Source organism: Acinetobacter sp. 742879, assembly GCF_000588535.1.
In the GTDB taxonomy this organism is placed as follows: Bacteria; Pseudomonadota; Gammaproteobacteria; order Pseudomonadales; family Moraxellaceae; genus Acinetobacter; species Acinetobacter pittii.
Genome location: NZ_JFYC01000018.1, coordinates 1 through 57671 on the forward strand (window position 1 = coordinate 1; position 57671 = coordinate 57671).

General features: G+C 39.7%; 57 protein-coding genes and 4 tRNA genes (1 of these 61 running past the window's edge). 28 read left to right on the plus strand and 33 right to left on the minus strand.

Annotated features, from left to right (window positions below; all coding sequences use genetic code 11):
- The 12 genes from J690_RS20570 to J690_RS20620 form a co-directional block, all read left to right on the plus strand.
- The coding region (locus J690_RS20570; protein ID WP_032038035.1) for an AarF/UbiB family protein at positions 1–986 on the plus strand (986 nt) is incomplete at its 5' end.
- Between the two features lie 124 nt (positions 987–1110).
- The gene (locus J690_RS20575) at positions 1111–2424 is read left to right on the plus strand and encodes an FAD-dependent oxidoreductase (RefSeq protein WP_032038038.1); all 1314 of its coding nucleotides are present in this window, start codon (positions 1111–1113) and stop codon (positions 2422–2424) included.
- Positions 2425–2449: 25 nt separating this feature from the next.
- Positions 2450–2836, plus strand: coding sequence for a VOC family protein (locus J690_RS20580; protein ID WP_032038041.1), 387 nt, complete (start codon positions 2450–2452; stop codon positions 2834–2836).
- A 174-nt stretch (positions 2837–3010) separates the two neighbouring features.
- Complete coding sequence (hisIE, locus tag J690_RS20585) at positions 3011–3784, plus strand: bifunctional phosphoribosyl-AMP cyclohydrolase/phosphoribosyl-ATP diphosphatase HisIE (protein WP_032038043.1); 774 nt, start codon at positions 3011–3013, stop codon at positions 3782–3784.
- A gap of 9 nt (positions 3785–3793) precedes the next feature.
- Positions 3794–5296, plus strand: a complete 1503-nt coding sequence (locus J690_RS20590) for a UvrD-helicase domain-containing protein (RefSeq protein ID WP_032038045.1) — start codon at positions 3794–3796, stop codon at positions 5294–5296.
- Between the two features lie 23 nt (positions 5297–5319).
- Positions 5320–6705: an AAA family ATPase gene (locus J690_RS20595; protein ID WP_032038047.1), complete on the plus strand. Its 1386-nt coding sequence runs from the start codon at positions 5320–5322 to the stop codon at positions 6703–6705.
- A gap of 294 nt (positions 6706–6999) precedes the next feature.
- Positions 7000–9849, plus strand: coding sequence for a monovalent cation/H+ antiporter subunit A (locus tag J690_RS20600; protein WP_032038050.1), 2850 nt, complete (start codon positions 7000–7002; stop codon positions 9847–9849).
- Positions 9846–10214 carry a Na+/H+ antiporter subunit C gene (locus tag J690_RS20605; protein ID WP_002115033.1) on the plus strand — a complete coding sequence of 123 codons (369 nt, stop codon included), beginning with the start codon at positions 9846–9848 and terminating at the stop codon, positions 10212–10214. The genes J690_RS20600 and J690_RS20605 overlap by 4 nt, the downstream gene beginning before the upstream one ends.
- Positions 10214–12025 (plus strand): monovalent cation/H+ antiporter subunit D, encoded by a 1812-nt coding sequence (locus J690_RS20610; protein ID WP_032038052.1) that lies wholly within the window; start codon positions 10214–10216, stop codon positions 12023–12025. Before J690_RS20605 ends, J690_RS20610 begins: the two co-directional genes overlap by 1 nt.
- Before the next feature lie 2 nt (positions 12026–12027).
- Positions 12028–12555, plus strand: coding sequence for a Na+/H+ antiporter subunit E (locus tag J690_RS20615; RefSeq protein ID WP_017481952.1), 528 nt, complete (start codon positions 12028–12030; stop codon positions 12553–12555).
- Entirely contained in the window at positions 12552–12827 is a 276-nt protein-coding gene (locus tag J690_RS0104715) for a monovalent cation/H+ antiporter subunit F (protein WP_016142368.1), read from the plus strand. The genes J690_RS20615 and J690_RS0104715 overlap by 4 nt, the downstream gene beginning before the upstream one ends.
- 11 nt (positions 12828–12838) lie before the next feature.
- Positions 12839–13243, plus strand: coding sequence for a Na+/H+ antiporter subunit G (locus J690_RS20620; protein ID WP_005065884.1), 405 nt, complete (start codon positions 12839–12841; stop codon positions 13241–13243).
- Between the two features lie 58 nt (positions 13244–13301).
- Here the strand turns inward: J690_RS20620 and J690_RS20625 are convergent, their stop codons facing one another.
- From J690_RS20625 to tpiA, 10 genes are all read right to left on the minus strand, one after another.
- Positions 13302–13703 (minus strand): ribosome-binding factor A, encoded by a 402-nt coding sequence (locus tag J690_RS20625; RefSeq protein ID WP_002114836.1) that lies wholly within the window; start codon positions 13701–13703, stop codon positions 13302–13304.
- A complete protein-coding gene (infB, locus tag J690_RS20630) occupies positions 13703–16402 on the minus strand; it encodes a translation initiation factor IF-2 (RefSeq protein WP_002114697.1) in 2700 nt (899 codons plus the stop codon). Before infB ends, J690_RS20625 begins: the two co-directional genes overlap by 1 nt.
- 10 nt (positions 16403–16412) lie before the next feature.
- Positions 16413–17897, minus strand: a complete 1485-nt coding sequence (gene nusA, locus J690_RS20635) for a transcription termination factor NusA (protein ID WP_002115134.1) — start codon at positions 17895–17897, stop codon at positions 16413–16415.
- Positions 17898–17934: 37 nt separating this feature from the next.
- Positions 17935–18459 (minus strand): ribosome maturation factor RimP, encoded by a 525-nt coding sequence (rimP, locus tag J690_RS20640; RefSeq protein ID WP_002114922.1) that lies wholly within the window; start codon positions 18457–18459, stop codon positions 17935–17937.
- Positions 18460–18674: 215 nt separating this feature from the next.
- A tRNA-Met gene (locus tag J690_RS20645) sits at positions 18675–18751 on the minus strand.
- Between the two features lie 89 nt (positions 18752–18840).
- A tRNA-Met gene (locus J690_RS20650) sits at positions 18841–18917 on the minus strand.
- 89 nt (positions 18918–19006) lie between these two features.
- A tRNA-Met gene (locus J690_RS20655) sits at positions 19007–19083 on the minus strand.
- A gap of 38 nt (positions 19084–19121) precedes the next feature.
- Positions 19122–19206, minus strand: a tRNA-Leu gene (locus J690_RS20660).
- 56 nt (positions 19207–19262) lie between these two features.
- A complete protein-coding gene (gene secG, locus J690_RS20665) occupies positions 19263–19592 on the minus strand; it encodes a preprotein translocase subunit SecG (RefSeq protein ID WP_002115012.1) in 330 nt (109 codons plus the stop codon).
- Positions 19593–19604: 12 nt separating this feature from the next.
- Positions 19605–20399 (minus strand): triose-phosphate isomerase, encoded by a 795-nt coding sequence (gene tpiA / locus J690_RS20670; protein ID WP_017481951.1) that lies wholly within the window; start codon positions 20397–20399, stop codon positions 19605–19607.
- 291 nt (positions 20400–20690) lie between these two features.
- On the opposite strand from tpiA, the gene pilB reads away from it, so the two are divergent.
- The 4 genes from pilB to coaE are packed head-to-tail and all read left to right on the plus strand — an operon-like array spanning position 20691 to position 25114.
- On the plus strand, positions 20691–22403 hold the full coding sequence (gene pilB / locus J690_RS20675) for a type IV-A pilus assembly ATPase PilB (protein WP_032038056.1): 1713 nt from the start codon (positions 20691–20693) through the stop codon (positions 22401–22403).
- A gap of 26 nt (positions 22404–22429) precedes the next feature.
- Positions 22430–23656, plus strand: coding sequence for a type II secretion system F family protein (locus tag J690_RS20680; protein ID WP_005079343.1), 1227 nt, complete (start codon positions 22430–22432; stop codon positions 23654–23656).
- Positions 23656–24516 carry a prepilin peptidase gene (locus J690_RS20685; protein WP_032038058.1) on the plus strand — a complete coding sequence of 287 codons (861 nt, stop codon included), beginning with the start codon at positions 23656–23658 and terminating at the stop codon, positions 24514–24516. Before J690_RS20680 ends, J690_RS20685 begins: the two co-directional genes overlap by 1 nt.
- Before the next feature lies 1 nt (position 24517).
- Positions 24518–25114: a dephospho-CoA kinase gene (coaE, locus tag J690_RS20690; RefSeq protein WP_032012473.1), complete on the plus strand. Its 597-nt coding sequence runs from the start codon at positions 24518–24520 to the stop codon at positions 25112–25114.
- Here coaE and J690_RS20695 read toward each other — a convergent pair.
- The 4 genes from J690_RS20695 to J690_RS20710 all read right to left on the minus strand — a co-directional run bounded on the left by J690_RS20695 (position 25111) and on the right by J690_RS20710 (position 28626).
- Positions 25111–26025, minus strand: a complete 915-nt coding sequence (locus J690_RS20695; protein ID WP_032038060.1) for a DMT family transporter — start codon at positions 26023–26025, stop codon at positions 25111–25113. The two genes, coaE and J690_RS20695, sit on opposite strands and share 4 nt — an antisense overlap.
- A gap of 35 nt (positions 26026–26060) precedes the next feature.
- A complete protein-coding gene (gene rlmB, locus J690_RS20700) occupies positions 26061–26810 on the minus strand; it encodes a 23S rRNA (guanosine(2251)-2'-O)-methyltransferase RlmB (protein ID WP_005079348.1) in 750 nt (249 codons plus the stop codon).
- A 102-nt stretch (positions 26811–26912) separates the two neighbouring features.
- Entirely contained in the window at positions 26913–27239 is a 327-nt protein-coding gene (gene ppnP / locus J690_RS20705) for a pyrimidine/purine nucleoside phosphorylase (RefSeq protein WP_002115102.1), read from the minus strand.
- A 76-nt stretch (positions 27240–27315) separates the two neighbouring features.
- Positions 27316–28626, minus strand: coding sequence for a tetratricopeptide repeat protein (locus J690_RS20710; protein WP_032038062.1), 1311 nt, complete (start codon positions 28624–28626; stop codon positions 27316–27318).
- Positions 28627–28740: 114 nt separating this feature from the next.
- Between J690_RS20710 and recN the strand changes: the two genes are divergently transcribed.
- The 3 genes from recN (at position 28741) to ruvX (ending at position 31526) form a co-directional block, all read left to right on the plus strand.
- Entirely contained in the window at positions 28741–30408 is a 1668-nt protein-coding gene (gene recN / locus J690_RS20715) for a DNA repair protein RecN (RefSeq protein ID WP_002115135.1), read from the plus strand.
- Between the two features lie 123 nt (positions 30409–30531).
- Entirely contained in the window at positions 30532–31086 is a 555-nt protein-coding gene (locus tag J690_RS20720) for a YqgE/AlgH family protein (RefSeq protein WP_002114753.1), read from the plus strand.
- Positions 31086–31526 carry a Holliday junction resolvase RuvX gene (gene ruvX, locus J690_RS20725; protein ID WP_002115066.1) on the plus strand — a complete coding sequence of 147 codons (441 nt, stop codon included), beginning with the start codon at positions 31086–31088 and terminating at the stop codon, positions 31524–31526. The genes J690_RS20720 and ruvX overlap by 1 nt, the downstream gene beginning before the upstream one ends.
- A gap of 31 nt (positions 31527–31557) precedes the next feature.
- On the opposite strand, the gene J690_RS20730 is transcribed toward ruvX, so the two are convergent.
- From J690_RS20730 to J690_RS24100, 4 genes are read right to left on the minus strand one after another with little or no spacing between them, the layout of a single operon-like run.
- Entirely contained in the window at positions 31558–32559 is a 1002-nt protein-coding gene (locus J690_RS20730) for an HlyD family secretion protein (RefSeq protein ID WP_002114928.1), read from the minus strand.
- A 39-nt stretch (positions 32560–32598) separates the two neighbouring features.
- Complete coding sequence (locus J690_RS20735) at positions 32599–32805, minus strand: DUF1656 domain-containing protein (protein ID WP_002115096.1); 207 nt, start codon at positions 32803–32805, stop codon at positions 32599–32601.
- Positions 32798–34897: an FUSC family protein gene (locus J690_RS20740; protein ID WP_032038064.1), complete on the minus strand. Its 2100-nt coding sequence runs from the start codon at positions 34895–34897 to the stop codon at positions 32798–32800. Before J690_RS20740 ends, J690_RS20735 begins: the two co-directional genes overlap by 8 nt.
- Positions 34888–35019, minus strand: a complete 132-nt coding sequence (locus J690_RS24100) for a hypothetical protein (protein ID WP_014208220.1) — start codon at positions 35017–35019, stop codon at positions 34888–34890. Before J690_RS24100 ends, J690_RS20740 begins: the two co-directional genes overlap by 10 nt.
- 368 nt (positions 35020–35387) lie before the next feature.
- Here J690_RS24100 and J690_RS20745 point away from each other — a divergent pair, with 368 nt between their 5' ends.
- Positions 35388–36161 (plus strand): IclR family transcriptional regulator, encoded by a 774-nt coding sequence (locus tag J690_RS20745; RefSeq protein ID WP_002114686.1) that lies wholly within the window; start codon positions 35388–35390, stop codon positions 36159–36161.
- 184 nt (positions 36162–36345) lie between these two features.
- Here the strand turns inward: J690_RS20745 and J690_RS20750 are convergent, their stop codons facing one another.
- The 9 genes from J690_RS20750 to lpxO all read right to left on the minus strand — a co-directional run bounded on the left by J690_RS20750 (position 36346) and on the right by lpxO (position 44495).
- Positions 36346–36957 (minus strand): alpha-ketoglutarate-dependent dioxygenase AlkB family protein, encoded by a 612-nt coding sequence (locus tag J690_RS20750; protein ID WP_017402599.1) that lies wholly within the window; start codon positions 36955–36957, stop codon positions 36346–36348.
- Complete coding sequence (locus J690_RS20755) at positions 36954–37808, minus strand: methylated-DNA--[protein]-cysteine S-methyltransferase (protein WP_032038066.1); 855 nt, start codon at positions 37806–37808, stop codon at positions 36954–36956. Before J690_RS20755 ends, J690_RS20750 begins: the two co-directional genes overlap by 4 nt.
- A 126-nt stretch (positions 37809–37934) precedes the next feature.
- Complete coding sequence (gene pgsA, locus J690_RS20760; protein ID WP_002114808.1) at positions 37935–38522, minus strand: CDP-diacylglycerol--glycerol-3-phosphate 3-phosphatidyltransferase; 588 nt, start codon at positions 38520–38522, stop codon at positions 37935–37937.
- Positions 38523–38640: 118 nt separating this feature from the next.
- Complete coding sequence (locus tag J690_RS20765) at positions 38641–39435, minus strand: thioesterase family protein (RefSeq protein ID WP_032038069.1); 795 nt, start codon at positions 39433–39435, stop codon at positions 38641–38643.
- Between the two features lie 122 nt (positions 39436–39557).
- Positions 39558–41357: an excinuclease ABC subunit UvrC gene (uvrC, locus tag J690_RS20770; protein ID WP_002114749.1), complete on the minus strand. Its 1800-nt coding sequence runs from the start codon at positions 41355–41357 to the stop codon at positions 39558–39560.
- A gap of 133 nt (positions 41358–41490) precedes the next feature.
- Positions 41491–42021, minus strand: coding sequence for a peptidoglycan hydrolase (locus J690_RS20775; protein ID WP_025469759.1), 531 nt, complete (start codon positions 42019–42021; stop codon positions 41491–41493).
- Positions 42022–42330: 309 nt separating this feature from the next.
- Entirely contained in the window at positions 42331–43374 is a 1044-nt protein-coding gene (locus tag J690_RS20780) for a hypothetical protein (protein ID WP_081405264.1), read from the minus strand.
- Positions 43371–43496 carry a hypothetical protein gene (locus J690_RS24105; RefSeq protein WP_014208213.1) on the minus strand — a complete coding sequence of 42 codons (126 nt, stop codon included), beginning with the start codon at positions 43494–43496 and terminating at the stop codon, positions 43371–43373. The genes J690_RS20780 and J690_RS24105 overlap by 4 nt, the downstream gene beginning before the upstream one ends.
- Positions 43497–43580: 84 nt before the next feature.
- The gene (lpxO, locus tag J690_RS20785; RefSeq protein WP_032038075.1) at positions 43581–44495 is read right to left on the minus strand and encodes a lipid A hydroxylase LpxO; all 915 of its coding nucleotides are present in this window, start codon (positions 44493–44495) and stop codon (positions 43581–43583) included.
- A gap of 306 nt (positions 44496–44801) precedes the next feature.
- Here lpxO and J690_RS24115 point away from each other — a divergent pair, with 306 nt between their 5' ends.
- The 3 genes from J690_RS24115 to fadA all read left to right on the plus strand — a co-directional run bounded on the left by J690_RS24115 (position 44802) and on the right by fadA (position 48407).
- Complete coding sequence (locus J690_RS24115; protein WP_081405265.1) at positions 44802–44918, plus strand: hypothetical protein; 117 nt, start codon at positions 44802–44804, stop codon at positions 44916–44918.
- 150 nt (positions 44919–45068) lie between these two features.
- Positions 45069–47222: a fatty acid oxidation complex subunit alpha FadB gene (fadB, locus tag J690_RS20790; RefSeq protein ID WP_032038078.1), complete on the plus strand. Its 2154-nt coding sequence runs from the start codon at positions 45069–45071 to the stop codon at positions 47220–47222.
- Positions 47223–47234: 12 nt separating this feature from the next.
- On the plus strand, positions 47235–48407 hold the full coding sequence (gene fadA, locus J690_RS20795) for an acetyl-CoA C-acyltransferase FadA (RefSeq protein WP_005065826.1): 1173 nt from the start codon (positions 47235–47237) through the stop codon (positions 48405–48407).
- A gap of 45 nt (positions 48408–48452) precedes the next feature.
- Here the strand turns inward: fadA and J690_RS20800 are convergent, their stop codons facing one another.
- The 3 genes from J690_RS20800 to J690_RS20810 form a co-directional block, all read right to left on the minus strand.
- Positions 48453–49178: a HipA N-terminal domain-containing protein gene (locus J690_RS20800; protein ID WP_032038080.1), complete on the minus strand. Its 726-nt coding sequence runs from the start codon at positions 49176–49178 to the stop codon at positions 48453–48455.
- Positions 49179–49194: 16 nt separating this feature from the next.
- A complete protein-coding gene (locus J690_RS24630) occupies positions 49195–50130 on the minus strand; it encodes a HipA domain-containing protein (RefSeq protein WP_032038082.1) in 936 nt (311 codons plus the stop codon).
- Positions 50131–50308: 178 nt separating this feature from the next.
- Positions 50309–50800, minus strand: a complete 492-nt coding sequence (locus tag J690_RS20810) for a hypothetical protein (protein WP_032038084.1) — start codon at positions 50798–50800, stop codon at positions 50309–50311.
- Positions 50801–51079: 279 nt separating this feature from the next.
- On the opposite strand from J690_RS20810, the gene J690_RS20815 reads away from it, so the two are divergent.
- Positions 51080–51796, plus strand: a complete 717-nt coding sequence (locus J690_RS20815; RefSeq protein ID WP_032038087.1) for a YidX family protein — start codon at positions 51080–51082, stop codon at positions 51794–51796.
- Between the two features lie 69 nt (positions 51797–51865).
- Here the strand turns inward: J690_RS20815 and J690_RS20820 are convergent, their stop codons facing one another.
- Positions 51866–52510, minus strand: coding sequence for an RBBP9/YdeN family alpha/beta hydrolase (locus tag J690_RS20820; RefSeq protein WP_068906721.1), 645 nt, complete (start codon positions 52508–52510; stop codon positions 51866–51868).
- Between the two features lie 71 nt (positions 52511–52581).
- Here J690_RS20820 and J690_RS20825 point away from each other — a divergent pair, with 71 nt between their 5' ends.
- Positions 52582–52947 carry a MerR family transcriptional regulator gene (locus tag J690_RS20825; RefSeq protein WP_002114700.1) on the plus strand — a complete coding sequence of 122 codons (366 nt, stop codon included), beginning with the start codon at positions 52582–52584 and terminating at the stop codon, positions 52945–52947.
- A gap of 21 nt (positions 52948–52968) precedes the next feature.
- Here J690_RS20825 and J690_RS20830 read toward each other — a convergent pair whose 3' ends face one another.
- Positions 52969–53727, minus strand: coding sequence for a hypothetical protein (locus tag J690_RS20830; protein ID WP_032038092.1), 759 nt, complete (start codon positions 53725–53727; stop codon positions 52969–52971).
- 177 nt (positions 53728–53904) lie between these two features.
- On the opposite strand from J690_RS20830, the gene J690_RS20835 reads away from it, so the two are divergent.
- From J690_RS20835 to J690_RS20845, 3 genes are all read left to right on the plus strand, one after another.
- The gene (locus J690_RS20835) at positions 53905–54606 is read left to right on the plus strand and encodes a DsbA family oxidoreductase (RefSeq protein ID WP_032038098.1); all 702 of its coding nucleotides are present in this window, start codon (positions 53905–53907) and stop codon (positions 54604–54606) included.
- Between the two features lie 359 nt (positions 54607–54965).
- Positions 54966–56108, plus strand: coding sequence for a hypothetical protein (locus J690_RS20840; protein WP_032038100.1), 1143 nt, complete (start codon positions 54966–54968; stop codon positions 56106–56108).
- A gap of 125 nt (positions 56109–56233) precedes the next feature.
- Complete coding sequence (locus J690_RS20845; RefSeq protein WP_032038103.1) at positions 56234–57127, plus strand: hypothetical protein; 894 nt, start codon at positions 56234–56236, stop codon at positions 57125–57127.
- 83 nt (positions 57128–57210) lie between these two features.
- Here J690_RS20845 and htpG read toward each other — a convergent pair whose 3' ends face one another.
- Positions 57211–57671 carry the end of a molecular chaperone HtpG gene (htpG, locus tag J690_RS20850; protein WP_032038105.1) on the minus strand. Its footprint extends 1459 nt past the window's final position, so only the last 461 of its 1920 coding nucleotides appear in the window; its start codon lies off the right edge, out of view — the gene reads right to left on this strand; it ends in the stop codon at positions 57211–57213.

The following is a 57671-nucleotide window of genomic DNA, read 5'->3' on the forward strand; positions in this document are numbered from 1 at the left end:
CCCGCCGTATGCGCCATTACTTTACTGGCTCAACCATGATGTATGTGCCAGAAGTCTACATGGACACCAAAGATGTCATGGTGGCTGAGCGCATTACTGGTGTGCCTATTTCAGACACGGCAACCTTTGACCGTCTAGGTATGGACCGCGCACAACTTGCAGAAAAAGGTTTAACCATTTTCTTTACGCAAGTCTTCCGCGATAACTTTTTCCATGCAGACATGCATCCCGGTAATGTCTTTGTAGAAACCATTAATCCAAGCAATCCACGCTTTATTGCACTGGACTGTGCGATTATGGGTGAGCTATCTAAACACGACCAGATGACGGTTGCCCGCATGTTGCTTGCTGTCATGAACAGCAACTTTATGCAGCTTATTCAAATTGTGCATCAAGCTGGCTGGATTCCACCGGGTACTGACCAAGATGCTTTAGCACGTGAAATGCGCCGCACTGTTGGGCCAATGGTGTCTAAACCAATGGATCAACTTGATTTTGCGGGTATCTTAATTCAAGTCATGGATATTGCTCGACGCTTCCATCTTGAGATACCACCACAGCTCATGCTGCTACTCAAAACTTTAGTGCATGTAGAAGGCTTAGGTACTGATCTTTATCCGCAGCTCGACATCTGGAAATTGGCAAAACCAATTTTGACGGAATGGGTCAAATCCAACATGAACCCAGTCAAAAATGTAAAAGAGCTTGGCCAGCAATTACCTGACCTGCTTTTAGGCGCTCAAGATTTCCCAAGCTTAATTATTGATAGCTTAAATGGTTTAAAAAATCAGTCGGCTTGGCAAGACCGTCAGTTACGCGAAATTCAGCAACTTCGTTTGCAAATGGAACACCAACAACGCCGCAGTTGGATGTTCGGTAGTACCATGCTGATTTTGCTGACTATTGCAATTATTAGCCCTTGGTTTGTTTCGATTATTCTAATTGTGCTGAGTAGTTTACTAGCGCTTTGGCGTGTATTGAAATAAGTTCAAAATCCCTTGCCAGTGCAAGGGATTTTTTATGATAAAAATTTAATATTTTAAAAAATTTATAGATCAGCTATTCGTTCATTGCTAAATTGAACCCATAAATGCTTCAAAAGAACAAACAATGAAAACACCTCATTTTGCCATTATCGGTGCTGGTACAGCAGGTTTAGCCACAGCGATTTTACTCGCCAACCAAGGCAATAACGTTACTATTTTTGAACAAGTTGATGAGTTATCTCCAGTAGGTGCCGGTTTATTACTACAACCTGCGGGCTTAGCTGTATTTGAACACTTAGGTGTGCTCGACAAAGCTTTAACATTAGGTGCAAGAGTCACAGGTCTAGAAGGACAACTTCCAGACAAGCGTCTTTTAGTTAACAGTCACTATCACGAAGCATCAGCAAATCTTTATGGCCTAGGTATACACCGAGCTACTTTATGTCATGTGCTCACTCAAAAGCTTAGTGAATATTCAAGCCAAATTACTTGGCGTATGAACCACTCTGTTGAAAGCTTCGAAGAACATAACAATGAAGTTCAGCTATTCGGAAGTCATCAAAATCAAAATTTTGATGCTTGCTTTGATGCTTTACTTATTGCCAATGGTGCTCGTAGCCAATTACGTCCCAAAGCATGGGTAAAGGTTGACCAAGCCTACCCTTGGGGTGCGGCGTGGAGTATTGTGCCTGAATGCCAAGTTCTCGATTCTGAAATTTTGCATCAATTTTATGATCGCTCGAAAATTATGATGGGAATTCTTCCTACAGGAGCCATTCCAACAGAACCTCAACAACGCCTTTCAAGTGTTTTTTGGAGTTTACCTACACCACAACTACAAAGCTTTTTACAAGATGAGCAGGCTAAACAAGCTTGGTTAAAGCAAGTCTCTGAGCGTTGGCCCAAAGTTGCAGAATGGCTGAAAGAAATTTTGTATAACAGTCAAACTCAGCCCAAATGGTTATCTGCAAACTACCGTGATGTCGTTATGACTCAATTTGGTCAAGGTCGAATTGGGGTCATTGGCGATGCAGCTCATGCAATGAGTCCACAGTTAGGTCAAGGTGCAAATATGGCATTATTGGATGCTTGGGCTTTCTCTCAATCATTGCAACATGCTCAAAAGAACCAGAATATTGACTGGTCCTTGCTCTGGCAGCACTACCACCAGCTTCGCCGTTCATCCACCCAGTTTTATCAATTTCTTAGTCGCTTATTAACACCACTTTATCAATCTGATCATTGGTGGGCTGGAGGTTTAAGAGATTTAGTTTTTCCGTGGATGTATCAAATCCCTTATTTTCGAAAAGAAATGGCAATTACGATTTCAGGCTTAAAGATTGGTCCATTCCAGCAACTTGACTATGATCAGGTAGCTCAATTACCTAAAGAAAACAGTGTTTTTAATTTAAAAAGCGAATCTCTGTCTGACTATTAACCCCACCAAATAATAGTGATAACACATGAAAATCAGCCATCTTGATCATCTTGTTTTAACTGTCTCAAATATTGAATCTACCTGTCATTTCTATCAAACCGTATTGGGGTTTGAAATCATCACGTTTAAAGATGATAGGAAGGCTCTAAAGTTTGGAAATCAAAAGATAAATTTACACCAGCAAGGCAACGAGTTTGAACCGAAGGCATTACAGCCGACTCCCGGATCTGCCGACTTGTGTTTTATTTCAGACACTCCCATTTCAGAAGTGGTTGCGCATCTTAATCAGTTAAATATTCAAATTGAAGAAGGTCCGATTGAACGTACTGGTGCAATGCATCCTATTCTTTCAGTTTATATTCGCGATCCAGACCAAAATTTGATTGAGATTTCAAATATCCTCACGCCTTAGTCATTTGAATAGGATACAGATTGGTAAGTGTTACAAGCTATTCATTACGCTAGCAAAGACAAAAAGGACAAAGAATTTTTCCGCAAAGCGACGTTGATGCCGTACACTATACAAGCTATTTTTTAGCATCTGACTTAAATCAATTTATAGTTCATATTTCTTTGGTGATTCCTCATGAATAACACGCAATGGCTCGATGAAGTAAAATTTAACGAACAAGGTCTTATCCCTGCCATTGCTCAACATCATCAAACCGGACGCATTTTGATGGTGGCGTGGATGAACCGTGAATCACTTGCACTTACAGCAGAAAAAAATCAGGCGGTGTATTTCTCTCGCTCTCGCCAAAAACTTTGGCACAAGGGTGAAGAATCAGGTCATTTCCAAACGGTTTATGAAATTCGTTTAGACTGCGACGGCGATGTAATTATATTACAAGTTGAGCAACACGGCGGTATTGCATGCCATACAGGTCGTGAGTCTTGTTTCTACCGTAAACTCACCCCACAGGGCTGGGAAATTGTCGACGCACAATTAAAAGATCCTACTGCAATTTATGGCGATAAAGCCAAAACTGAAAGCCACGATCATGCTCACATGACAGAACAAGTGGATGTACTTGCTCACTTAGGGCAATTGATGCAAGAGCGTAAGCAAGCTGAAGCAGATACTTCATATGTTGCAAGCCTTTATAAAAAAGGCATCAATAAAATCTTGGAAAAAGTCGGTGAAGAAAGCGTAGAAACTATTATTGCTGCCAAAGACTACGCTGCTCAAAATACAGAAAGTAATTTAAATGACTTGATTTATGAAACTGCCGATTTGTGGTTCCATAGCATTGTCATGTTGGGTTATTTCGATCTTAATCCACAACTTATTATTGACGAATTAGCTCGTCGTCAGGGTTTATCTGGTTTAGTTGAAAAAGCTAACCGCAACAAGGTTTAAAATCACTCAGTGTCGAATATCGAAAAACCTAAAGCCACCTATGAGCAAGCAATTGCTATAGATAACGCACGTCTTGGGCAATCATTTAAAGTGATTGCCTATGCGGGTACAGGTAAAACTACTACCTTACAAATGATTAGTGATGCCATGCCTGAACGGCGCGGTATGTATCTAGCATTTAACAAGGCAATTGCAGGCGAAGCACAAAACAAATTTCATCGTAATGTAGATTGTCGTACTTTTCACTCCCTCGCTTTTCGCAGTGTGCCACGAGGTGTGACTGATAAATTACGCTTACCTCGCTTAAGCCCAAGTTTTATTGCAAAAGAATATCGACTAGAACCAATTACCTTACGACGCATGATGGGTGGACGTTATGAAAAATACGTCTTAATGCCAAGCCGCCTTGCAAGCCTTGTCGCCAATGCTGTCAGCTATTTCTGTTCAACCAGTTCTCAATATCCAGCGCCTCGACATATTCAGGCACCCAATTGGTTACATCCAGATGATATTACTGAGCTACAAACTCACCTTTACCCTGCTGTAGAGCGCCGTTGGTTAGAGTCCATCGACCCAAATCATCAGGCAGGAATAGGTCACGATATTTACCTCAAACTTTGGGCTTTGTCTGAACCTAACATTCCAGCCGATTATGTACTATTCGATGAAGCACAAGACGCTGATCCTTTAATGCTGGGTATTTTACTTCGCCAAAAAACTACGCAGGTCATCTATGTAGGCGATGCACATCAGCAAATTTATGCATGGCGTGGTGCAATCAATGCGATGCAACAATTGCCCTTGCCAGAGTCTCGCCTCACCACTTCTTTTCGTTTTGGTGAAACGATTGCCGAAGTTGCCAATGCATTGCTGGGCGGATTAAATGAAACTGTTCCTCTGCTTGGTAATCCAAACCAGAAATCAAGTGTCGTAAATAAACCACATACCAAAATGCGTGATGCAATTTTGTGCCGTACCAATGCTCGGGCTATGGAACTTCTATTAGCAGGTTTAGTTCACGGTGATAAAGTGAGTTTGCAAGCTGATCATCAAAAACTAAACCGTTTTGTAGATGCTGCAAGCCTCTTAAAGCAAGGAAAACGGGTTACTGATGTGCCTGAATTAGCATGGTTCAATTCATGGCATGATGTCCATGAATACTGTGAAACCAATGAAGGTAGTGATATTAAACCATTGGTTAAACTGGTGGATGACCACGGGACTGACCCACTAAAAAAAGCGCTTGCAAAGATTACACCACTTGAGCAAGCTGACTATGTCATCTCTACAGCCCATAAAGCGAAAGGGCTAGAATGGAACCGCGTTCATATTGAAGATGACTATCAATTTAAAATTAATGGGTTAGAACACAAGATTACCGATGAAGAATTAAGATTACTGTACGTTGCCTGTACTCGTGCTAAAGTAAGTCTAAATATCCATCATCTTTATGATCTGATACAACAATTAAAACTAAGGGCGCCTTTAAGTCTTCGTCAGTCGGTTGGTTGAAGCGCTCATATTTAGGTGAGCCTATGAAACTTGAATCTGTCCAATTTAAACATATTGCTCTGTTTCACGACCTTAAAATACACTTTCACTATGAAAAACAGCCAATCACCTTAATTTTAGGTGAACAGGCAACTGGCAAAAGTATGTTGCTCAAACATACTTACCATGCTTTAACTTGGTTGCCCGCTCGTCTTAAAGATTTACGCAGTCCGGGAATTGTCACTCCCGATCAAGACATTACCCAGTCGCGTCTACAATCAAAAATTGAAGTGACCATTCAAGTTCCTTCAGAAATAGGTCATCTGCCAGAAAGTACCTCTGCTCAGCAGATAGATTCTTCGCTGTGTAGCTGGAAACTTTTTAAAACCCTAAATGCAAGTGGGATTGGAGTGAGCCAAGTTGAAACTCAGCAACTTGACCAAACCATGGCTCTTTATCAACAAGTCATAAAAAAAGATCCATTACAGGGGCTTCCCTTAATCGCTTACTACCCAGCCGAGCGATTTGTGAATGATATTAATCTGCTTAATAAAAATTTACCCGGCATTACTCAAGCCATTTCAGCCTATGATATTAGCCCACTACCGTTTACAACTTTTACACGCTTTTTTGAATGGCTACGAGAAATCAGTGATATCGAAAATGCTCAAGCCGCTCACCTCGTACAACGGATTAGGTCGAAACAATCAGATCAGCAAGATCAAACAGAATTATTAAATGAGCTTCAAAAAGAGTTATCAGGGCAACCTAAACAGCTTACTTCACCCAATCTCTACGCCCTCAAGAATGCATTAAATATAGTTCTGCCTGAGCTTAAAGATCTATATCTACAATATCAGCCTCGACTGCAACTTATGGTCGACTATGAAGATCAAACCTTACCTTTTCAGCAGCTTTCAAATACAACAAAAACCTGGATTGCTTTAGTAGGCGATATAGCCCGCCGACTCTGTTTACTCAATCCTTTGAGCTTAAACCCTTGTCTTGAGGGAGATGGCGTTTTACTCATTGACCAGATTGATGCACAGCTCGACTCAACACATTGCTCCGAAATCTTAAATCGGCTTCATCAAGCATTCCCACGCCTACAAATTATTGCAACAGGAAGTCGTGAAGAGCTACTTGAACATGCCTCGACCTATCAATGTCTAAAATTAGAGTCTGGTAAAATTAGCCATCTTGACCTAAATACGACCAAGCAACAGCTTGAACATATCTATACCTTACTTCAAAGAAGCGAACCTTTAACAGCATCTATAGAAGCACAGCCTCTGAGTTTAATAGACCCAACACCAGCACAGATTGAGGTTTTATTTCAGCAGATTCAGGGTTTAACTGAACAACAAAAAAATGAATTATTAAGGATGATTCATGCGGGAGATGCACCGGAAGAAAGCCCTTCGGTTTGAGTTTTATAATCAAAAAACCACATTCACAAAATATATGGTGGAGTACGGTTTTTTAGGCACTAAAATAACTAGATGTTGTTACTACATGTAATAACATCAGATTTTCAATGCTTTTTTAGTGTACAATAAATTTCATTTTGCGTTTTTATTCTTCAAGTTGCGCAATACAACTTGTTTCTCGCTTTATTTTCTAATTTGGTTGGGTTTTCGGAATAATAAGCTTTGGAACTCTCTTTGAATTCCTATCTATTCTGAAATTAAAATTTCACCTTTAGGTTTCGACCTAAATCACATATGGATACGAGTGTGCTACCGATAATTATCTTATTACCGTTAATATTAGGCACCACCCTTGTTTCATTGCTTCAACGGTTCTCGCGTGGAGTAACGGCTTTAGGGGCAATTGGAGTCAGTTTAACCAGTTTTGGTTTATTACTGACTCAAGCTAAAACTGTGCTTGGTGGTGCAAGCATTCAACAAAGCTGGGATTGGCTACCTCAATTAGGGATCAATCTGAGCTTCAGGCTCGATGCTCTTGGTTTATTATTCTCTTTACTTATTACCGGTATCGGTACACTCATTTATATATACGCCTATTATTATTTAGGCCCTAAAAATTCATTAAGTAAACTCTATACGTTACTCATGCTGTTTATGGCAGCAATGCTGGGTATTTCGCTCTCTAATAATCTTATTATTTTATTAGTCTTTTGGGAGCTCACCAGTATTTCATCTTTCTTGTTAGTGGGATATTGGAGTCACTATGAAGCTGCTCAACGTGGCTCTCGGATGGCACTCACAATTACAGGAATGGGCGGTTTAGCAATGCTAGGTGGATTTGTTCTATTAGGACAAATCACTGGGACCTATGAAATTAGCGAAATCATAGGCATGAAAGATGCGATCCAAGCTCATACTCTTTTTATTCCGATGTTATTGCTTATTTTGCTTGGCGCATTTACGAAGAGTGCTCAGTTTCCATTTCATTTTTGGTTACCTAATGCAATGGCAGCACCAACACCAGTGTCTGCTTACCTACACTCTGCGACCATGGTAAAAGCCGGGATTTTTCTACTTGCCCGCTTACTTCCAATTTTTATAGGCGCTGCGATTTATCATAATATCGTTACGTTTGTCGGCCTATTTACGCTCTGTATGGCAGCGTGTTTCGCCATTTTCAAAGAAGATTTAAAAGGACTGTTAGCCTATTCAACCATTAGTCATTTAGGGCTTATTGTTTGTTTACTCGGGATCGGTTCTCCTTTAGCAGTTGCTGCTGCTATTTTCCATATTATTAACCATGCAACATTTAAAGCAGCGCTGTTTATGCTTGCAGGGATTATTGATCATGAAACTGGCACACGTGATCTTCGAAAACTCAGTGGTATTTGGCAATTACTTCCTTTCACTGCCACACTCACCATGATTACCGCTGCCTCTATGGCAGGTGTACCACTTACCAACGGCTTTATTTCAAAAGAGATGTTCTTTACCGAGCTATTGGCGAATCTTTCAGGCTCAACAGTTATCTTTGCCAGCATCATTGCAACTCTGGCTGGGATCTTCGCAGTAAGTTATTCAATTCGCTTAGTGCATGGTGTGTTCTTTGACGGCCCAATTGGTAAACAAGTTCCAAATAAAGATGCACATGAACCACCAATGGGGATGCGTGCTCCAGCCATTCTTCTTGCTGTGCTTTGTATCTTGGTCGGCGTTCTGCCTTCGTTATTGGTAGAACCACTGGTCAATAGCGTAACTAGAGCAAGCTTGATGCAACCGGAATTTGCGGGTACACACCTTGCAATTTGGCATGGTTTCAATGCTCCTCTTGTGATGAGTATTATTGCTTTGATTGGCGGTACGCTGTTCTACTTTGCCTTAGCAAAAGACGGCATGATTCGTAAAATTGACCTTGACCCACGTCTAGGCAAATTACAAGGCCGCATCTTATTTGATTTATTTTTAAAACATCTGCTGCTTACAAGTCGAAAAATCAAACAAAAAACTGAAAATGGTTCATTGCAAAGTTATTTGTTCTGGATCATTGCCTTTAGCGTCATCATGGTCACTATGCCTTTACTCAATCAAGGACTGAGCACAGGTACACGTGAACTCACCCATGCTCCATGGATTGCTGTGGTTCTTTGGCTGACGTTGTTCTCAGGCTGTTGGATGATGCTCTGGTTCCACCATGAGCGTATTAAAGCAGTACTTATTAGTGGTGCAATTGGTCTAGTGGTAACGATGGTCTTCGTCACCATGTCAGCACCAGATTTAGCGCTGACTCAAATTACAGTAGACGTTGTAACGACTGTTCTTTTATTAATGAGCTTATCTTTACTTCCACAGCTCACGCCGTATGAATCTCGTCGTTCTAGACGTTTGAGAGATGCTGGCTTAGCAATTATTGGAGGTTTAGGAATTGGCTGGATTACGTGGCTCATTTTAACCCGTGATCATAATTCAATTTCTTGGTTCTTTGCCCAACAGTCTTTACCACTTGGTGGTGGCTCAAATATTGTAAATGTCATTTTAGTTGACTTCCGTGGCTTCGATACCTTCGGTGAAATTACGGTATTAGGAATCGCTGCGATTGGTGCACTATGTTTAATGGATGGTATGCGTGTACACGGCACCACCATGACGCAAGGTCTCACCTATCGTTTCAATCCATCTCCGCTTATGTTCCGTATTACGGCCTCTTGGGTATTACCTCTAGCGCTTGTCGTCAGTGTTTATATCTTTTTGCGAGGACATAACTATCCAGGCGGTGGCTTCATTGCAGGTCTAATTACCTCAATGGCGCTAATCATTCAATATATTGCACTAGGTCAAGATCAAGCAGAACAGCTGTTAAAAGCGAAGTCTGGCCGCCTTTACGAAGTCTGGATTGGCACAGGATTAACGATTGCAGGCCTGACTGGTATAGCAGCATGGTTCTGGTTACGTCCGTTCCTCACGAGTGCTCATGTCTATGTTGAATTACCAATTCTAGGAAAACTACATCTAGCTTCAGCTGCAAGTTTTGACTTGGGTGTTTATATCACCGTTGTAGGCGCGACAATGTTGCTCATCTCTGTATTAGGCGACTCTCGTCATTCGAGTATGTCCGGTCCTGTACCACATCGGGAGGAATCATCATGATCAGTTTAGAATTCTTACTGGCTTCTGCTATTGGTTTACTTGTTGCCACAGGTATTTATCTGATTTTACGTGCTCGTACTTTCCCTGTTGTGCTCGGATTGGCTGTAATCGGTTATGCAGTAAACCTATTTTTATTTGCTATGGGTCGATTACAAATCAGCTCACCAGCAATTTTAACTGAAACCACAAAAATAACCGATCCACTTCCTCAAGCATTGGTGTTAACCGCCATCGTGATCGGTTTTGCAACTACAGCGTTTATTGTACAACTTGCGCTACGTAGCCGTTATGAATCAGGTAGTGATCATGTTGATGCTAAAGAAGATGCTTCCCCAACATACGACCCACGTGAGGATGAGCCGTGATGTTTGATTTTTTATCTTTTTGGCAACAACACACACCTATTTTTAGCATTCTCATCCCAGCGTTTACTGCTTTTATCTTATTACTGTTAGGTAACCCAGGGGCAGGTGCTTTAAAAGATGACTGGCGCCAACCTTGGCGTCGTGGCATTAGTCTTGTCTCAGCAATTGCCGGATTAATTACCGCTATTGTTTATCTTAGTTACGCCAGCACTGGCCAGATTACTGTTTACCAATTAAGTGAATGGTCCGCGCCATTTGGTATTGTGCTTGTACTCGATCGCCTTTCAGCTTTTATGCTAGCACTAACTTACGCATTAGCAGTACCAGTTTTATGGTATGCAAGTGATAACTGGGATACCCGTGGTCGCTATTTCCATGCCATGGTACATTTTCTATTAATGGGGATCTGTGGAGCATTTCTAACAGGTGACTTATTTAACCTTTTCGTCTTTTTTGAAATCCTGTTGATGGCTTCGTATGTATTGCTCTTACATGGACAAGGCAAACCTCGTTTTCAGCTTGGCGTTCACTATGTCATTATCAATCTTTTAGCCTCTGCCCTCTTCTTAATTGGGCTTGGTATGATTTATGGCAGTGTGGGTAGCCTCAACATGGCGGATGTCTCACGTCTTATACCGACACTTGAAGCAGATCAACATAAATTAGCAGTCGCTGGTTCCTTACTTCTCTTTGTTGTTTTCGGTATTAAAGCAGCAATGCTTCCTGTTGGTTTTTGGCTACCAAAAACCTATGCTGTTGCAAGTACGCCTGTAGCTGCAATTTTCACCATTATGACCAAAGTCGGGATCTATTCTATTTTACGTGTAAATGGAACAGTATTTGACGATGCGCTTAGTCAAGAAATCTTAAAAAGCTGGTTATTGCCTATTGGCTTAATTACTTCTCTTTATGGGGTGATTGCAGCAATTGGAGCAGATCGTTTACGTCGATTTGTCGGCTTTATGGTCCTTTCTTCAATTGGTACCTTGCTTACAGCAATTGCCATGTCTAATACGCAGGCATGGTCTGGGGCTTTATATTACTTAGTGCACAGTACATTGATTGGTGCAGCTTTTTATCTATTTTGTGGATGGATCACTTCACAACGTGGAGATTTTAAAGATCATTTGAAAGTTGCCCCAAGAATCAAACAAGAAAAAGCGGCGATGCTGACTTATTTCTTGATTGCTATGATGCTCGCAGGTTTACCACCTTTTAGTGGTTTTCTTGGAAAAGTATTCATTTTACAAGCGACAGTTGAAGCTAGTTATCAAGGCTGGATTATTGGTGTTGTGCTTGTGGTGAGCCTATTAAGTATTATTGCTCTCACACGTGTTGGTTTTATCTTATTCTGGCGCGCTACTCCTCCAGAAGAAGATCCAATCCAGCCAGCTTATATTCTTTATCGTGCTTTGCCGGAACGCGCACCGCCACGTAACGATCAAGTCATTTATCTATTACTGGCTGGTTTAATCGCTTATGTTGTTTTTGCTGCACCCATTCAGCATTACACATTAAGCACCGCACAACAAATTCAGGACCATGCGCTTTACCAACACTCTATTCTTAAAGTAGATCAAAACGGCGAAGTCATCAGTGTGCAGCCATATGACCCAGCTTACTTACCGGAAACTAAGTACGGTGGTGAAGTTGAAGATCATAATGCTTATCTTGTTCCAGATATTATTTCGAAAGATACGTTCAATGGCGAACATATTTCTGAATATAAACAACGACAAATTCAGCAACAGGACAAACTCCAAACGCCTACCATTGTTGATGAAAGTCAATTGAAACCTATGGAGCCATAACAATGCAGTTATCTCATTTGCTTGAACGCTGGTTTCCACATCCATTTGTTTCGGTTCTCATCGTTTTATTCTGGTTGATGCTGGCGCATAGTCTTGATGCGAGTGATCTTTTGACTGCGATGCTTTTGGGCTTAATCATCCCTCGTTTAGTCAAACCGTTTATTACACGCACACCGCATATTCACTGGAAACCTGCGGTTAAACTATGTTTTGTGGTTCTTTGGGATATTATTATTTCTAACTTTAAGGTCGCAAAACTTGTTTTGGGGCCTACTAAAAAATTACACCCTAAATGGTATCGCGTACCTTTAGAGACAGAACATGAGCAGGTCAACACCTTACTGGCAATGATCATTACCACAACACCAGGTACGGTTTCTGCAGGTATCGATCAGGAACGTGGGGATATTCTGGTTCATGCGTTGAGCACAGATAATACCGAATCTGATATTCAAGACATCAAACAACGTTATGAAATTCCTCTTATGGAAATTTTTGATGTGAAAAGTAAAACGGAGGCAAGTGCATGACAATCCTACCCTATGCTCTAGGTATTAGCTTGATTGCCATTACAATCTCGATGCTACTTTGCCTTTTCAGACTAGTTATGGGGCCTTCAATTGTAGACCGCCTTTTAGCGCTCGATACACTTTTCCTCAATGCAACTTGCCTCATTGTTGTGTTAGGCATTTATTGGATGACGACTTCTCTATTTGAAGGAGCACTATTGGTTGCAATGTTAGGTTTCGTATCTACAGCCGCCTTAGCACGCTACTTCACAACCGGTCATGTTATCGATTAAGGAGAGGTGAAATGCAATTTACAATGGAAATTATTGTTTCGGTCTTTCTGGTTTTTGGCGCCTTCTTCATGTTAGTTGGCTCAATCGGTATGGTCCGTTTACCCGACTTATTCATGCGCTTACATGCGCCAACTAAGTCGAGTACGCTCGGCTTAGGAAGCTTCCTGATTGCTTCCATGATCTTTTTTGCTTTCCAAGGTCGTTTCGGTTTTGCCGAGCTACTCATTACCCTTTTAGCTTTCATTACCGCACCAGTTTCGGCTAATTTGATTGCTCAAGCTGCGCTACATTTACGTTTACGCTCATTGAGTGGTGAAGTACCTGAAGCCATTGAACGCCCACTCCCTTGGGACCGTTACAAAATTGGTCAACGCTTTTCACAAAACAAACCGCCAATGGAACCTCCTAAAGAATAAGAAATTGAATCAATAAAAAAGCCCCCCGAAGGTGGCTTTTTTTATTTTTGAGTTTTAATTACTCTTGGTCATCTGACTTACGTTCTGGTAAATCTTGTACCGCTTTTTCGATTAGACCAAACATATAGTTACCATATGCATTCGTCTTATCGTAATGGAAACGTAAGCGAGGCGTAATACGAGTCTTAATGCGACGGCTTAATTCATGACGCAAGAAACCAGAAGCTTTATTTAATACATCTAAAGTTTCTTTATTTGCTGCTTCACTTTGCTCATCGCCGAGTTCACGTCCCATAACGGTGACATAAACTTCAGCATAACCCATATCCGCACTGACTTTCACCGCAGAGATGGTCACTAGACCACCTAAGCGAGGATCTTTAAGCTCTTGACGGATTAGCTCAGACAACTCACGTTGTACTGAATCCGCCATGCGCTTTAAGCGTTGGCTACCCGCCATTAAAGACTCCGTTTAATCAATTGAACATCATACACTTCGATCTTATCTTGTGGTTTGATGTCTTTATAACCTTTCACTGCAAGGCCACATTCCATACCAGCACGAACTTCATCAACAACGTCTTTATAACGACGAAGAGATTCAAGCTCACCTTGGAAAATTACAACATCATCACGTAATACGCGAATCGGTTTATTACGATGTAATGTGCCTTCAAGTACCATACAGCCTGCTGCTGCACCAAACTTACTTGAGTGGAATACTTCACGTACTTCCGCAACACCCAAGATTGTTTCACGATGTTCAGGAGCAAGTTTACCGCTCATGGCATCTTTCACATCATCAATTAATTCATAGATGATGCTGTAGTAACGAATATCTATACCGTCTTGGTCACTTCGTTGACGAGCAGTCGTATCGGCACGGACGTTAAAGCCTAACAATACAGCTTCTGAAGATTCAGCAAGAATTACATCAGACTCAGTAATCGCACCAACACCTGAGCTAATTACACGAACTTTTACTTCGTCAGTAGATAATTCATGTAGAGCAGCATTCAATGCTTCTAAAGTACCACGTACGTCTGTTTTCAAAACAACGTTCACTGTAGGAACATCTTTTTTGCCCATTGACGACATGATATTTTCAAGGCGCATAGCACTTTGACGATCAATACGTTTTTGACGCTCACGGTCAGCACGAGCATCGGCAACTTCACGCGCTTTCTTCTCGTCATTTACAACAAGAACTTCATCACCTGCCATTGGAGCATCTGGAAGACCCAGAATTTCTACAGGAATAGATGGGCCTGCTGATTTAATCGGCTTACCGTTTTCATCAGACATTGCACGGACACGACCATAAGATGAACCTGCAAGAACAAGGTCACCAATGTTTAATGTACCGTTTTGAACAAGAATCGAAGTTACTGCACCACGGCCTTTATCTACACGTGCTTCAATAACAACACCTTGCGCAGCACCTTCAGCAGATGCTTTTAATTCCATCAATTCTGATTGAATAAGAATTAAATCAAGGAGTTCATCAATACCTTGTCCGCTGTGTGCAGAAACTTTAGCAATCGGAACATCACCACCCCATTCTTCTGGAACGATTTGTTTCGTTGTTAATTCATTTAACACACGGTCTGGATCAGCAGATTCTTTATCCATTTTGTTGATCGCAACAATAATTGGAGTACCTGCTGCACGAGCATGGTCAATTGCTTCTGCAGTTTGTGGCATTACACCATCATCTGCAGCAACAACTAATACAACGATATCTGTTGCTTTAGCACCACGTGCACGCATTGAAGTAAATGCCGCATGTCCTGGTGTATCAAGGAATGTAATAATTCCTTTGTCTGTTTCAACGTGATATGCACCAATATGCTGGGTAATACCACCTGCTTCTCCAGCCGCCACTTTCGAACGACGGATACGGTCAAGCAATGATGTTTTACCATGGTCAACGTGACCCATAATGGTAACAACTGGCGGACGAGTTGTTTGCTCACCACGAGCTTCTTCAGCTGCTTCAAGCAAGTTATCTTCCGCTTGTGTATCAGAAACTAAAACAGGGTTGTGGCCCATTTCTTCTACAACAAGTGCCGCTGTGTCTTGATCAATAGCTTGATCTTGATTAACCAATTCACCCATTTTCATAAGTGTTTTGATAACTTCACGTACTTTAATCGCCATTTTTTGAGCAAGATCGGCAACAACAATGCTTGAACCGATTTCTACATCATAAACTTGCTTTTTAACTGGCTTTTCAAATCCATGCTTATTCGCTTGGCTTGATTTTAAACCACGTTTGTTATGGTTAACAAAGCTTTGTTCTTCTTGACCACGACGACCACCTTTCTTCCCAGCACGTGGGTTAGTGGTTGCGCCACCGCGTTTAATTTCACGGTCTTCTTGCTTAAATGAATCTTCATAAGCTTGGCCAACTAGACCAGAAGCAAGTGGAGAATCATCAATAACACGAATTGTCGTAGTAGCATCGTCATTTGAATACTTAGACGCCATTTTGCGCATTTGTTCAAGTGTACGTTGCTGAGCTTCTTCAGCCGCTTTACGACGTGCAGCTTCTTCAGTTGCTTTTAACTGAGCTGACTGCTCTTCACGAGCTCTTTTCTGTTCTGGAGTTTCAGCTGGTTTTGGCGCAGGTTTTACTGTACCGCCACCACGCTTTTTCACTACAACAGCAGCTTTTGGAGCTGTCTGTGCAGCACTATCTTGTTGATGAGCAGCACGCATCGCATCTAAAGTTGCTTTAGCTTTTTGCTCTGTTTGAAGACGCGCTTTTTGCTCGGCAGTTTCACGCGTTTGCTGTTCTACACGTGCTTTCGCTTCTGCTTCTGCACGTGCTTTAGCTTCGGCTGCAATTTGTTCAGGGTTTGGTTTAGCAAAAACCTGTTTTTTACGTACTTCTACGTTAATCGTTTTTGCTTTACCTGAAGTACTTGCAACTTTAGCGGTACTGGTTGTTTTACGTTTCAACGCAATTTTTCCTGTGTTACCACTTTCCTGACCATGAACTTTTTTCAAGTGATTGACCAAAGTATCCTGTTGTTCAGTGGTAATAATGTCGTCTGCTGTACGTTGAGGCAACCCTGCTTCACGAGCCTGTTCTAGGAGCTTCTCAACAGGACGTCCTACACTGAGAGCTAACTCTTTAATCGACTTGTCCGTCATATTTCATCTCCTAGTTAAACCATGATTCGCGAGCTTTCATGATCAATTGACCTGCTTTTTCATGACCAAGTCCTTCAATATCAGAGATATCGTCAGTAGCCTGATCTGCCAAATCGTCGACAGTAATAATACCGCGAGCGGCAAGCGAGTAAGCGATCTCAGAAGTCATGCCTTCCATAGTGAGAAGGTCTGCGCTCGGTTCTTGAATATTTTCTTGCTGTTTCAAAGCATCAGTAAGGGCTGCTTCTTTTGCACGACTTTGTAATAACTCAACCAATTCAGCATCAAGCTCAATTTCGTCAAAAGTCTCAGCAGGAACATAAGCAATCTCTTCTAAAGAAGTGAAGCCCATTTCCACCAATGCCATTGCTAAATCTTCTTCAATATCGAGACGTGATACAAACATGTCGAGATATTGCTGAGCTTCATTTTGCTGACGAGCACGATACTCTTCTTCAAGCATCATGTCGAGTTTGTAGCCAGTTAAATCAGAAGCTAAACGAACGTTTTGACCTTGAGAGCCAATCGCACGAGCTAATTGATCGCTGGTTGCAAAAATAATGTCGGCACTTCTTGCATCTTCATCAAGCACGATGCCTGAAACATCAGCTGGTTCTAATGCACTAGCAATGTATTGAGCCGGATCATCAGACCAGACCACTACATCAATACGTTCACCATTTAACTCTTGTTGTACAGCTTGAATACGCGTACCACGCATACCAATACATGCACCTACAGGGTCAATACGATGATCATTTGTTTTCACTGCAATTTTAGCACGAACACCCGGTTGACGTGCCGCTGCTTTAATTTCAATAATTTCTTCAGAAATTTCTGGAATTTCTTTTTTCATTAAAGCAATTAACATTTCAGGCTTAGCGCGTGATAACAATAACTGAGCGCCACGACCTTCACGGTTAACATTATATAAAATAGCGTTTACACGTTGTTTTGGACGAAGAATTTCTTTTGGAATCATCTCTTCGCGTGCAAGATAAGCTTCTGCATTGTCGCCTAAGTCGATAATGAAGCCATCTTTGGTTTGTTTTTTCACTTCACCGTAAATTAACTCACCAACTTTAGACTCGTATGCATCAGCAACTAAAGCACGCTCAGCTTCACGAATTTTTTGTACGATAACTTGTTTTGCAATTTGTGCAGCAATACGACCAAACTCAATAGATTCTACTTCGAGTTCACGCACGTCACCAATTGACCATTTAGCTGGATCAACGTCAGAAATTGCATCTTGGCAAGCTGGCATTTCGTGATCTTCATCTGCCACAACAGTCCATTGACGGAACGTACGGTAATCACCAGTTTTACGATCAATTTCTACACGAAGCTGAGCTTCTTCAGCATGCGTACCTTCGTAAAATCTTTTCTTCGTTGCAGCAACTAGAGCTTGTTCTAAAGCTTCGAAGATCGCTTCACGACTAACACCTTTTTCATTACTAACCGTTTCAACAACGGTAAGAATTTCGCGGCCCATAAGTCACCTACCGATTTCTTATAAAATTTAAATAAATTTAATCTTGATAGATCAAGTTTGCTTTATCGATATTGTTGCTGTCGATCACAAGCACATGCTTCCCATCAACTTCAACCTGAATTTCTTCATTTTCAAGGTCTACTGCGATAAGTTTTGCTTGAAATTTACGACGGTTTTCTACTGCTGCAATTAAACGCAAAGCAATTTGTTGTCCGATGTAGCCTTGTAACTGTTCTAGTTGAAAAAATGGACGGTCCCAACCTGGTGAAGAAACTTCTAATGAATACTCACCTGAGATTGGATCATGAACATCCAACATTGCGCCAACTTGTTGTGTTACACGCACACAATCTTGTACACCAATACCACGGCCTAGTTCTACTTCACCATCTTCATTAATTACAGGCTCAGCATCTTCACTTACCGCTTTATCGATATAAATACGCAATAATGAACGTTTACCTTGTGGGAGAAACTCGATCCCCCAAAGGTCGACACCACATGCTTCCACTGCAGGAACAATTAAGTCATGCAATGCTTGGGATTTATTTGATAATTTCATTTACTCTCGTCATTCTCGTGCGATTCAATCGGTTGTTTTAACCGACACAGACCTACTATAGTGAAGCATGACTATTTGACCAATTGATGTCGACACTACACGATAGCGATACGATAACCAATAAAAAAGGGCGTTAATCGCCCCTATTTAGCACAGAAAACAATAGTCCACTGTGCAAAAAGGCCCACCTGTCTGTGAGCCTCTTTTAAGAAACTTGGTAGCGGGAGCTGGATTTGAACCAACGACCTTCGGGTTATGAGCCCGACGAGCTACCAGACTGCTCCATCCCGCATCAACGTGCAAAAATTATATACAAATATCGAAAAAAGTCAATGTAAACTTATCTAATATTCGCTTGATTAAGTTGCACCTTAATCAAATTGGTAGCGGGAGCTGGATTTGAACCAACGACCTTCGGGTTATGAGCCCGACGAGCTACCAGACTGCTCCATCCCGCATCAACGTGCAAAAATTATATACAAATATCGAAAAAAGTCAATGTAAACTTATCTAATATTCGCTTGATTAAGTTGCACCTTAATCAAATTGGTAGCGGGAGCTGGATTTGAACCAACGACCTTCGGGTTATGAGCCCGACGAGCTACCAGACTGCTCCATCCCGCATCAAAAAACTGCTTGCACTCAACTTTCTGGTTCAAAGTTGGTGCGGAAGGGGGGACTTGACCCCCCACGCCCGAAGGCACTACCACCTCAAGGTAGCGTGTCTACCAATTCCACCACCACCGCAGCTTGTGGGACGCATTCTAGTCCTTCCCACTGCAAAAGGAAAGCCCTATTTCGAATTATTGACTCGATTTTGGTGCATTTGGTGAAGTTTCAGGCGATGTCGTTTGAACTGGCGCTGTAGTTTGTACAGTTTTCAAACTATATGCATCAGTAGTCTGTTTTTTCGCAAAAACAGCTAGAGTTAAACTCGTCACAAAAAACAACGCTGTTAAGATAGCAGTAAGTCGAGTAAGGAAGTTACCTGAACCTGATGCACCGAATACAGTTGCTGCTCCGCCACCGCCGAAAGAAGCACCGGCATCAGCACCTTTACCGTGTTGCACTAGAATCAAGGCAATCATCAGTACCGCTAAAATAATATGTACGATCAGTACAAAAGAGTGCATACCCTATCCTCGTTATTTACTTTGTGCAAAGGCTTGTACGATTTGATAAAAAGATGCTGCATTTAATGAAGCACCGCCTACCAACGCACCATTAATATCTGGACATGCCGCCAATTCAACTGCATTTTCAGCTTTTACACTACCGCCATATAAAATCGCAATGTCTGAACCCGCTGAGGTAATCTGACTTAAACCTTCACGAATCTTAGCATGCATTGCCTGTGCATCTTGTGGAGAAGCAGTTTTACCTGTCCCAATTGCCCAGATTGGCTCATAAGCAATTACAATTTGCTTTTGCCACTGCTCAACAGTTACTACAGGAGCAATATCACAAATTTGTTGCAATACAACTTGCTCTGCCAAACCTTGTTCACGTTGTTCGAGGCTTTCACCAACACAATAAATGACAGTCAAGCCCGCATTTAATGCATTTTGGAGTTTAGCTTTCAAAATTTCAACGTTGTCGCCAAAAATATCACGGCGCTCAGAATGCCCAACCAGTACAAAATTAATTTGGCTATCTTTTAATAGTTCTGCGCTGACTTCGCCAGTATAAGCGCCAGTACCCGCTACACGTGATACATCTTGTGCAACTGTATATACTGTTCTTGCAGCATCTTGCAATTGTGTTTGTACCATTGCAAGCGCAATAGAAACTGGAGCAACCCCTACATGACAGCTTTCATCTGCAATTTGGTTTTGTTGCAATAGTTGTTTAAATTCTTCTATAAGTTGTTTGGCATTGGCACGCATTGGGTTCATTTTCCAGTTGCCAACTACCCAAGGCGTAATCGTCGAACCCGACATACGGCTCACCTTTCATCAAAAATGCAGCACATTCTACACGCATTTATACAAATTTCAGATACTTTTCTTTAACGGCTTTGCCCATATCTTTTCTACTAATTGAAAACAGTTATAAAACTTTATCGAGTCTAAAGAATCGTCTTTCAAAAATTAATGAATAAAAACTTCGACTAGTTCAAGCTTTGGCGAGTGGATCAAGACCAGAGCATCATTTTCTCAGGTAGTAATTTTAGATAACAAAAGTATAATTTTTTATATACCAATTATAAACATATGAGCACAGGTAGGCAGATGTCAGTCATACATACATCTCCAAAATTTTCGGGGTTTTTTCGACGATTAGTCGAAGAAAAACATGTGTCGGCAGCGACCATGCAAACAGCATTAGATGCAGCAAAGAGAGCTAAACGGGATACAGTTGCGTACCTGATTGAAGAGGTTCATCTCTCCCCTTCTTTATTAGCTGAAACAATTTCTATTGAATTTGCTGAACCATATTTTGATCTGGATGTTTACGATACAAGCCAAATTCCCAAAGATTTGGTCGATCAGAAACTGGTTTTAAAACATCGGGTCTTACCTCTCATACAAAGAGGACAGATTTTATATGTCGCAACCAGCAACCCGAGTAATATTGAAGCGATTGATGCCATTCGCTTTAATAGTAAGCTCATGGTTGAACCAGTTATTGTCGAGCACCATAAGCTTGAGAAAATTCTGGCGCAGCAATTTACAGAAGAAAGTAGCTTCGAATTTAGTGATGAAGAGTTTGATCTTGATGTAGACCTTGAAGCTCCCCCCTCACAAGAGGATGAGGAAGAAACGCCTCAAGGCGATGAAGCACCTATTGTTAAATATATTAATAAATTACTCATCGATGCAATTCGTATGGGGGCTTCAGACTTACATTTTGAACCATACGAGAAATCATATCGGGTCCGTTACCGAGTCGATGGCGTGTTGCGTCAGATTGCAAATCCACCTTTGCAATTGGCTAACCGTTTGGCTTCACGTTTAAAAGTCATGTCTCAAATGGATATTTCCGAAAAACGAGTGCCTCAAGACGGTCGTATCAAGCTTAAGTTATCAAAAACTAAAGCAATTGATTTTCGTGTGAACTCACTTCCAACCCTGTTTGGTGAAAAACTGGTTCTGCGTATTCTCGATCCTTCTAGCGCAATGCTCGGAATTGATGCTTTAGGATATGAAGAAGATCAGAAAGCTCTTTTTTTAGAAGCACTCGATAAACCACAAGGTATGCTTTTAATTACAGGTCCTACCGGTTCTGGTAAAACGGTATCTTTATATACTGGCTTAAATATTTTAAATACTGAAAGTTCGAATATTTCCACCGCCGAAGATCCAGTTGAAATTAACCTTGAAGGAATTAATCAGGTTAACGTCAACCCAAAAGTAGGTCTGACTTTTTCTGCTGCACTTAAATCATTTTTACGTCAAGACCCTGACATTATTATGGTCGGTGAGATTCGTGACTTAGAAACGGCTGAAATTGCGATTAAAGCTGCACAAACCGGTCACATGGTAATGTCCACACTGCATACCAATAGTGCGCCAGAAACACTTACTCGCCTACGTAATATGGGTGTTCCATCCTTTAATATCGCAACGTCTGTCAATCTGGTGATTGCTCAACGTTTGGCGCGTCGGTTATGCCCACAGTGTAAAACACCTGCCGACATTCCTAAACAGAGCCTATTAGAAATGGGCTTTACCGACCAAGATTTAACCCATCCCGATTTTCAAGTTTTTCAACCTGTAGGTTGTACTGAGTGTCGTGAAGGCTACAAAGGTCGAGTAGGTATTTACGAGGTGATGAAAGTTACACCTGAAATTTCCAAGATTATTATGGAAGATGGCAATGCTTTAGAAATCGCTGCTGCTTCTGAAAAACTGGGGTTTAATAATCTGCGTCGTTCAGGGTTAAAGAAAGTCATGCAAGGTGTTACTTCCTTACAAGAAGTCAACCGCGTGACCAGTGAATAAAAGACAATTTAAAATAAGGATAATTCATGACTGTCAAAAAGGCACAAATGATGCCGACTTTTGCTTATGAAGGGGTTGACCGTAAGGGCGTAAAAATTAAGGGAGAACTTCCAGCTAAGAATATGGCCTTAGCCAAAGTCACCCTACGCAAACAAGGTGTAACTGTCCGTAATATTCGGGAAAAGCGTAAAAATATTCTTGAGGGTTTGTTCAAGAAGAAAGTATCAACGCTCGATATCACGATTTTCACGCGACAACTTGCAACCATGATGAAAGCTGGTGTCCCACTGGTACAAGGCTTTGAAATTGTAGCGGAGGGTCTAGAAAACCCAGCCATGCGCGAGGTGGTACTCGGGATTAAAGGTGAAGTTGAAGGTGGTAGTACCTTTGCTTCAGCTTTAAGGAAGTATCCTCAACACTTCGATAACTTGTTTTGTTCTCTTGTAGAGTCTGGTGAACAATCTGGTGCGCTTGAAACCATGTTGGACCGTGTGGCAATTTACAAAGAAAAAAGTGAATTACTTAAGCAGAAAATTAAGAAGGCTATGAAATATCCAGCAACGGTTATTGTAGTTGCTGTGGTTGTTACCATTATTTTGATGGTTAAAGTAGTTCCTGTTTTCCAAGACCTGTTTTCTTCTTTTGGTGCAGATTTACCTGCATTCACCCAAATGGTCGTGAATATGTCGAAATGGATGCAGGAATACTGGTTCATTATGATTATTGTGATTGGAGCAGTGATTGCTGCCTTTCTGGAAGCCAAGAAGCGCAGTAAAAAATTCCGTGATGGATTAGATAAACTTACACTGAAACTACCTATCTTTGGTGATCTGGTTTATAAGGCAATTATTGCCCGTTATAGCCGTACTTTAGCCACCACGTTTGCCGCTGGTGTTCCGCTCATTGATGCGCTTGAGTCAACGGCTGGGGCAACCAACAATGTCATTTATGAAGAAGCCGTCATGAAAATTCGTGAAGATGTAGCTACAGGCCAACAACTTCAATTTGCAATGCGTGTTTCAAATCGTTTTCCATCTATGGCTATACAAATGGTCGCAATTGGTGAAGAATCTGGTGCACTAGACAGCATGCTCGATAAAGTTGCCACTTATTATGAAAATGAAGTTGATAATGCCGTTGATGGTTTAACTTCAATGATGGAACCTTTAATCATGGCAATTTTAGGGGTGCTCGTAGGCGGTCTAGTAATTGCTATGTATCTTCCAATTTTCCAAATGGGCTCAGTCATATAATGCAAGAAATTATTGCTTATTTTATTCAAAACTTAACTGCACTTTATATTGCAGTCGCACTATTGAGCCTATGTATTGGTAGCTTTTTGAATGTGGTAATTTATCGCACCCCCAAAATGATGGAACAAGATTGGCAGCAGGAATGTCAAATGTTGCTTAATCCCGAACTACCCATCATTGAGCATGAAAAGCTGACATTAAGTAAACCTGCTTCATCATGTCCTGCATGTCAGCAACCGATCCGTTGGTATCAAAATATTCCAGTTATAAGCTGGTTAATGTTAAGAGGAAAATGTGGCCATTGCCAACATCCTATTAGCATTCGTTATCCAGCGATTGAATTACTCACGATGCTATGTTCATTAGTAGTCGTCATGGTTTTTGGTCCAACCCTACAAATGCTTTGGGGGCTAGTGCTCACTTGGATTTTGATTGCTTTAACATTTATAGACTTTGATACTCAGCTACTACCTGACCGTTTCACCCTACCTTTGGCTGCTCTCGGCTTAGGTATTAATACCTTTAGTATTTACACCTCGCCGAACTCAGCCATTTGGGGATATTTAATCGGCTTTTTATGTCTTTGGATTGTGTATTACTTATTTAAAGTGATTACAGGCAAAGAAGGTATGGGTTATGGCGACTTTAAACTGCTTGCTGCCTTAGGTGCATGGATGGGGCCATTGATGCTGCCATTAATTGTGCTATTGTCATCTTTACTAGGTGCAATTATTGGCATCATTTTACTAAAATTACGTAATGATAATCAGCCCTTTGCGTTTGGGCCCTATATTGCCATTGCGGGTTGGGTTGCCTTTTTATGGGGTGACCAAATTATGAAAATTTATTTGGGAGGTTAAGATGGCTTTTATTCTGGGAGTCACAGGTGGTATTGGCAGTGGAAAATCTGCTGCAACACAATGGTTTGAATCCCAAGGAATCCAAGTCGTCGATGCCGATATTGTTGCTCGCGAAGTGGTTGAAAAAGGCCAACCTACCCTTCAAAAAATCCAACAAACTTTTGGAGATTGGGTACTTCAACCCGACGGCAATCTAGACCGCCGTGCACTACGTGAATATATTTTTCAAAACCCTGAAGCAAGACAAACGCTTGAGAAAATCACGCATCCAGCCATTCGCCAATCTATTATTCAACAGCTACAAAACCCAAAAAGTCCTTATGTGATTTTAGTTTCACCCCTACTTTTTGAAACCAACCAGCATGAATTGGTTAATCACACTTTATTAGTTGATGCGAGTGAAAAAACTCAAATTCAGCGTGCAAGCCAACGTGATGGGCAAAATCAAGAACAAATCCAGAAAATTATTGCAGCACAAATGCCACGCGAGCGTAAACGTGAACTTGCCAATGACATTGTGTTTAATGACGGATTACTCGAACATTTATATCAGCAATTAGAGCCTTTACATCAAAGCTATTTGAAGCGCGCCAACTAATCTTGCTTATTTTGCTGCTGAATCTTTTGTGCCAAGCTATCTTGTCGAAACCAGCGCCAAGGTTGTAAGGCACCGATTCCCATTCCCACCAAGCCCACAACAATTGATGGACTTAATGACTCACCAAGTAAAGGTACAGCTAAAATGGCAGCAATAAACGGCGCCAAAGTAACAATACTTCCCGTTTTAAAAGCACCAAGTCTTTGGATAGCCGCAACATAGGTTAATGTCGCAATAATCACGACAAACACACCATGGAAAATACCTTGTATCGCTAGATGAACAGGACTGACTTCCATGAAATGTTTAGGTAAGAATAAAGCATAGATGGGTAAGTAAATAATTGCAGACCAAATCGCAACACTTGCCATAGAGTGCCATGCGGAAAGTTTCCACTGTTTAAGTAATACAGTGAAAATGCCCCACCAAATCGCACTAATAAAAAGAAGTAAATCCCCCACGCCAAAAGCAGAAGCATTACCTTGCAACATCAACACACTCATGAGAGCCAAGGCAGTGATCATAATTGCCAGACTCACCCATGTATGCTTATCAAATGGTTGTCTAAATAAAATGTATGCTGCAATTGCAGTACAAATAGGAATACAACCATTTAAAAAAATGGCAGCATGTGCAGCGGGAGCATAGAGAAATGCGGTGTAGACGGTAAGACAATAAATGACTCCGCCAATGAGCGCCAAAATAACAGCGTGCTTACTCCATAAAAAAGCGAGATCTTTCTTATAGATCAAAATCGGCATCAAAATCAGGAAGGCGATAGCAAAGCGTAGTGCAGCAATGTCCCAAGCACTGATGTGCCATTGTGCATTTAAACGGGCAAAAAGTGTAAACCCGCCCCAAATGCACATGGTCACCAATACAAAAAAATAACCTTGCTTACGGGGAGACATATCAAGACTGCTTACAAACTAGAAAGGCAGCTAGATTATACCTCAGAACGCTGACGGCAAGCCTCATAAAGTGCCATACCTGTTGCCACACTCACATTTAGACTCTGTAAATTTCCAGACATCGGAATATAAACTTTATGATCACACTGTGCCTGTGTAATTGGGCGTAAACCCGTATCTTCGGCTCCCATCACGATCACGACTGGGCCAGAGAAATCACATTTTTGAATTGGCATTGCACTTTCATCAAGCATAGTGCCAATCACACGTGTATGAGTCGTCTCTTTGAGATGGGCTAATGTACGAGCCAAGTTTGTGACTTGAATAAATTTAACTTTTTCAGCTCCACCCGCTGCAACTTTACGAGCTGTTGGGGTTAAACTTGCCGAACGATCACGAGGTACAATCACTGCTTGCACGCCCATTGCAGCAGCGGTACGGATGCAAGCCCCTAAGTTATGCGGGTCTGTCACCTGATCTAATGCCAGCAATAAAGCATCTGGGGTTTCAGCCAAGATCTGATCTAGATCTTTTTCATTTAAAGTCGGATGCGGACGTACTGCTGCAACCACGCCTTGATGAAACGGTAGACCTGCAAGCTTTTCGAGACTATCACGGCTTGCTTTTTGTACACTAATTCCAAAAGGCTCTGCCAATTGCAAAATCTTTTGCAAACGCTGGTCATCCCGTCCTTTTAAAGTAAACAGGGTTAGCACACGTTCCGGTTCAAGCTCTAACAATGACTCCACTGAATGAACGCCATAATAATATTCCGGTTTTGCCATGCATGACCTCTAACAACGTTTGAGCAAAAAAATAAAAATCCTGCAAAGCCAACTTCACAGGATTTCTTTGGGCATAGTGTACCCGATTTGAATAGGAATTTCTTAGCCTTCTAAATGGCACACATAATCGAGTACTTCATCAGTTTCGATTTTAAAAAGACTATTACCAGGCACATAAAATGATTGGCCTGCACGGAACAACTCACTTTCATTACTGTCCGCAATTGTTACGCGGCATTCACCTGAAATAATTTCCATACGCTCAGGAACATGGGTTTCAAAAGTTAAAGCTTGCTCAGTCGGCAAAATAACACCTAGTGTTTTTTTTGTTCCATCTTCAAATTGCACGGTATGGCTGATACATGCTCCACCAAAATAAACGTTTGATTTTTTGATGACCGTTACATGATCAAATTGGGTTGAACTCATGCACACTCTCCAGATAATGCCGTATTTATATAAATTATGATGAATGTAGTTTAATTGTGCCTAAATAACTAATCAATCAGTTTTCATACGGATAGACTTGTAATTTCCACTGCTGTGCCTGAATTTTTTTGGCAAAAGCATAAGGTAAGTTAATCTCAATATTTCGACTATTCGACACAATTGCATCGTATCTGCAAACTTCGACCTGGTTTTCATCTAGGAGTACCCAACACACTCTCTGTGCTGTTGGATGGGCAACTGCTGTAGCAACTACCGGTGAACCGTCATTCATTCCTACATGAAAATTTTCGCTGTCGTTTTGCATTAACGCCAGATCATAAATTGGAAAATCGATAGCATCTGAATCGAATTGCTGGCTATCGTGTATAAGCACACTTTGTTTTAAAGTCGGCCAAATACAGTAGCGCAAATAATGCTGATCCATCACCCGATTATCCAGATAACGTCCGGTGGCAACATAATCCCTGATATGTGCTTCAATATTATGAAAAATCCCCGTACATCCACCCCACATTCCCGCCAAAATTAACTCGGTATGAGAATAATTATCTCGCATTAAGTGAAACCATTTATCACTCTTGAGCCAAGCATCGACAGCTGCTTTTTCGCGGTGCGAGACAATGGAGTCGGCATCACGTATCAGAAAACGCTTAATTGTCGGATCATCCATCACCAAAAAGCGCCAAAACAAACCCGATAGCTGTTTTTGAGAATCTGTAACCTGAATAACTTGCGCGCCCTTCTCTTTTAAACGCTGTTGCACCAGTACTGGCACAGTATCATCGACATAAAAGCGACACGTCCATTCAGGATAAATTTGTTTGGCTAACTGAATATTTAAAATAGAGGTTTCACAATAGCGAGGGTTTGCCCCAAACAATGAAAAAGCAATAATATTTTCTTGAGGATTTGCACTAAATGCTGGTGGTGCATGATTGGGAATTGCCAAAACAGGTTCGCTCTTCACTAATTCTTTTTTGGTTGCAATTGCCAAGCGTCCAAATTTGATTGTTTCTTCTTTTTTCTTTAAGTGATGACAAACTTCTGTGAGTCCATCATATAAGTTTGTATTTACGTTAGCTCCACTTGCTTGAATCGCTTGTAAATAATGTTGATAGGCATCGTTATAACGGCCTAAGCGTAATTCGGTATAAGCTAAATCTGATAAAGCACCAGCATGCTTGGGAACCAAATTAACAGCTTGTTTAACATGTTGATAAGCTTTGGCATAATCCCCTTGCGCAGCTGCTTGTTTAAATGCATTAAAATGCTGATTTAAAATTTTATTCATTTCTGCAGGATTGTTTTTTTTATGGCGGTTGATCATCCCTATTGGTGGTTTCGGTAAGCTTAATGTTTTTTTCATTGTAAATATCCGCAATCTTGCTGTTCTATAATTTCAGTTAGAATAATAGATCACTTGTAGCAAATTCAAAACTTCTCTATCTTTAACCCATAATTTGGCGCGTTGGATGCGTTTATGCTCACACATTTAACTTTAATTAATTTTGCATTAGCTGATCATTTGGCTATTGATATAGAACAAGGATTTAATGTTCTAACAGGCGAAACAGGTGCCGGAAAATCATTATTACTGGATGCACTCTCTGCCTGCCTAGGGGAACGTACAGATACAAATTATGTCCGTTATGGTTCGGACAAAGCGGATATTACCGCTGTTTTTACCTATCAAAATAATAGTCCTGAAGCAAAATGGCTCCAAGACCACGAACTAGATGATGATTCTGGGGAAATTCATTTACGTCGTGTTATTTTTGCAACTGGCCGTAGTAAAGCTTGGGTCAATGGACGCCCGAGCAGTCTATCTGAACTCAAAGAATTAGGTCGCTTGCTGGTTCAACTCTATAGTCAGCACAGCCAGCAGCAGCTGCTTGAACCGCCTTATCCAAAGCATTGGCTAGACCGTTATAACAATTTTTATGCTGAAGCAAATGATGTACGTGAAGCTTATAGCACATGGCAACGTACCATTCGTTTGCATCAAGCAGCCTTAGATGCACAAGCAACCCGCCTACAACGTATTGGTACTTTAGAGCATCAAATTGAAGAACTCGAAGAGGTCATTCAAACTGACTATAAAGAAATTGAGCAAGAGTTCGATCGCCTCAGTCATCATGAACATATCATGCAAGATTGTAGCTACAGCCTAAATGTGCTTGATGAAGCTGAGCAAAACATTACTCAAGAAATGTCTTCGATTATTCGTAGATTAGAATCCCACGCGGGCCGCAGCGAACAACTTTCCGAGATTTATAATTCTCTACTGAATGCTCAAAGTGAAATAGATGATGCAACGGCAAACTTGCGTCAATTTATTGATCGTCAAAGTTTTGATCCTGAACGAATGGAAGAACTAAATTCCAAGCTGGAAGTTTTCCACCGTCTGGCACGTAAATACCGCACTCAACCAGAAACACTTAAAGAAGAATATGAAGCTTGGCAAAGTGAGCTTGAGCAATTACATCAACTTGAAGATCCTGAGACATTGGCAGAACAAGTTGAAAAGTCGCATGAGGAGTTCTTAGAAAAAGCTCAGCATTTAGACAATATTCGTCGTGAAGCTGCCGCTCCTCTTGCGAAGCAATTAACTGAACAGGTTAAACCTTTAGCGCTGCCAGAGGCACATTTTGAGTTTAAGTTTGAACCATTAGAGCAACCTACCGCTGAAGGTTTGAGTTTTATTCAACTATTATTTACTGCCAATAAGGGTATTCCTCCTCAACCATTAGCACGAGTAGCCTCAGGTGGTGAACTTTCACGTATTGCGTTAGTTATGCAAGTCATGAACGCTGAAAAAACCGAAGCAGAAGTGTTAGTGTTTGATGAAATTGATGTCGGGATTAGTGGTGGTACAGCAGAAGTTGTGGGACGTTTACTTGCCGACTTAGCCCAACATGTTCAACTTTTATGTATTACCCATCAGGCACAAGTTGCTGCACAATCAGATCAGCATTTATTAGTTAAAAAGCAACAAACTGATCCGGCAAGCAGTACAATTGTGGAACTAGACGAAAATCAAATCATTTTTGAGTTAGCTCGCATGTCAGGCGGTGTTGAAATTAATGAAACAACCTTGCAACACGCAAAACAATTACGCCAACTTAAATTTCAGGCTTCTTCAAATTAATAAAAAATGAGAGAAAAAGATTGGCGAAATCCGATTAACTCTTGTATGTTGATAAAAAGAACCTATATAGATAAAAGGGTCGAGAGACCCTCTAGTGACATTTTTTGAGGGAGAACCGCTTAGGTGACCAAACAATATCTGACTCACCGTTGTCTGATTGCCCCGCCAGAAATGGCAGATGACTTTTTCGCAAACACTGTAATTTATCTTGCCCGTCATGATGAAGAAGGTGCTCAAGGCATTATTATTAACCGCCCTTCCGGCATTCAAATTAAAGAATTACTCAATGATCTCGACATTGAAGCAGACAATGTAAATCCACATGTGGTTTTACAAGGTGGGCCATTACGTCCCGAGGCTGGATTCGTTCTTCATACTGGACAACCGACATGGCATTCATCTATTGCTGTAGGTGAAAATGTTTGTATTACTACCAGTAAAGATATTCTTGATGCGATTGCCCACAATGAAGGTGTCGGCCGATATCAAATTGCTTTAGGTTATGCGAGCTGGGGTAAAAACCAGTTAGAAGATGAAATTACGCGCGGTGACTGGCTCATTTGTGATGCCGATATGGATCTGATTTTTAACCTGCCTTATGACGATCGTTGGGATGCAGCCTATAAAAAAATCGGTGTAGATCGTGCATGGTTAGCATCTGAAATCGGACATGCTTAATGACCGAAACACAATCAAAATCGATTATGGCTTTTGACTTTGGCACTCAAAAAATGGGAATGGCAATTGGTCAGTCTTCAATTGAAAGTGCCAATCCCCTCCCTCTATTTGTGATGAAAGATGGTATTCCAAACTGGGATCAGCTCTTAAAAATCGTGAAAGAATGGCAACCTGATCTATTTTTGGTTGGTTTGCCTCTGAATATGGATGATAGCGAGTCAGAACTTTCTACACGTGCCCGCAAATTTGCGAGACGTTTACGCCATCAAACCAATATTGAAACATTAATGGTAGATGAGCGCCTAACTACACGTGAAGCACGAGAAGAACTCGGTTTCTACCAAGAGCAAGGTCGAGCAAAAAAACTTTCTGCAGATAGTTTTGCAGCCGCCTTACTCATTCAGAGTTGGTATCGAAATCCGGTCGGTTTAACCCCGTAATATTAAAAAGGAAGGCTAAAGCCTTCCTTTTTTATTTCTCGATAATATGTACAGTTGCCGTACGTCCAGAGACAAAAGCAAGCTGGTTCTTTGGTGTTTCATCCAATACGATTTTTACAGGCACACGCTGCGCTAAACGAACCCAACTGAACGTTGGATTTACATTAGCAAGAAGTTTAGAGCTGCTTGAGCGTTCACGATCTTCAATACCTGATGCAATACCTTGTACATGGCCTTTAATTTTTTGGCTATCACCCATTAACTGTACACTGGCCTGATCGCCGACATGAATACGGTTTAATTTAGTCTCTTCAAAATAGCCCACAACATAGAGTTGTTTACGGTCAAGTAGTGCCGCAACAGCCTGACCAACTTGAACATAGTTACCTGGGCGCATATCAAAGTTAGATAAAGTACCATCAGCTGGAGCAATCACCGCAGCACGATGCATATTAAGCTCGGCCAAATGCAAGTTGCTCGTTGCCGCCTCAATCAGAGCCTGTTGTTGCTTAACAGTTGCTTCCGCTTGTTGAATAGCAGCTTGGAGTTGCTCATGTTCAGCATGAGATTGATCACGAGTTGCGAAAACTTGATCTTGTTCTTGTTTAGAGATGGCGCCATCCATAAGATTTGAGTAGCGGCTTGCATTTTTCTCGGCTAGTTTAATATTCGTATCTGATTTAATCAGGTTCGCTTTGGCTTGTGCTAAACCAGCTTGCGCTTGGGCAAAGGCTGCATTTGCTTTTGCTAAATCAGATTTTGCCTGCTCTACATCTAAAGCTCGGCGGGAAACATCAATTTTAAAGAGCACCTGACCTTTTTTCACAGTCTGGTTATCTTGAACCAATACTTCTGTCACAAGCCCCGCGACATCCGAAGATACTTGAATAACGTCACCACGAACTCGACCATCCCGCGTCCACGGCGCCGCGTTATAGTAATTCCACAAATGCACAATGGTATAGACCGCCACCATTAATGCGACAATCAAAATTACTGGACGGATGACTTTTTTCAAATCCACCTGATTCATTTCACTCACCTAACTCAATCTTTAATTTCGCAAACATCTCTACGCACCGACCCCAACAAAAATTTGATGTATTACCAAAAGTAATAAGAGGTAAAAACACAAATTAAAAATACTAGGTAATGCAATCCAGCCTTGTGCAATCAACTTATTTGTTAAAGGACTTAACCCACGGAAACAGATATATGCCAAGAGTGCTTGAACGAGCAAAGAAGGCACATAAATACCATAAACATTAAACTCACCCATTTGCTGTGGCTCCTCTCAGGGTGCTGTTTTCATTCATTTGCTCTGATGAAACGTGGCACATGCTATAAGCAATATTGTTCAGTGAAATGAGTAGTCTTTGTCGCATAGTCATATCTTCAACATTTGAAGCAAGCTGTTTTAATTCAAATAACGCTCGGTAGATTCGCTCTACTAAAGCGGTCGTATCATTTTCATCGTTTTCTTTAGCTCTAAACAACTCATCCAGATTTTGTTGCAAATCGCCAATATGCTGAGTGAGTTCGGATGTTTGAGGAAACTGATTGGCTAACTCTTGCAATCGGCTTAAATCAACAATACTACTCGACTCAATCAGAGCCTGATGAATTGAAGTTTTAATCTCGTCTGATTGCACCATTTTGCTGTTTAGAATCCCAATCCGATCTAGCATACTGCGTAGATGAACTTTAAAATCAAGACCATATGGCAGATAGATCGCTTGTCGCATGGCGCGATAATGCAAGGCTAAAATACGGCTTGCACTTGTATCTGGTGACATGGCACGAACAACGTCAATGACAATCAAAGACACTAAAACACCTAAGATCATGGCAAATGAACTATCAAGATAAGACACTGCATCCATGCTATAAGCATTGTGTAGGTTTAGTCCCATCATGGTATTAATACCCAACACCATGCCTACTGGCATCAGCATCTGGTTAGCCATCATAGACACTGCGAATAAGAACATCGGTAACAAAACCAGACCAAGTTCCCAAAAAGTTGTGACATGCGGGAAAATACCAAATGCATAAACAAAGACTAAAACGGCTGAAGCTATACTGCCCCAGATAAAAATACGCAGAACCGGAACCGGATTATCTAAAGCTGTTAAAATGCAGGCGGTTACTGCGCCCATCTGTGCCATCATAAATCCAGCTTTCCACCCCGAAACAATCCAGACTCCAGTCACAATAAATGTAATTAGGACTGCACTAATACCGCCTCGTATCGCTACACCATGGTCACGGTGCAAACTTGGATATTTGGTCGTCATTGGGGTAATGTTGTCAGGAATTTCTTTATTACCTTGCTGAATTCGCTGCCACAAGACTTTAACCGCTAAAACATTGCTAATGAAATGGCGCACATCCATTTTCATGGCTGCAACCAAAACTTGTTGGTGTGTAGAAGCCGACTCCATCAAACTTGCAAAATCGCTTTCAAACTCATCAGGCAACTGCAAAATATTTTCATCAACGATTAGATCTTTTTGCTCTAAAAACTGTACAACATGAGCTGAAAGCTGTTGCAGTTTTTCTGCATGAGTCTCGATAAACCGAAGTTCTTTAAGCTGCTTAATACGCTCAGATAAAGCGACTAGATTAGCCACCACCATTGAGATTTGATGAAGCATTTCCTGCAAGGGTTTGGTCATACCATGCAGTTCGCCCTTTTCATAGCTCAAATGTACTGCCAAAGCATGAATATCTGTGGTGTCGCGAGTAATGGCAGCCAAGAGCTGAGTATTGTTCTGCTGCGAATCTGTATTTAATAAATTAGCAAACAGATTCTCTGTATCTTTTAGGGTTTTTATCACCCGCTGTTTAATTGCCGAGCCAATATGCATTGGAAGAATCGTGGCAGAAACCACTGCACTTGAAATCACGCCAATCGAAATTTCTATAACCCGAGCTAAAGCAATATCGAATATATTGTATTGATCAATATACGTAATCGCATTGAAGACGATCATGGCTGTCGAGTAACCGGCCAGCATAAAAGCATAACTACGTGGAGTACGATCGAGTAACGACACATAAAGCGCAAAACCCACCCACAACGACAACACCACGGTAAATATCCAAGGTGTATTAATTAAATGCGGTGTTAGAGTTAAGGCAATCACAGCTCCGCCAATTGTCCCTACCACTCGATAGACACATTTAGAGGACACCATTCCTGAATATGGATTGGCAATAATCAGGACCGTACCAATCGACCACATCGGATTAATCAGATCTAATTCAAATGAAACAAATAGTGCCAACATTCCGGCAATAAATGTTTTTAAGGCAAAGATCAGATCAAGCCTACTCGGGCGGAACGCCAGTATTTGCTTTAATAACATGAACTCATCTCAAATACAGATTTGAACTGATGAGCATGCCCTTCAATATTTGATCGTCTTTCTAAAGACAACACAACTTTGCCATTTGCCTCAAAGCAAATGATATGAGGAGCATCCTTCAATACAATGATTTTTCCACATCTCGCCTGATTGGCAGAGATGATTTCAGTTTGGGCGCCATTTAAACGGCCAAGCTTTGGAAAGAAGAGGTATCAAGAAATCAATCTGGAACCGACCAATTTCTCGATTAGATATTTTGTTTGGCAATTTTTTCAAAATAAAGCGATTTAGTCAACTAAAATATCTCCATTTGATAATTTGATATATTTTTTAATTATCGTATATGATGTATAAGCCGAGAGAAGTTTTCTCTTTGTCAGAGTAAAATACTCAAATCAGGCATTTATTTTAGAATTGAGACAAATCTTCTTTTTTTCTGTTATAAAAAACTCAAAGATGACTCGTTGTTAAAGGATACGAACAAGACATTATGGCAATTTCAAGTTTTGGCAAAATTTTAACCGTACTGGACCTATTTTCAGTTTCGCGTCCAATCATTAATGTCGATATTATTTGCGAAGAACTTGGCTTGTCCAAACCAACGAGTTACCGTTACCTCAAAGAGCTAGTCTCAGCTGATCTATTAAAACGCATTAATGGAACCTCTGGCGATTATACCTTAGGCTCAAAAATTGCAGTTCTTGACTATATATCTAGAACAACCGACCCACTCGTTCAGATCAGCACACCGTTTATGCGAAATATTGTAGAGCGTACTGAACTGTGCTGTTTGCTTACCTATTTAAATGATGACTATTGCATTGACATACATCATGAAATATTTAAAGACACTGAGCTACTTTCATATGGCCGAGGCTGCCCAAGACCGATTTACGTTGGATCATCTCCAAAAACAATGGTTTCGCATTTAAGTAAGCAGCGCATGCAAGACTACTATCACCGTTACCAGCAAGAATTAAAACAATCAGGTTTTGCTGAAGATGAACCGAGCTTTATTCAGCGTATGCGTAAAATTAAAAAACAAGGGTTCTATTTCTCGCAAGGTGAGATTGACCCAAATGTTTCAGGTCTAGCTGTTCCTGTTCGTTTTTCAAACAAAGAAGTACCTTTAGCTTTAACTCTAGTTGCCTCTAAAAATCGTTTTGATTTTTTAAACGTTGAAAAGCTCATCGAAATTTTGCAAGAAAATGCAGCACTTATTGAACAACGTTTTATGGAATTATCTGAAAAAGGTGAAATCTAAAACCCCACCTTATGATAATTTAAAGTTTTCTTACACTTTAAAACATTGAATATATCACAATATTCTCATATTATGATTTTAGCTCCTATTGATGATTCTTTTCATCAGCAGCTCATCAGTAGAAGCATCCCCCTCAGAGGAATAAGCTCATGCTGCCATCATGGGCTTTTTTCTTGCCCTATTTTTATAAAAATTTAAATTGCCGAAAAGTAAGATTAATACGTGGTTGTAAAATCTTTGTTGAGCGATTTAAACGGTGTTGCCAATATTGTTGAGTCTCACCACGCATCACAATGAGTTGGCCTGGCTGTAGCCACAATTCAACTTTCTCTTTACTTTGAATATGTCTAAAAGAAAATTTACGGGTAGCACCAAAGCTTAAAGAAGCGATTGTTGTCGTTCTTGCTAAAGAAACATCCGAGTCACTGTGCCAAGCCATTCCTTGGGTCCCATCTTCATAAAGATTTGCCAAACAAGAATTAAATTTTTCTGAAAGTATTTGTTCTACCTGTTGTTTTAGTTTGGCGAGTGCTTTGTCCCACGGCAAAGAATCACGTGCGACACCCGAATATTTATATTGATAGTAGTCATCTCCATACCATGCAACTTTTCGAGCTGTAATAAAGTGCTTGCCATACAACTTAGCCTCGTCATGTTTCCATGCGAGGTGTTGATAAAGGTAGTGAAAATATTGTTCAGCTTCTTCAGGGCTTAAAATACAACCATAGTCCTGAACTTCACCATCGTAGGGTAATAAATTCTCACAAGGCTCTGGAGAAAATAAATCCAAGGTCATACAGTTTCTCCATGTTGCTTTGACATCTCCCAAGCTAACAATGCCAATTTACGCCCCTTTTGCCAATGATATTCTCCGACCATCCCTGTGGCACGGATCACTCGATGGCAAGGAATCAGATACGCAATCGGATTTTGTCCAATTGCAGTAGCAACGGCTCTGACTGCTTTAGGCTTTCCAATTTGCTCTGCAATGTCTTGATAAGTACGCAATTGCCCTTCCGGAATGGTGAGCAAGGCTTCCCATACTTGTAGCTGAAATGGGGTTCCAGCCAAATTAAGTGGAAGTTTTTGCTGTAAGTGTTCTGAAAAATCCTGCTCAAACCACTTTGCAATTTGTTGATGCCAAATCGGTGACTGATTTTTCAATTGAGCTTTCGGAAAGTACTGCTTAATGAGTTGTTCAATATTGGCGTGAGTTTCGATAAACCTTATAGAACATATGCCTTTTTCACTACTGACAACCAACAACTCACCGAAGGGACTTGTCTCAACCGAATAATTAAGAATAACGCCTTCGCCTTGTTGTTTATATTCCCCAGGCGTCATCCCTTCAAGCTGAATAAACAGATCGTGTAAACGTCCTGTGCCAGATAAACCCGTATTTAAAGCGGTTTCTAATAAACTCCGTTGTTGCAACAGATGATATTTGGCCTGTTGCAAACTCATATATTGCACAAATTTTTTGGGGCTAATCCCTACCCATTCTTGAAACTGGCGTTGAATATAACCTGAGCTTAAATTCATATGGCTCGCAACATCGTCCAGACTAGGTTGCTGATCTAGATGTTCATATAAATATTCAATCACAGTGGCAATTACAGCAAATTGCCGAGAAGAAAGCATTTGCATGTGTCACCTCCTTAGCACTTATATCTTACATTAAAGTAGCCAAAGCCCTATGACGACCCGATTCTTGCACTCTTCAAAAATAAAAAAGCCTTTCATCGTAGAAAGGCTTCATCATTCAATATGCACTTAAGGCTGCTTTAAATAAGGCCAAGCTGCTTTGAGGTAAATAAACATAGACCATAAAGTTAAAATGACCGCTGTATATAACAAAGCATAGGCAAGCATTTCTAAAGGCTGCCAATTGAGTAAGAACACACTAATGGCAATCATTTGAAAGGCTGTTTTATATTTACCTACAGTCGATACTGCTACACTGGTTCGTGCACCAAGTTCTGCCATCCATTCACGTAAAGCAGAAACTGTAATTTCCCGTGAAATAATAACAATTGCTGCAAAAGCCATTGAGATCGTTGGGTTCCACTGCACTAAAACAATCAGTGCAGCCGCCACCATAAGCTTATCTGCAACTGGATCTAAAAAACGGCCAAATGCTGAAGTTTGGTTTAAAGTTCGTGCTAAATAGCCATCAAACCAATCGGTAATAGCAGCAAACACAAAAATAGCCGTCAAGATAATATGACGACTCATACTACCTTCATGCTCACCAATACCCATTGCAGGCGGCCAATACGCGATCACCAAAAATACAGGAATAAGCGCGATACGCGCTAATGTTAGGATATTTGGGATATTCAGGATTCGCCCTGTGGTCATAAACACCGCCAATTAAGTCTTCATACATCTTGTAACAGACAAAAATACTTTCTTCAATATTGTATCTATCTGTAACAGCCACTTTATACGAAATATATGAATCGAGGAAGTGGACTGCTTAGGTAAATACCGTAACAGTTTGCCGTAAAATTGCAATTAAATGATCATTTTGGTCCCAAAGATGGGCATATTCTGTGGAATAACCTTCACCTGCATATTCAGTTACCACTTTATATTTAAACCAGCCACACAATTGATGTTGGAACGGATGGACATAGGTAATGTGCCAAGTTAAAGAACTTGCAGGAGCAACTTGCTTAAACATCGGCAATACACCAGGTGGCCAAATATCCATCAAGACAATTAAATCTGGCAAAGTCATTTGACGATTTTCATGCTTATCGGGATTAAACCTTGACCATCCTCCAAAGTCAGCATACTGACTTCCTGTAACAGGATAATGACCTTCCGCCCAGCATACATCAAAATGTTGATAGCATTCTGGCATTTGTCTAGCAAAAGGAATAGGTTGTAACTCTTCAGGTTGCCTATAAACTGGAACGATAGGCTCATGTCGTACTTCAATATTCGACGCACGCGGCACACCAAAGCTTGCGACCAAAATCGTTTGTACCGCACCATCTTGCCATAAACGGGTTTCAAGCGTAGTGACCGATTTCCCTTCTCTTAAAATTTCAATAGTCAATTGAGCAGGTCCCTGCTGTACAGGGCCCACGAAAGTAACACTACAACTTAATAATCTTTTATTTGGATCTTGAATATTGCAGCAGGCTTTTTGCATGAGTAGTCCAGCAACAAGACCACCAAAAACAGTTCGCCCCTGCAACCACCCTTCAGGTATTTCAATCCATTCCTTTTCTTTTATTTCTTCAAATAATTGCAGTAATGACATTCACTTCCCTAAAGCACTCTGACTTTTGATGAAACATCTTTCATCATTTTGAATGGGAAAGTGAATGATCATTCTTGTACTTATATGCCAACTATTTGGTCACTCGGCATAGAAACCTATCTTTATTCATGCAGAATTTTATAAATCGTTCTTGCCATCATTTCACCAAAACCGGGCACAAGAGTAAGCTCTTTTTCAGATGCTTTTAAAACGCCTTGGATTCCACCAAAATGAGTTAATAAATCTCGACGGCGCTTTGGCCCCAACCCAGGAATTGCCTCTAAAACTGAGGTACTTCGGCGTTTGTCGCGTTTAGCACGATGCTTGGTAATCGCAAAACGATGGGCTTCATCACGCACCTGCTGAATTAAATGCAATGCCTTATGGTCTTCCGGTAACTGGATTTTTGTGCCGTCGGTAAAATGCAGGGTTTCAAGTCCGGGTTTACGCCCTTCACCTTTAGATACACCCACCATAAAAGCATCTAGCCCAAGCTCTTGCATAACTTCCATTGCCATATGGAGCTGGCCTTTACCACCATCAATCAACAGTAAATCAGGCAATATGGCTTTTTTATAACGACGTGTTAAAGCTTGACGCATAGCAGCATAATCATCGCCTGCTGTAATGTCTTGAATGGCAAATTGGCGGTAGTCACGTTTACGCGCCCCGCCTTGATCAAACACGACACATGAAGCAATTGGAGCTTCACCCATGGTATGACTAATATCAAAACACTCAATACGATCGACGGGTCTTCCCACCACTTGCTCTAACTGATGGAAACGTTCATTAAGCTCTAAATGATTACTCAACTGCCCCTTAATGGCATGTTGGACGTTCATTTCGGCTAGTTCTAGCCACTCGGCACGAGTTTCTCGAACATTACTCTTAATCTGAACCTTTTTGCCAAACTGCTGTGCCAACGCTTCCTCTAGTTCTTTACAATCAGGCAAAGCAATATTTACGATAAGCTCATTGGGAACTTCATCTGCAACCTGAAAGTAAAAGTTCGCCATAAAGTCACTCAGCATTTGCCCAAGATCATCACCGAGCATGTCAGGGAAATAACTTTTTCCACCCAGCATTCGCCCATTGCGTACATACATAATTTGCACGCATGTCACGCCTGCCTGATATGCAATTGCCAGAATATCCGCTTCGCCTTTAACTTTAAAAACGGCTTGCTGCGCTTGAACTTCACGCAGTAAAGATAATCGATCACGGTAAAAAACAGCTTTTTCAAATTCAAGTTCAGCCGCTGCTTGTTCCATTTTGGCAATGAGTTCTTGATTAAGCTCTTTGGTATCACCTTGCAAAAAGCGAATACTATTATTAACGTCTTCTTTATAATCTTCGGGCGAAATCAGACCTACGCACGGAGCTGAACACCGCTTGATTTGATATTGCAAACATGGACGCTTGCGCTGTGAAAAATAACTATTTTCGCACTGACGCACATTAAAAAGTTTTTGCAAAACCAGTAACGTATCGCGTGCACTATAGGCACTTGGGTACGGGCCAAAAAACTTACCAATTTGGTGCTTACCTTTACCACGCCCACTGGCAAGCCGAGGATAAGGCTTGTCAGCCGAAACAAAAATATAGACGTAAGACTTATCGTCCCGCAGCATAATGTTATACGGCGGACGATGTTGTTTAATTAAATTTTGTTCTAAGAGTAAAGCTTCAGTTTCTGAACGAGTAACCAAAGTTTCAATATCATAAATTCGTGCAACTAAAGCTTGTGTTTTAGGATGCTCAATCGTTTTAACAAAATAACTCGACACCCGATTTTTTAGGTTTTTTGCTTTGCCGACATATAACAATTCACCCTCCTTCCCTAGCATTTTATAAACACCTGGAAGCTGGGTCATGTTGGCTAAAATTTTTTCAATATGAGGACGAGCGTTTTGATTCACTATTGGCATGCATGGCTTAATACTGAATACCTAATGTGATGTTTTCACCCCTAATTTTCAAGTGCTTTACTGTGCTAGAACATAAATTTGGAAAGCAATTTAAATATGGTCCGACAGATTGTGTCGTACTCGCTTAAGAGTCTAGACGATAGTAACTATATTTAACGTCTTTTTCTTTATACACCGCATAGGTTTTTTGACGAAAATCCGAGAACCAACCATTGCCTGTATAGCCTGCAATATGACCATAAGTGTGGCCACTAGTTCGCTCAATAATGTAAATGTCACCTTCTTGTGGACGGTTGAAAGCAGGTTTAATTTTCTTATAACCATTCTTTTCTAGCGTTTGCCCCCAATCAGAAGCAGCTACAGGATGCTTTGACACATCTGCTCCAGCCGCTTGTAGAGCAATACGAATATTTTTGGCGCATTTCTCTTTACTATGGTTGGCAGAGATACTTTCGAGCTTACTCGAGAACTTATGCAAATTAATATTTTGGTCTTCAGCTTTATGATTTTTAGTTATAGATCGTTTAGATTTTTCAGTCGTCGAAGCTGCTTGTCTTAACATCACTTTTGTTTTTAAATCGCCTTGAGAGCTGTCCTCTTTTCTCTCTTCGATATGATGAACATGTGCATGAGCTGCGTGATGAGCATGAGCCATTTTAAAACCTACTTCCGCTGACCAGTCTTCGAAAAAACCGCGCCATTGTAGAATCAAAATTGCCTATTGGCTCTTAATAGTTGTAACAAATTACCAGCACTGTGAAATAGGTCACAAAAGTTATTAGATACTCTATGTCATAAAAAAACGCCCTTTCGGGCGCTTTAATATTTATTTAAATATACATTACAAATGAAATTCAATTACTAAGCCTAACCCCCTACCTGCAAAAGTAGAGTATGTGCCCGTAATTGGTTAATCGCATTCCTTTCAATACGACTGACCAAGCATTTATAAAGAGTTTTAGGATTAATTTAAATTATTTAAATAAACCGTTCGCTCTATCGTTTTTTGAGTAAAGCACTGCGTATATTGCATCTCTTGGTTTTGCTTACGCATGTCAGCAGTCCAATAATCGGATTGCTTTTGGTAAGTTTCTAAGTCTTTTTCAGGAATTTCATCTACAGTCTTTTGTGCCAGAATCTTACATTCAACATCACGTTTTTTAAACCAATCCGATTGGTCTTGTTTAAATTGGTTTTTTTTCTCAGCACTCAATTTGTCCCAAGTCTGATTTAAGCGTTCCACTTGCTTCGCTTTGTCACTATCCAATTCTTTTTTACGAACATCCATGGCTTCCTGAGCCAAAGCAGTCTGCTCTTCATTATTTTGTTCAGATATTTGCTGATTTTCTTCAATATTTTCTTCAATCAACTCATTTTCTTTAACATAGGCTGCATATTGCACAGCTTTAGTGGCAACAAAAACCAATCCTTCAATCACACTATTTTGAGTTGGCAAGTCAAACACCAAACCCTCTTTATCTGTTTTTGTAATGTTATAGAAGAAGTCACCTTTCAATTGATCATTTTCAAGAGTCAAAGATGATTCATTATCCGAAAAATAGTCATTGAGCGTCTGCGATTCTTCATCAGAATGACGCAACTCTTCAATATATGCTTTTTCCGCACGTTTTTGTAAACCTTTCGGCAGTGAAATGACCAATTGGCTTTCACAACTTAATTGTGTATTTTTTTGGCTTTCGTCTTCTAATGGTAAAGTGCGGATATTTTTAATTTCAAACTTCAAACCTTGATTAATTTTATTAAGAATATCTGCATCAACCTGATATTGACTTTGTCTTAAGCTACGCTCAATTTGCTTCAAATATTCTTTTTTCAAAGAAGTTTGAATCTGATTTAAATTCTCAGGGTGTGTACAACTCCAATCCGAAACTACCTCAACTTTTTCTGTTTTTGATTTTGGCTCTGGCTTAGATTTACCACATCCAGTCAATATTACTGCTGCACTGAATGTAGTTATTACTAAAGCTTGTTTCATCACCGTATTCATTTATATTCCACGCAAATTTTTAAATTTATTAAGTACAAGAAAGGTATATATTTACCAGTTGTATTATCATCCCAATAATTAATATAAAATTCACCTAAAATTTTAAATAAAGTACTATTCATGCCAATAATCTTTTTTTAAATGCATAAAATAAATGCAAATTATTTAAATAATCAAAATAAAAAACGCCCTTTCGGGCGCTTTAATTAAAATACATATGGTCGAACAAAAATCAGGAAGAAAATCCCAAGCATGAGGAACCATTTTAAGAAGTAATACAACTTACGGTTTTTAGCTTTTAATGCTTTAGCTTTAATACGAATTTGATAGACATAACCAAAAGCTTTATTTAGGCCACCTGTTTGGTCGCCTGTTTCATTCGGTGAGCTTGCCGCAGTCATCACATTACGACCAAACCAATGGTTGAAACGCTCCATCCATTTTACTTTCATTGGACGTTCAACGTCTGCAAAGAAAATAATACGGTTTTGATCAGTCTTATTTTCAGCATAGTGAATATAAGTTTCATCAAACACGACACTTTGACCATCACGCCAAGAATATCTTTCGCCATCGACATCAATAAAACAACGGTCATCATTTGGTGTAATTAGACCTAAGTGATAACGCAAAGAACCTGCATACGGATCACGGTGTCTTACCAAACGGCTGTCAGGTGCAAGCTCGGTAAACATTGCTGCTTTAATTGTCGGCAATGTTTTAAGAAGTGCTGTAGTTTTTGGGCAAAGCTCAGCAGCAGATGGATGACTCGATTCATACCATTTGAGGTAAAAACGCTTCCAACCTGTTTTAAAGAATGAGTTAAAACCTAAATCGTTATAGGTACTTGAAGCTTTAATTCCGCCTTGGTCATATAAAGCTTTCGCTTCATCTCGAATCATTTCCCAATTTTCATCCAGCACTTTTAAATCTTTAAAATGCTGTGTATCGATATAAGGTTGATTCGGCACCTTTGAAAAGATGTACATTAAAAAGTTAATCGGTGCGAGCAAGGTTGAATGGTCAAAAAATTGACGATAAAACGAGTGACGCACTTTGCCGCGATGTTGGATATACAATGCTGATATCACAAAAATCGCTAATATGCTCCACTTAATCATATTGCTACTCTTTCAAAAGATTAGGGGTAACTTCACCTTATATTTAAGGAGAGAGAAACCGGAAGTTTATTTAATTGGTGCAAATTTTAACAAAATTGACTTAGAAAAAGCGAATGTAAAAAAATTAAGTCAAATAATAGACAGCGCTGTTGTAATAAAAATTTTAAATATAGTGTATTTTTCCATAAATTTAAGGAAGTTAAGATTTATTACTATTGCTACTGTTATTTACAGACTATCCTTCTAACAATTGACATTTTTGACAAAAAAATAACTTTTAAAACTTATTCGTTTTTATATAAAAAATTGATAATTCCAATGCTTTATAAAGAAAAAATTAAGTTAAAACAAATGTCTTTCGTTATTAGCTATCTTTATGATTTCTTTTATGCATTTCATATAGATGAATTGAATAATAAATAAGATGACCCTTGCGTCACGGCTTGATACAACTTGTCAGGTTTTTTTTAGATATAGTTATCGTAAGATTAGCGAAGCATAAATGTGTACCTAAGATGTGCACACGCTTCATAACATCAACTTAGAAGTCCTCCAAAACTAAGGAGATCAGGCATGATCCACGCTGGCAATGCCATTACCGTCCAAATGCTTTCGGACGGAATTGCAGAATTCCGCTTTGACTTACAAGGTGAGTCGGTCAATAAATTTAACCGTGCAACAATTGAAGATTTCCAAGCTGCTATTGCTGCGGTAAAAGCAAATAATGATATTAAAGGCTTAGTTGTTACCTCTGGCAAATCGACATTTATTGTTGGGGCAGACATTACCGAATTTGGTGAAAACTTCGCACAAGGCGAAAAAGCGATTGTTGACTGGCTTATGCCTGTTCACGAAATCTTCAATAGCTTTGAAGATTTAGAGATTCCAAAAGTTGTTGCTATTAACGGTATGGCGTTAGGTGGCGGTTTTGAAATGTGTTTAGTTTGTGATTATCGTGTGATGTCAGAAGCTGCACAAGTGGGCTTACCGGAAATTAAACTTGGTATTTACCCAGGTTTCGGCGGTAGCGTACGTTTAAGCCGTCTGATCGGTATCGACAACGCGGTTGAATGGATGGCGATGGCTGCTCCTAAAAAACCGGCTGCTGCCCTAAAAGATGGTGCGGTAGATGCGGTTGTAGCTGCTGATAAATTACTTGAAGCTGCAACTGACTTGGTTAAGCAAGCAATTTCTGGTCGTTTAAACTGGAAAGCAAAACGTCAAGAAAAGCTTGAAGCTGTAAAATTGAACCCACTTGAACAAATGATGGCGTTCAATACTGCAAAAGGTGCAGTACTTGCTAAAGCAAATCCTGCTCAATACCCTGCTCCAAAATTATTACTTGATTCATTACAAGCGGGTGCAAGCCTTGCGCGTGACGAAGCATTAAAAGCTGAAGCGGAAGGTTTTGCAAAAGCTGCGATTACGCCACAAGCTGGTGCATTGATTGGTTTATTCCTCAATGACCAAGTTGTTAAGAAAACTGCTAAAAAATATGAAAAAGGTGCACACCCTGTAAACCAAGCAGCTGTACTTGGCGCTGGTATCATGGGTGGTGGTATTGCTTACCAAGCGGCAAGCAAAGGTACACCAATTATCATGAAAGATATTGGTAACCCACAACTTGCTTTAGGTATGAAAGAAGCGAATAGCTTGTTAACTAAACAAGTTGAACGCAAGAAAATGAAACCTGCGCAAATGGGTGAAACGCTTGCACGTATCCGTCCTACTTTAAGCTACGATGAGTTTAAAGAAGTTGATATCGTGATCGAAGCAGTTACAGAAAATCCAAAAGTAAAAGAAATGGTACTTGCGGATACTGAGAAGAATGTTCGTGAAAATACGATTATTGCTTCTAATACTTCTACGATTTCAATCACGCGTTTAGCAAAAGCATTACAACGTCCTGAAAACTTCGTTGGTATGCACTTCTTCAACCCAGTTCACATGATGCCGCTTGTAGAAGTGATTCGTGGTGAAAAGACTTCTGAAGAAGCGATTGCAACTACTGTTGTTCTTGCTCAAAAAATGGGTAAAACACCGATCGTTGTAAACGACTGCCCAGGATTCTTGGTTAACCGTGTATTGTTCCCTTACTTTGGTGCGTTCGACCTTCTTGTAAAAGATGGCGCAGACTTCCAGCAAGTTGACAATGTAATGTCTAAGTTTGGCTGGCCAATGGGTCCTGCTTACCTCATCGATGTTGTTGGTATCGACACAGGTGTACATGGGGCAGAAGTCATGGCTGAAGGTTTCCCAGACCGTATGAAGCCAGACTACAAAGGTTCAATCCAAGCAATGTACGAAGCTAAACGTCTTGGTCAAAAGAATGACGTTGGTTTCTACAAATACGAACTCGATAAGAAAGGCAAAAAAGCAAAAACTGTTGATCCAACAGCATATGAAATCATTGCTCCTTTCGTAACGGGTGAGAAACGCGAGTTTGATAGCCAAGAAATTATTGACCGCATGATGCTTGCTTTCTGTAACGAAACAGTTCGTTGCTTAGAAGACAACATCGTTGCAACTGCTGCTGAAGCAGACATGGCAATGATTATGGGTGTAGGTTTCCCTCCATTCCGTGGTGGTCCATGTCGTTATATCGACCAGACTGGTGTTGCTGAATACGTTGCACTTTGCGACAAATATGCACACTTAGGTAAGGCTTATGAAGCGCCACAAATGTTGCGCGACATGGCTGCTAACAACAAAAAATTCTACGGTTAAGGAGCAACGTGAATGGCTACTTTAAATCCACGTGACGTTGTCATCGTTGATGGCGTACGTTCTGCAATGGGTAAAACCAAAAACGGTATGTTCCGTAATGTACGTGCTGACAGCTTATCTGCTGAATTGGTTCGTGCACTCGTTGCTCGTAACCAGTTTGATGTAAACGAAGTTGAAGACCTGATCTGGGGCTGTGTAAACCAGACTCTAGAACAAGGTATGAACATTGGCCGTAACATCGGCTTATTGGCTGACTTACCAAAAACTGTTGCTGGTCAAACAGTAAACCGTCTTTGTGGTTCTTCTATGCAAGCACTTCATACTGCTGCTGCACAGATTGCAACAAACCAAGGTGATATTTTCATTATTGGTGGTGTAGAGCACATGGGCCACGTAGGTATGATGCATGGCATCGACCTAAACCCAGAAGCATCTAAACACTATGCAAAAGCATCTAACATGATGGGCTTAACTGCTGAAATGTTAGGTCGCATGAATGGCATTAGCCGTGAAGAGCAAGACGCTTTTGGTGTTGAATCTCACCGCCGTGCTTGGGCTGCAACTCAAGAAGGTCGTTTCAAAAATGAAATCGTTGGTGTTGAAGGCCACGATGCTAATGGCTTTAAAATCCTTTGCGACATCGACGAGGTAATTCGTCCAGATGCAAACCTTGAAGCGTTCAAAGCATTACGTCCTGTATTTGACCCGAAAGGTGGTACTGTAACTGCGGCTACATCTTCAGCTTTATCTGACGGTGCTTCTGCAATGTTACTTATGTCTGCTGAACGCGCCCAAGCGTTAGGTTTAAAACCACGCGCTGTAATTCGCTCTATGGCAGTTGCAGGTTGTGACGCAGCAATCATGGGTTACGGTCCAGTTCCAGCAACTCAAAAAGCGCTTAAACGTGCTGGTTTAACGATGGCTGATATTCAAACTATCGAGTTAAACGAAGCATTTGCTGCTCAAGGCTTATCAGTAATGAAAGGCTTAGGTATTTATGACAAGCAAGACATCATTAACTTAAATGGTGGTGCGATTGCTTTGGGTCACCCACTAGGCTGTTCTGGTGCACGTATCACAACTACTTTGTTGAACGTAATGGAACAACAAGATACTCAAATCGGTCTTGCGACCATGTGTATCGGCCTTGGTCAAGGTATTGCAACAGTGATCGAACGTGTTTAATTAACACCAAGATAAAAAAATCCCCGCTCAATGCGGGGATTTTTATTATTCATAACTAGAAAATTCTTCATCATTAAAGGCATTAAAATTTTCTGGCCATGGTGCTTTTAATTCGCATAAAACCTTAAACTGCGAGGGTGCATCTAGATTTACCTTTAGTACTTTAATTTGAATATCATCTTCATTTAAATAATTAAGTAATTTTTTCAAGTCTTTACATAAATAATGTGGCAAGTACCCAACCCTAACATTATCTTCTTTCAATAAAATTGTTGCATCTACATCAACCAAATTATTTTCATCAAATTGATATTTGAGTCGATCATTAGGTCGCAGAGATATAATACTAGTTTTCTCAATCTCATTCAAATAATTGATACTACTAATAAAAAACTTGATTCGATAAAAACCATCTTCATTTTTAGGTAAATTAACGATTCGAAAATGATCAGTTTTCTTTTCACCTCCTGAAATTGCAAGTAACTCTAAATAATCTTTAGAATCACTAGATAAACCAGACCACTCAAACATATTGTCATGCTCAGGGCGGCTCTCAGGAATTAACCTATTTCTAAAGAAACTAAATAATCTATCAGAAGTATAGCTTTTAGAAATATCCTGCATATTAGGAAAAAATGAAAACTTTTCGTGCTGAGCACCTTTTGTGTAGCTCAGAACATATCTACAAGAATTTTGTTGAGTTAATTTAGCAACAGGATGCCACATTCGTGTACCTGTAGAATCTTGCCACATAACAAAAACACTTTTCATGCTGACAATTCCTCACTTACAAATCACGTTTTATTGCTAATAGATTAGCTTTATTACATAAAATTAATTCATATGTAAAATCTTTTGAGGTAGAAGACATAAGAGTCTCAGGAACCCTATCTATAATTAATCTTACATCATCATCTTTAACCTTATTCAATATCTCTAACCAACTCTTTGCAGCGACTCTTTCCATTAAAGCATAACGCCGAAAAGCATCTAATAGTTTCAGCCTTTTCTTTTTACCAGCTATTTCCTTTTCTAAAAACCATGATTTTGCTTTTAGAACAAAGGTTGGTATTTGCTGCCCTTTATCCTTTGAAGTCATTCGTATTCTTTTTTCTTCATCACTAACATTTCTTGCTAAACTCGCTCCATGGTCATAGCTTGGTGCAAGATGTTTCACACCTTTAACAGTAATGATAGTTCCCCAATTTTCATTATGCCTATCTTGATTTGCAATTAAGGCATCAAACATCAAATAACCAACAAAAAAATCACTAGCAGATTTAATATTAGCTAGACTACTAAATCCAATTGGCTTATTGATGATAGTGTTTCGCATAATTTTATATACATCTTCAATAAATTGTATGTTTGGGTTACCTTCTTCAGCAGAGGATACAAGACCTTCAAGAAGTTCATTACCAAGCATTAGTTGCTCTCCTCGCTCAGAAATAAAATTCTTGGTTATAACACCACGTACTCCTTTGTGTATCGCCAATTCATAATGTGCATGTGGTAATTCTAACAAAGCGGCTAATTCACAAGAGATTTTTTCAGCCCAATCATCACCTAATCGCTCTCCTGTATTAGATTGCACACTTTTAAAAAGAAACTCTTCACCTTCAGACAAATACCAGAATTTACTTTTTGTACCTAATTGCTCTAAAAGATCAGACTCTACATGAGAGATATCAAAGATATTGTAACTACTATTTAACTTATCCATAGTATCCCAAATGCATTAATAAAACTTATGAAAAAAACTATAAGCGACAAAATGTGTCGCCCAATACTTAATAATATAAATATTTATAATGGTAAATAAAATAATATTTAATTTCAAACAATTATAAAATCAATAAAACATAATTTTAATCTTTTCTAAAAATGCGGAGATTTTTATTTTAACGTCCTTTTAAACCATCTTGAATTTGCTGTTGTAATTTTATGAGATCACTAAGGTTAACTTTCATCGTACCTTCACGATAAGCATCGACATTACTTCGGTTAATGTTCAAAGGTCTTAATATTTCAAAAATACCGTTGGTTGGATCAGAAGACTGTATTCCACCCGCTACCGCTAAAATGTATTGTTGTAAGAATGGAGAAAGTTGAGACAAATCAGGCTGTGCCATGACTGGCTGATAATCTACTGTCGTCATGCCTTCAGGGACTAAAGCATTTTGTATATCGTAATGTGTTTTATACTCATGATGTTGCAGCGCCTGGCGCACTTTTTTATCTTCTTGGAAAGGTACAAAACCCACCTCTTCACGTAACTCAGATTCAGCCATAACGCGAATTGTTGGTAAAGTCGCTACTTCCTCTGCTTGAACAGTCGGTAAACCCATAAAAGCAAATGCAGCAATGAAAGCTGATTGTTTTAGAAAGTTCATAACTTGCTCCAAAAATCATTCACCCTATTCAAATTAAAAAGATGATGATTAAATTAAAAGTATCTATAAATAGGCTACAACAAAGTCGAATTTGATTCAGTAAGACTCAGATAAACGGTAAATATAATTAAAATTTTTAATGTAATAGTAAGGGACTTTCTAAAATATTTTAGAAATTAGTCTGAGTATAACTAAGTCAGATCATACTACTAGATTTAAATATTAAGATCTTTTGTTTATAGTCAGACTTTTATAAATCCATTGAATTCAACAGAAATAATGAACTTTAAAGTATTAAATCAGAATATTCTTATGAGCTGCCTACTCGTCAGTTTCTTTCTCACTGGTTGTGCGAGTAACCGAATTATTGGTGAAAACACGCGAGAGCTATTTACAAAATATGACTCAGGCCATGAATGGATCACTTTAATTGAAGATGATGTAATTGCATTTGGTAAACCATCAGTATCTCTCCCTAATGAACCAGAGGACAGTGTTGTCATCGCAGGGAAAAAATATAGTTATGTCATTAGTAAAGGCGGTAACGATTTCATTCAATTAATTAATCAATTAAATCCACAATATATTCAAATAAGTAATGAGCTAGATTTTAATGCTCCAGTTCCGGATAGTAATCATTTTTACGGGCATATTAGATTTTCTTACACCCCACCTAATGGGAAATTGAACGAGAAAGAATCAGCTTTATTTAAACAATATGGTGTAGTTCCATGTGGCTGTGCAAAGACATCAGAACCACATAAATTTGATTTAAATATTAAAGGAACTGTTTATCCTCCTGTAAAAAATCTTAAAACAATAACCCCTTTATCTAAGCCATATCAAGTTAAAATCCAATATCTTCACGATAAAAGTGGAAAAGTGCCCTTATCAACTAAAGAGAAGCTAGCAAGTTTACCACTGCTTCCGTTTACCTTAACTTTCGATATTATCGCTTTACCTGCGAAAGTCATGGGTATCATTTACCAGCCCTAATAGGCTACGAAAAAAAATTACAAACTTTCAGTAAAGATAAAAAATCCCCGCTTACTACGGGGATTTTTATTAATCATTTAACATCTCTTTTAAAGAATCAACTAATTGTGGAAATTTCGTATAACCTTCTCTACCCAAAAAATGCCCACCATTAGGAACGGTAATGTGCGGCGCATCAATTTCTTTCGCCAATTCAATAGTCAGTTTGGGCGGAACCAAATCATCATTATCCGATAAATACACCAGCTTTTTCTTTATGTCCTTAAAGTAATTTGTATCGACTTTACTCTTCGTTATATAACTATTAAGAACAGAAGAATCTGAAATGTAACCAGAAAATCCGGATACTAAAATCATTCCTCCAATATTTTGATAGTCATGTCTTTGCAAAAAGTGCAGTAACGTAATCACCCCTAAACTGTGCGCAACAAAATAGGTATTTTCATCCACCTTAGGGATCTGTTGATCTAAAACTTTCTGCCATGCATCTACGTCTGGATTCTCAGAATCTGGAAATGGAATTAAAGTAACCGTTGTATTTTCATTTTCTATTTGATGTTTTAAATCTAGAAACCAATGATCATCGATAGAAGCAGAGTAACCGTGAAGCACAAATATTTGACGCATGTTCTTCTCCTGCAGTTCAAGTGTTTTGGCATTTGCAACAAATGACATTAATCCGAATAACACCAATAAAATGAGTTTTCTGATCATTGAACAAGTACCATTTTGAAAGATAAAAACATGCTAAACTATGACACCACTGTTAAGGTCAACCCCGTTTTATGAACTTAGCTAAAGTTGCCGAGCTTACAAAAGTAAGTCCTCGTATGCTGCGTTATTACGAGAGCTTAGGGCTTATACAGCCTCTTCGAGCGAGTAATAACTATCGAAGTTATACGCAAAAAGATATTGAAAATATTAAGAAAATTAAAATATTAAATGATGCAGGCATGCACCTAAAAGATATTCAGGTTTTGCTGCCTTGTTTTGATTTAGATGAACGAGTATTTACACTATGCTCAGTGGTTCAAGAAAAACTGCAAACTGAACTCATGCATGTGTCTGAGCAGTTAAACAAACTGCAAACTTCTCAAAGTTTATTACAATCTTTTTTAACCAAAGGGAAAGTCGAGAGCACCAAATCATAATATTTGATGCTCATGCTTTGCTTATTCTTTTAAATCTCCTTCGAGTGCAGCTACATTCTTTTTCTTAATTTTTTCAATTTTTGCATTTAGCTTTAGAACATCTTGATAAAGCCCGTTAAATTTTTTGACCTGAGCATTTTCATGAAAAAGAATCATCTGATCTTTCTTTTGCCACTCATAATTTTTTAGAAGCTTAAACATTTCTTCTGCTTTATCTAAAATTTGTAGCTCAATCATAAAAATTGCATGATCTTGATCTGCTTTTTGCTGAGTTCCCAATTTCATTTCAAGAAGTTGCCTCATCTCTGCATCAACAGATAACTCTTGAACCTTTGCTAAGAAAGTCTTATGAATCTTTTCATATTCACTCTGATACTGATCCGAAGCTTTACGGACATCGGCTAGCATCTTTTCGGTTTCTGCAAATTTTTGTTTTTTATCAAGATCTAAACGGTCCACATTTAAAAAAGTATCCCATTTGGCTGCTTTGAGTTCTCTTAAATATGCATTACGTGCATTAATATTTTGAATCCAATAACTTAAAAGGAATTCTGAAATTTGCTTATAGTGTCCTGCCAAACGCTTATCGTGGATATCGAGCTGGACGGGTTTAGACCAGTCTTGTGCTTGGTCATAAAGCTGATTCATTTTTTCAGTCATGACGACATCAAACATTTGACTACTGTCTTTGGCTTGCTGTTGTTTGATATGCTGATAGGTGAAAAAAACAATGCTTGTGATAACAATCAGACTTGCAATCGCAATCAAAACTCGGCGCATACACACCTCCTATTTCCCTTCTTATAGTTTTGCTCTTTATAGTTATAAAATAGAGCTTATTCTTCTTTATATGCCATTTATTTCACAATACGCAACACTGTATTCGCTACTCAAAGCTTTAAATCCTGATCCATCATCCCTATTATGATGGGTAATTAAAATTTATGAGATTCTCCCATGCGTGTAGATGTCTGGTCTGATGTAGTTTGCCCTTTTTGTTATATCGGCAAAAAACGCCTTGAGCATGTAGCTGCTGAAGCAGGTATTGATCTTGAAATTCACTGGCATAGTTTTGAATTAGATCCTGATGCACCAGCAAAACATGACACTTCGAATACTGAGCGCTTAGCTAAAAAATATGGCCGTACCTATGAAGAGATGGAAGAAATGGAGCGCAATATTGCGGCCATGGCTGCTTCTGAAGGTATTGATTTCCAATGGCAAAAGGCGAACTCAGGCAATAGTTTCAATGCACACCGTATTATTCACCTTGCGCAAAGCAAAGGTTTAGGTAATGAAGCTAAAGAAGCTTTTTTCCATGCTTATATGACCGAAGGTCTCGCAATTGGCGAACGTGAAGTTGTAGAAGAAATTGCATCTCGTATTGGTTTAGACAATGCTGAAGTTGAATACGTACTAGATACCAACGAACTATCTGACTTTGTCCGCCATGATGAAAAAATTGCACGTGAGCAGCTTAATGTAACTGGCGTGCCATTTTTTGTATTCGACCAAAGAATCGCTCTTGCTGGCGCTCAACCACGTGAAGTCTTTTTACAAGTTTTGGAAAAAGCACAAATCAAAGCAAATACTGAAGCAGTCGAGCAAGATGATGCGGCTGTTTGTACCGATGAAACTTGTGATGTTCCAAAGAAATAAATGAACACAATTAAAACGTGATCAAATCGTATGTTTTATCATCATTTTAGCAATAGAGCGTTCTAAAAAAAGAACTATCTAATTGCTAAAAATCAGTTTATTATTGCCGCTTAGAATATTCGCGCTGTAATGTTCTGTTTTTTATGTGTTTAATGATCGGAATTTGAAGTTTCCTTGATCTATCATCCCCCTTCAGTGGGGGATTTTTTTTGGCTAAAAATAATCGCTAATAGCTTAAACTTTTTCATTTATTTCAAATATGTAAAAAAAGTTAAATTTACTTAACTTTTGTGTCTCCCTCTTGATTTTATTAGAAAAATCAACAAAAGTGGAAACAACAACAAAACATAAAGATAGATATGAAAACATTTCATGTAATGCCGTACCGGCAGCTTTTTGCACTTTTAACGATTGGATTTGGTTCAGTATGCATCGCTCATGCAGAGACCGCCTCTTCTTCTGCAAACCAACAAGTAGGAAGTACATCATCTGGAGTACAAACTGAAGTCACCACAGACGAAAATCTCTTAGATCAAATTCCGCGCTGGGTGGATGCAACCCCAACCATTTTTCCAGAGCAGTCTAATGAGCCTATTGTTCCGCCTACCGAACAAACCGAAGATCAAACCTGGGTTGATCGTAAGCAAAAGAAAATTCGTAATTGGGCCGATCGTACTTCTGAAAAAATTGATAATTGGTTTGGTGAAGTTGATCCACAAAAACCTGCAACAGCAACCATTCGCGTCATGGTGGATAACTATTGGAATGAATACGACAACTTTGAAATTAAGCCCAGAATTCGCGGTAAGATTAAGCTCCCTACGCTAGAAAAACGTTTAAGCGTGGTATTTGGTGATGACTCTTTAGATAATGAATTTAATAACAGCCCAGCCAATATTAACCAAAACCCAAATCAAGACTCTAATAAGAAGTTAGATGGTAAGCAAACTCGTGATGACAACAGCTCAATTGCTTTGCGTTGGTCAAATTTCTCGAAAAAACTACCTTTTGAAACCGATGCAGACTTAGGTATTCGTTCTGGAGACGATATTTATGTTCGTTTAAAAGCATCGAGAGATTGGCAACTTCGTAATGATTTTAAGTTTTATGCTGAACAAATTTATCGTTACGGCATAGATAGCGAAAACTATTTACGTACTAATCTTGAACTTACACATGCTAGACCGAATCAACCGATTTTATCCAATCAGTTCAGCCTAACCTATGCCGATGATCAGGATGATGATCTAGCTTGGGAAAACCGAACTTTCCGCGAACACAGTTTCTTTGCAAACAACCGTTTTAACTATGGTATTTATACTAGCGGTTATTACAACGACAATGACTTACGTTTAAACAGTTGGGGACCGTTTGTTTCATGGCGCCAACCTGTTTTACGTGAATGGTTCTTTGTACAAGGCGATGTAAATTACTTTAATGACCACCGCGAAGACCGTAATCATTTTGTCAGCACCTTCTTACGTTTAGAAGCACTTTTCTAAGCTAGCAAACATCACCTTGGACCTCATCCAAGGTGATGAATAACAAAATACTTTTAAATAAAATTTTAAGATTAGCCTTTTAAAGTATTGTTCTAATTTTATTTTTGATTCCTTATCTTTAAAAAATGAATCAATTTTCTTCTCCATTTCAAAATAAATCGACAGTCTTCATTTGTATTTATAGTTTAGGTTTATTAGCTTTACTTCCACATACTCAATTTTTTTATAACTCTTTAAAACACCAACGGTCACGGCGTTATCCCTATTCTTCTACGAGTTTCGCTAAAGTAAAAAGACAATCACTTTCACGCTCACCTTGTGAAGTAGAAGCAAACAATACTTTATCTAATGCTGGTTTAATTCAAGAGCTTATGGCTGTATTTGGAAATGATACGTTATGGAAACGTGCGACTCAGCCTGAACAAACTTATAAAGCCTTTGGTAAGAAAAAGAAGAAAACCTCATCGGCACAGATTTCGGCTACTAATCCACTGAGTGCAAGCTGGGCCACCATTTCAACTTGGATGCCTTTTGAAAATGACCTTGATTTAGGCTCTAACTCTGAGAGTGATGTGTATGTCCAGTTTCTGGCTAAAAAGAAATGGAATTTGAGACATAACATTAGCTTTGATACAGAGCAGATATTTCGCTACGGATCTACTAGCCGAAATTACACTGAAACCACGCTAAACCTAACGCAAAAAATGCAAGATAACACATTATTTTCTAATAAATTTAATGTGAACAAGAGCGAAAATGAAGATTACAACTGGGGCAATTGGACTTTTCAACAATTTGAGTTTGTAAAAGATAATAGTCTGACTTACGGTATTTATAGCGGTGGCGTATATACCAAAAATGATATTCGACTAAATAGCTGGGGTCCTTATATTTCATGGCGCCAACCGATATGGAGAGATTGGATTTTTATACAAAATGACCTTAATTTTTTTAACCATATTGATGATAATCCGAAACATCAACTCAGCGTTGAAATGAATCTTGAAGCTAATTTTTAATCAAAAATCATCAGGTTGTGGATAACTCTTTCTTTATCCACAAAAAAGCCCCTGACAGTTCAGAGGCTTTTTATATCAAAAAATTATTTCAACAATAAGCTATTAGTACGCTTCACATAAGCTGCAGGGTCTTCTGGTAAACCACCTTCTGCAATCACAGCCTGATCAAAAATCACGTTTGCCAAATCATCAAACTGTTCTGAACCTTCAAGTTTTTTCACCAAAGGATGCTCAGGGTTAATTTCTAAAATTGGCTTGATTTCAGGTACAGCTTGCCCCGCTTGTTTAAGCATACGAATAAGTTGAGGAGACAACTCACCCTCACTTGTTACTAAACATGCAGGAGAATCTACCAAACGAGTTGTTACACGTACTTCTTTAGTTTTAGCCTTCAACGAATCACTTAATTTCTCAACCACAGGCTTAAACTGTTCAGCCGCTTGCTCAAGTGCCTTTTTCTCTTCGGCATCTTGCAAATCACCTAAATCAACCGCGCCTTTAGATACATTCTTTAATGGCGTACCGTCAAACTCTTGGACAAAAT

What these genes read in the sequence shown, in the direction of transcription:
- J690_RS20575 (WP_032038038.1), top strand. Translation starts at nt 1,111, where the DNA reads ATGAAAACACCTCATTTTGCCATTATCGGTGCTGGTACAGCAGGTTTA.
- J690_RS20580 (WP_032038041.1), top strand. Translation starts at nt 2,450, where the DNA reads ATGAAAATCAGCCATCTTGATCATCTTGTTTTAACTGTCTCAAATATT.
- hisIE (WP_032038043.1), top strand. Translation starts at nt 3,011, where the DNA reads ATGAATAACACGCAATGGCTCGATGAAGTAAAATTTAACGAACAAGGT.
- J690_RS20595 (WP_032038047.1), top strand. Translation starts at nt 5,320, where the DNA reads ATGAAACTTGAATCTGTCCAATTTAAACATATTGCTCTGTTTCACGAC.
- J690_RS20600 (WP_032038050.1), top strand. Translation starts at nt 7,000, where the DNA reads ATGGATACGAGTGTGCTACCGATAATTATCTTATTACCGTTAATATTA.
- J690_RS20605 (WP_002115033.1), top strand. Translation starts at nt 9,846, where the DNA reads ATGATCAGTTTAGAATTCTTACTGGCTTCTGCTATTGGTTTACTTGTT.
- J690_RS20610 (WP_032038052.1), top strand. Translation starts at nt 10,214, where the DNA reads ATGTTTGATTTTTTATCTTTTTGGCAACAACACACACCTATTTTTAGC.
- J690_RS20615 (WP_017481952.1), top strand. Translation starts at nt 12,028, where the DNA reads ATGCAGTTATCTCATTTGCTTGAACGCTGGTTTCCACATCCATTTGTT.
- J690_RS0104715 (WP_016142368.1), top strand. Translation starts at nt 12,552, where the DNA reads ATGACAATCCTACCCTATGCTCTAGGTATTAGCTTGATTGCCATTACA.
- J690_RS20620 (WP_005065884.1), top strand. Translation starts at nt 12,839, where the DNA reads ATGCAATTTACAATGGAAATTATTGTTTCGGTCTTTCTGGTTTTTGGC.
- J690_RS20625 (WP_002114836.1), bottom strand. Translation starts at nt 13,703, where the DNA reads ATGGCGGGTAGCCAACGCTTAAAGCGCATGGCGGATTCAGTACAACGT.
- infB (WP_002114697.1), bottom strand. Translation starts at nt 16,402, where the DNA reads ATGACGGACAAGTCGATTAAAGAGTTAGCTCTCAGTGTAGGACGTCCT.
- nusA (WP_002115134.1), bottom strand. Translation starts at nt 17,897, where the DNA reads ATGGGCCGCGAAATTCTTACCGTTGTTGAAACGGTTAGTAATGAAAAA.
- rimP (WP_002114922.1), bottom strand. Translation starts at nt 18,459, where the DNA reads ATGAAATTATCAAATAAATCCCAAGCATTGCATGACTTAATTGTTCCT.
- secG (WP_002115012.1), bottom strand. Translation starts at nt 19,592, where the DNA reads ATGCACTCTTTTGTACTGATCGTACATATTATTTTAGCGGTACTGATG.
- tpiA (WP_017481951.1), bottom strand. Translation starts at nt 20,399, where the DNA reads ATGTCGGGTTCGACGATTACGCCTTGGGTAGTTGGCAACTGGAAAATG.
- pilB (WP_032038056.1), top strand. Translation starts at nt 20,691, where the DNA reads ATGTCAGTCATACATACATCTCCAAAATTTTCGGGGTTTTTTCGACGA.
- J690_RS20680 (WP_005079343.1), top strand. Translation starts at nt 22,430, where the DNA reads ATGACTGTCAAAAAGGCACAAATGATGCCGACTTTTGCTTATGAAGGG.
- J690_RS20685 (WP_032038058.1), top strand. Translation starts at nt 23,656, where the DNA reads ATGCAAGAAATTATTGCTTATTTTATTCAAAACTTAACTGCACTTTAT.
- coaE (WP_032012473.1), top strand. Translation starts at nt 24,518, where the DNA reads ATGGCTTTTATTCTGGGAGTCACAGGTGGTATTGGCAGTGGAAAATCT.
- J690_RS20695 (WP_032038060.1), bottom strand. Translation starts at nt 26,025, where the DNA reads ATGTCTCCCCGTAAGCAAGGTTATTTTTTTGTATTGGTGACCATGTGC.
- rlmB (WP_005079348.1), bottom strand. Translation starts at nt 26,810, where the DNA reads ATGGCAAAACCGGAATATTATTATGGCGTTCATTCAGTGGAGTCATTG.
- ppnP (WP_002115102.1), bottom strand. Translation starts at nt 27,239, where the DNA reads ATGAGTTCAACCCAATTTGATCATGTAACGGTCATCAAAAAATCAAAC.
- J690_RS20710 (WP_032038062.1), bottom strand. Translation starts at nt 28,626, where the DNA reads ATGAAAAAAACATTAAGCTTACCGAAACCACCAATAGGGATGATCAAC.
- recN (WP_002115135.1), top strand. Translation starts at nt 28,741, where the DNA reads ATGCTCACACATTTAACTTTAATTAATTTTGCATTAGCTGATCATTTG.
- ruvX (WP_002115066.1), top strand. Translation starts at nt 31,086, where the DNA reads ATGACCGAAACACAATCAAAATCGATTATGGCTTTTGACTTTGGCACT.
- J690_RS20730 (WP_002114928.1), bottom strand. Translation starts at nt 32,559, where the DNA reads ATGAATCAGGTGGATTTGAAAAAAGTCATCCGTCCAGTAATTTTGATT.
- J690_RS20735 (WP_002115096.1), bottom strand. Translation starts at nt 32,805, where the DNA reads ATGGGTGAGTTTAATGTTTATGGTATTTATGTGCCTTCTTTGCTCGTT.
- J690_RS20740 (WP_032038064.1), bottom strand. Translation starts at nt 34,897, where the DNA reads ATGTTATTAAAGCAAATACTGGCGTTCCGCCCGAGTAGGCTTGATCTG.
- J690_RS20745 (WP_002114686.1), top strand. Translation starts at nt 35,388, where the DNA reads ATGGCAATTTCAAGTTTTGGCAAAATTTTAACCGTACTGGACCTATTT.
- J690_RS20750 (WP_017402599.1), bottom strand. Translation starts at nt 36,957, where the DNA reads ATGACCTTGGATTTATTTTCTCCAGAGCCTTGTGAGAATTTATTACCC.
- J690_RS20755 (WP_032038066.1), bottom strand. Translation starts at nt 37,808, where the DNA reads ATGCAAATGCTTTCTTCTCGGCAATTTGCTGTAATTGCCACTGTGATT.
- pgsA (WP_002114808.1), bottom strand. Translation starts at nt 38,522, where the DNA reads ATGACCACAGGGCGAATCCTGAATATCCCAAATATCCTAACATTAGCG.
- J690_RS20765 (WP_032038069.1), bottom strand. Translation starts at nt 39,435, where the DNA reads ATGTCATTACTGCAATTATTTGAAGAAATAAAAGAAAAGGAATGGATT.
- J690_RS20775 (WP_025469759.1), bottom strand. Translation starts at nt 42,021, where the DNA reads ATGGCTCATGCTCATCACGCAGCTCATGCACATGTTCATCATATCGAA.
- J690_RS20780 (WP_081405264.1), bottom strand. Translation starts at nt 43,374, where the DNA reads ATGAATACGGTGATGAAACAAGCTTTAGTAATAACTACATTCAGTGCA.
- J690_RS24105 (WP_014208213.1), bottom strand. Translation starts at nt 43,496, where the DNA reads ATGAATAGTACTTTATTTAAAATTTTAGGTGAATTTTATATTAATTAT.
- lpxO (WP_032038075.1), bottom strand. Translation starts at nt 44,495, where the DNA reads ATGATTAAGTGGAGCATATTAGCGATTTTTGTGATATCAGCATTGTAT.
- fadB (WP_032038078.1), top strand. Translation starts at nt 45,069, where the DNA reads ATGATCCACGCTGGCAATGCCATTACCGTCCAAATGCTTTCGGACGGA.
- fadA (WP_005065826.1), top strand. Translation starts at nt 47,235, where the DNA reads ATGGCTACTTTAAATCCACGTGACGTTGTCATCGTTGATGGCGTACGT.
- J690_RS20800 (WP_032038080.1), bottom strand. Translation starts at nt 49,178, where the DNA reads ATGAAAAGTGTTTTTGTTATGTGGCAAGATTCTACAGGTACACGAATG.
- J690_RS24630 (WP_032038082.1), bottom strand. Translation starts at nt 50,130, where the DNA reads ATGGATAAGTTAAATAGTAGTTACAATATCTTTGATATCTCTCATGTA.
- J690_RS20810 (WP_032038084.1), bottom strand. Translation starts at nt 50,800, where the DNA reads ATGAACTTTCTAAAACAATCAGCTTTCATTGCTGCATTTGCTTTTATG.
- J690_RS20815 (WP_032038087.1), top strand. Translation starts at nt 51,080, where the DNA reads ATGAACTTTAAAGTATTAAATCAGAATATTCTTATGAGCTGCCTACTC.
- J690_RS20820 (WP_068906721.1), bottom strand. Translation starts at nt 52,510, where the DNA reads ATGATCAGAAAACTCATTTTATTGGTGTTATTCGGATTAATGTCATTT.
- J690_RS20825 (WP_002114700.1), top strand. Translation starts at nt 52,582, where the DNA reads ATGAACTTAGCTAAAGTTGCCGAGCTTACAAAAGTAAGTCCTCGTATG.
- J690_RS20830 (WP_032038092.1), bottom strand. Translation starts at nt 53,727, where the DNA reads ATGCGCCGAGTTTTGATTGCGATTGCAAGTCTGATTGTTATCACAAGC.
- J690_RS20835 (WP_032038098.1), top strand. Translation starts at nt 53,905, where the DNA reads ATGCGTGTAGATGTCTGGTCTGATGTAGTTTGCCCTTTTTGTTATATC.
- J690_RS20840 (WP_032038100.1), top strand. Translation starts at nt 54,966, where the DNA reads ATGAAAACATTTCATGTAATGCCGTACCGGCAGCTTTTTGCACTTTTA.
- J690_RS20845 (WP_032038103.1), top strand. Translation starts at nt 56,234, where the DNA reads ATGAATCAATTTTCTTCTCCATTTCAAAATAAATCGACAGTCTTCATT.